This is a genomic window from Tenacibaculum holothuriorum (genome assembly GCF_002120225.1).
GTDB classification, from domain to species: Bacteria; Bacteroidota; Bacteroidia; order Flavobacteriales; family Flavobacteriaceae; genus Polaribacter; species Polaribacter holothuriorum.
This window is the reverse complement of the sequence record NZ_LAPZ01000007.1, coordinates 173,014-230,684: the sequence shown is the minus strand read 5'-3', so window position 1 is coordinate 230,684 and position 57,671 is coordinate 173,014. Positions and strand designations below refer to the sequence as shown.

Genomic DNA, 57,671 nt, shown 5'->3' with positions numbered 1-57,671 from the left:
TCTATAACTTTCATAACTTATTTTTTAGTTATTCTGTTACTTCTTTCTTCTTCCTCCTTCATTAATTCTTGAATTTTACGCTCTTCCCAACCTTTCGTCATTACTGTAGGAAAACCAAAAACTCCTAACCAGTGAAAAAACACTCCTATTCCCCACCCCATCCAAGTCATATAAACTCCTGGATGTGTAATAGCATCAGAGAAACTTCTTCCTTCATCATTTGTTAATCCAAAGATTATAACTCCGCTAATAAAAATATTTACTAAAACGTATACTGTAAAATGAATGTAAAATCCTTTTATATCGTTTACCCTCTTTTTTGCTTTTACGTATCGTTGTTCTTCTATATAATTTCTGTGATCCATCTTTCTATCTTTTTTCGTTCATAAATTCTTTAATCTTTCGATCTTCCCAATCTTTACCAAAACCTAGTTTGTCAAACCCAAAAACAGAAAGCCAATGCATAACTACACTAAATGAAATTCCTCCAATAGCGATCCAAAACCAATGAAATTCTGGAACAAATTTTAAGTTTATAAAAATGACAACTGGAATGATAAAAATTGTTACTACAAGATGAGCATAAAAACCTTTTATCTTTTTTACTTTTTCTTTTGCCTTTATAAATCGATATTCTTCAGTTCTTTTATCTTCCATCTTGTCTAAAATTTTCCTTGTTATTCATTAACTCTTTAATCTTTTGTTCTTCCCAATCTTTATTTAAACCAAAATTCGGAAAACCAAATGCAACTATACCATGAATAATTTGCGCTACAGCTATACCTATAACCGCAAACCAAAACCAATGATATTGTGGTGAAAACAATAAATTAACTGTAATAATTATAGCTATTGAAAAAATATTCACAACTAAATGAATGTAAAATGCTTTTATTCCTTTTACCTTTTTTTTAGCTTTAATATAACTTTGCTCTTGTTTATACGAGTTATCCATTTTATTTAAAGTTATCTTTATCGTCCATTAATTCTTTTATCTTTCTCTCTTCCCAATCTTTACCAAGGAATAAGCTATAATTGTGTACTTCTAATCCGTGAAATACAACTCCTATCCCCCAACCTACAATCGGAAACCAAAACCAATGAAATTGTGGTGAGAATCGTAGATTAATAAAAATAAATACAGGAATCATAACACAATAAGTTGCTAAGTTTTGATAAAATTCTTTTAGTTTTTCTACACGTTCAACAGCTCTTACATAGTTACTATTTTCAAATTCTTCTGATGTTCTCATAATATTATTTGCTTGTGTAAGCAACGGTAAGCTTACTGTAAATATTTTTTTATTGTTTATAATTTCGACAGGTTGTGAGGTAATTAAACCATACCTATCTGCAATATTTTGCAATCCTACTTTGGTACTTTTTTTACCAATAGCTTCTTTTGGATTTACATTGTTTGAAACTTTTAAAAAACCATTTTCTTCGTAAATTGAAATGTGTAATGGCTTGCTTGATGATACTACATTGTGCTTTACAGCATTTTCTAATAGTAATTGTAATGACAACGGTACCATTTTAAATTCTGGATTTATTTCTTTTGGTAATGAAAATTCTAAAGCATCTTCAAAACGCATTTGCAATAATTCCATATAAGTTTTAGCAAATTGTAATTCTTCTGAAATCGGTACTAACTCTTTATTTCTTTGCTCTAAAACATAACGATATACTTTAGAAAGTTTGGTTGTAAATTTTTCTGCCTGATTAGGGTTTTCACCAATTAAAGAAGTTAAAACATTTAAACTATTGAATAAAAAATGTGGATCTATCTGACTTTTTAAAGTTTCGAACTTTGCCGTTTCTGTCTTAGCTACAATTTTTTGTTCGGTAGTTTCTTGATTTGCAGCATTTTTCCACTCTAACATAAAACCTCTTGCATGTAAAAATGCAGAAACTCCAAACGAAAAAATAATCCAGAACAAATGAATCCATATCATCGGAAACTTGAAGAAATTATCAATACTGTCTCCTTGAATTTTAACAAACAAGATATAATGTATAATTAAAATTGCTGGTATAGTATAAGCAATCGTAAGAATAATTCCTGTCCAAACACGTTGGTTGGTTTGAGTTACCCAATCCCATTTTTTACTTAAAAAATCATTTAATACTCCTTGACCAAATCCAAGTCCAAAAGAATATAAAGCAGAAATTCCTATTGTTATAAAGAAACCTTTTATTGTATATGGACTTCCTCCTATTAAATAAAAGAGTATACCAAATATTAATGTAATTTTCAAGGCCATTAAAAACCCTTTTTTTAATTCTTTACTTGAAAATATACCTGCTTTATTATCCATTTTACTAAAGTATTTCTATGCCTTAAAATTTGATTTCTAAAGATACATCTTTATCAGAAACTACGAACTTAGCATCGTTATACTGAGGCGGACCAAAACGCATTACATTATTAGAAGCTCCATAGTCTTCTAAAGGCATTCCGCTTGGTTCAAAATCCATTCTATCATTATCATTTTTATCATGATAACAAATGATTGCATATTCTCCTTCAGGTACATTTTCAAACGAAACTATACTCTTACCTCCTTTAATTTTAGAGTTTTTAGCTTGAAGTGGCTTTTTCATAAAAGTATCTTTGGTGTATAAAGCATAACTTACTTTACCTGCATCTGAACTAGCGTTTATTACTGTTGCCGTTATTGTATTATTTTGTGCTGAAATGCTACCAACGATAAACAGTATAGCGATAATTGTTAAGTTGATTAAAAGTTTCATATTGTTGAGTTTTAAAATTAATTACACTACAAAGGTGCAATACAACTATAGTTTTTAAAACTAAATATTACCCAACTGTATTTTTTTTAGGATGAATTGTAATAAAAAAAGCACCACATTATTGTAGTGCTTTCTTATACGTATTTATAGCTCTTTCTCTGGCTAATTTATGATCTACCATTGGTGGCGGATAACTAAACTCATTTAAATTGGTTACCCATTTTTGGGTGTACTTCAATTCTTTATCGAACTTTTTTAATTGTTCTGTCGGATTGAAAACTCTAAAATAAGGAGCTGCATCGCAACCTGTTCCTGCAGCCCATTGCCAATTTCCGTTATTAGAAGCCAATTCAAAATCGAGTAATTTTTTTGCGAAATAAGCTTCTCCCCATCTCCAATCTATTAGTAAATGTTTACATAAAAAACTAGCTACTACCATTCGAACCCTGTTATGCATATACCCTGTTTGGTTTAGTTCTCTCATACCTGCATCTACCAACGGATATCCAGTTTCACCATTACACCATTTATTAAATTCTTCAATATTATTTCTCCAAGGAATAACATCATATTTCTTCTTAAAACTCTCTGTTAACACTTTCGGATAGTGATACAATATTTGCATAAAAAACTCTCGCCAAATTAATTCACTTAAAAATGTTTCATTGGTTTGTAAAGCGAATGTTACCATTTTTCTTATGCTCACAATACCAAACCTTAAATAAGGTGATAAATAAGAAGTTGTGTCTTTAAATGGAAAGTTTCTTGTTTCTTCATACCTACTTAAACTCAATAAACTGTATGGTTTTACTGTTATTTTACTTCTATTAAATCCTAAATTAGATAACTCAGGAAAATCGGTATGGTTTTTAATGAAATTTTTAAAATAAACTTCTGTTACTTGTTCTTGGGTATGTATATCTCTATTAAATAATTGTAACCATTTACTTTTATACGGTGTAAACACAGTATACGGAGTACCGTCTTTTTTCAATACTTCATTTTTCTCAAAAATTACCTGATCTTTAAAAGTATTACATACTATATTTTTACTTGTAAGATACGCTCTAATTTCTTGGTCTCTTTTAATTCCATAAGGTTCATAATCATGATTAAAATATACCTCAGCAACAGAAAATTTTGCTATAATTTCTTTCCAAACCTTAAGCGGTGATCCTTTTTGAATTAACAGATTTGTATCTTCTTTTATAAGCTCATTATTTACAGCTTTTAAGCTATCGTATATAAAAGTTATTCGCGCATCATTTTTTGGAAGACCATCTAAAATATTATCATCAAAAATAAATATAGGAAGTACCTTATAACCAGATTGTAAAGCTTTACTTAACCCAGTATTATCATGCAATCTTAAATCTCTTCTAAACCAAAAAACTACTATTCTATCTTCCATTAAATAATTTTTCTAATGTTGAAAACCTATGTTCAAATATTCCTTTCAATTGTTTTTTTATGAAAACACTTTGTGCTATGTGTCCTAAAAAACCAAAAGGAATTTTATACGAAATCTTATCTTTCATTAAGGTATTACCATTCGGTAATTCTTCAAACCAATGTTCATGATGCCACATTTTGTAGGGACCGAATCGTTGTTCGTCAATAAAAAATTCTTGTTCTTTTACCTGAGTTATTTCTGTTACCCAATTCGATTTAACTCCTGGTAAAATACCTACTCTATAAGTAATAATTTGTCCTGCGTAGACTTTACTATCAACAGTAGAGGTTATATCAAACCCCATATGAGACGGAGTTATTTTAGATAAATTTTGAGGCATACTAAAAAAACTCCAAGCTTGTGCTATTGGTACTTTTAAAACTTGCTCTGTAGACAAGGTGTAAATTCCTGAATGTTTCCTGAATTTAATCACCTTTATAACAATTTAGTTATCTTTTTACTCATCGGCTTTGTTATCGAGTAAAAAACATCTATCAGCCTTCCTTCTTCATCTACCAAGTACTTTTGAAAATTCCATTTTACTGAAGAATTCATTTTACCATTTTTTTGCTTTTGAGTTAACCATTGGTAAATCGGGTGCTGATTTTCTCCTTTTACATCAATCTTTTCTGTCATAGGAAAATCTACTCCATAGTTCATTCTACAAAATGATTGTATTTCCTGTTCTGTTCCTGGTTCTTGCGCTCCAAATTGATTACACGGTAAGCCAATAACTACCAATTTACCTTGGTATTTTGAATATAAATCTTGTAATCCATCATATTGATTTGTAAAACCGCATTTAGAGGCTACATTAACAAACAATATTTTCTTGCCTTTGTATTCTTCTAACTTTAACTCTTTTCCGTTGATATCATTAATTTTTAATTTAAATAATGATTCATTTGGTCTTACATTTTGTCCATTTCCTAAAAAACTAAATAGTGTCATAATTAAAGTTATTTTATGTTTATTTTTCTACTAACCTATTTATCATCCCCTTAAAAACAAAAGCATGAAATGGTAAAACAGCATACCAATACATTCTTCCGAATATTCCTTTTGGTCTAAATACTGCTCTTTGATACAACTTATTTTTAACAATTTTAAACTCTAACCATGCTTCACCTGGCAACTTCATTTCAGCAAAAAGTAATAGGCGTTTATTTTTTTTATCAGCTAGTAAAACTCTCCAAAAATCCAATGCATCTCCAGGTTTTAATTCAGTTGGATGTCTTCTCCCTCTACGCAAACCTACTCCTCCAAAAAACTGATCAACAATACCTCTTACTTCCCACAAAAAATCAAATTTATACCATCCTTTTTTCCCTCCTATACTCCAAACTTTATCTATTGTTTCTTCTTCATTCATCATTTTTCTACTTCTTATATCTTTAAAGCAACCAAAATGAGGTAAGTTTATATAATCCTTATATTCTTTTTTTAAAACTCCGCTAATTTTAGCGTCTTTCCAACTTGAAACAATTGAATTCTGAGCTATTTTTACAAAAGCTTTATTAACTGATTCTTTATAAGTAATAGGAGTAGCCTTTATAATATCATTGATTTTATTTTCCTTCCCTATTACTTCAACCGTCATACTATCTACTAAAGATTTTGCCAAATTAAAAGATGTAGAAGTAACAAAATACAACCAATATGATGATAGTTTTGGTGTTAATATTGGTAATGTAAAAATGTACCTTTTTAATCCTCTCACTTCAGCAAATTGTAACAACATATCTTTATATGTCAATACTTCAGGTCCATAAATATCAAATGATTTATTATATACCTTTTCATTAGCTATAGCTTTAGTTAGGTAGTTTAACACGTCTCGTATCGCAATGGGTTGTGTTTTTGTATGTAACCATTTTGGTGTTATCATTACAGGAAGTTTTTCTACTAAATCTCTAATAATTTCGAATGACGCACTTCCGCTTCCTACAATAATACCAGCTCTAAAAGTTGTGGTATAATAGTTATCACTTTGTAAAATCTGTTCTACTTTATACCTAGATTGAAGATGTTTTGATAGTGAATTATCATTTACAATTCCGCTTAAATAAATTACTTGCTGGCAAGAAGTAGTACTTATTAATTTTTTAAAATTCTTTGCACATTTTTCTTCTAAACTTTCAAAATCGTTGCTGCTGGTAGACATTGAATGTATAAGGTAATATGCTATATCAATGTCATTAGGGAGCTTGGAATTAGGCTTTAAAAAATCGAGTTCTACAAACGATATAGACTTATTATTTTTAAGTTCACTTGGGATCCTTCTTAAATCTCTAATACAACATACAAGAGTATGTCCTTCTTTAAGAAGTAATGGAACTAACCTCTTTCCTACATATCCTGTAATTCCTGTAATCAACACCTTCATTTACATCCGTTTTAGTTATTGAATAAAATATATGCATTTAAACTAGTAGCTATGGTCATCCAAACTAAATAAGGTAAGATGAATATTGTGTACCATTTTATTTTTTTGATATGTTCGAAAGTAAAATAACCAATTAACAGCCATAATAGTGTTATTGAAATTACCCCAACTAAAACTAAATGTTGATTGAAGAAAAAGTAATTCCAACCTACATTTAATAACCATTGTACAACGTATAATATCAATATTTTCTGTGCTAAAAATTCATATTGAAAACTCAACTTTGTCATATAAAAAGCGAATAATAACATAATGGTTGTCCAAGCTGCTCCAAAAACCCAATTTGCAGGAGTCCACGGGGCTTTGTTTAATGATAGATACCAATCAGTTCTCGGTCCGTCGTTCATTAACCAAACTCCTATTGCTAAGGCTAAAAAGTTAGCAATTAAAAAAATGATAAATCGTATGTATTTATTTTCTTTCAAAACTGTTGCTGCTTTAAATAATTGAATATTAATTGAATTGAAAACAATAGATTAAACGCGTAAAAAACATCTTCGAACGGTATCGTAAATAAGCGAAATCCTAAATTTTCATTGTTATTATACCAAACCACAGGACTTTCAATAAAGCTTCCTGTTAATATTCCGTTTACTATAAAAAACGGAATTAAAATCACTATAAAACTTGGTAAGTATTCTTGTAATGTTGTTAAATGGTTCTTTAAACCATACAATACCAATACAAGAAAAAACAGAAAATTTACTGTTGTATACCACTTTCCAAAATTGAAAATCAATAAGAAAAAAACAATTAATAACAATAGTATACTAATTAGAATAGTTACTGATTTTGATAATTTAAAATTAGGCAAGTAATACTTTAAAACTTCATGCGTAAACAAACATGCATAAGGAATACAGAAAAAAAACAGCCATTCTTCAATAGGCATTTTAAAAATTTTTGCACCTAAAAAATAATCGGAATTAAATCCCCAAACGCCTTCTGCAGTAAATATTCCATCCCAAATTAAGAAAGGAAATGCCACTAAAACAATACTTATAAACGCAATTTTAAAATATTGAATGAAATGAAATTTCTTTTCTAAAAAACTATATAACAATGGAATACTTAAACTACCTAAATTTAATATTAGATATAAATAATGATTCACTTTCTATATGCTTTAAAATATTTAAAAGGCACGAACAACATACCAAAACATTCTCCTTCTTCTTTTCCTAAATGTTTATGATGTACTTTATGTGCTTTTCGTAATCCTTTTAAATACCAATTATTCGTTTTGTCGAACCACTTAAATCTTCTGTGAATTAATACGTCGTGAATTAAGAAATAGGCGATTCCGTAACATAAAATTCCTAAACCGATAAAAAATAAAAAGTTAAGTTCTGGTCGTATTCCAAAGAAAAACAACAACATACTTGGTATGGCAAATACTACAAAAAAGGCATCATTTTTTTCAAAAACATGTGGATATCCTGGTTGATGATGATCTTCATGTAAATACCAACCAAAACCATGCATCACATATTTATGTGTACACCAAGTAATACCTTCCATTACAATAAATGTTAGTATGGTAACTATAATAAATAGCATCAAATTAGGTTTAGTTTATACTTTACATAACTCCTAGCCAATAAATTAATTTTCATTGGATTGGATATTCTAACTCTAGTTTCCATTATTTTAGAATAGTGTACTGCTTTTAGTTTTTTGAGTAATCTTTTATAATATCTATACGCCATGTATACCCCAAATTTTGCCTCCACTGGTAATTTTAAAATCCCATTTTTAAAAGCGTACTCAAAGTCTCTTTCTATATCTTCAATAATATCTTGTTTCGATTTCTCATCTAGATTTCCAAAATTAACATTCGGAAAATATGACCTGTTTAATTCTTGGTAATCGTCTTTTAAATCTCTTAAGAAATTTACCTTCTGAAAAGCTGAACCCAATCGTTGCGCAGCATCTTTTAACTCGTTATACTTTTCTTTATTTCCGTTAACAAAAACCTTTAAACACATAAGCCCAACAACATCTGCAGAACCATAAATATATTCTTCGTATTCTTCTTTTGTTTGATATTCGGTCTTAGACAAATCTGCTTTCATACTTTTTAAGAAAGCTTGCACTAACTCATCAGAAATATTGTATTTTTTTACCGTATGAATAAATGAATTCATAATCGGGTTTAAGCTTATACCAATATGTTTCGATAAAAAATATTCTTTTTCGAATTTTGCTAATAATCCTTCTTTATCATAATCGTGAAAAGAGTCTACAATTTCATCAGCAAATCTTACGAAACCATAAATATTATAAATTCCTGATCTGATTTTTTTTGACAACATTTTAGTAGCTAACGAAAATGATGTACTGTACTTTTGAGTTACTAATCTACTACACGAATAAGAAACCTCATCAAATAATTGTTTCATGTTAACGATTAAATTTTATTATTAAATCTGAAGCTATTTTACCCGAAATTAATGCGGGAGGAACACCCGGTCCTGGAACCGTTAATTGACCTGTAAAGAACAAATTCTTTACTTTTTTACTTTTAATTTTTGGTCTAAGAAAAGCTGTTTGAGTAAGTGTGTTTGCTAACCCATATGCGTTTCCTTTATACGAATTGTAATCGTTTATAAAGTCGTTAACACAAAAACTTTCCTTAAAGATAATATTTTCTTTTACAGATTGTTGTGTTAGTTTCTCTAATCTTTCAATAATCATATTAAAATAATACTCTCTAATTTCATTTGTATCTTCAATACCTGGAGCTAATGGAATTAAAAAGGTGGCAGCTTCTTTGCCTTTTGGTGCAAAACTATTATCTGTTATTGAAGGAAAACTAGCATAAAACAATGGTTCTTTTGGCCACTCAGGAGTATCGTAAATTGAAACTGCATGCACATCAAATTCAGTATCAAAAAATAAAGTATGATGACAAACACTTTTAAGTTTTTTATCAAACCCTACATAAAATAATAATGATGACGGAGCAAATGTTTTTTTAGTCCAATATTTTTCTGAATATTGTCTGTATACGTTCGGTATTAAAGTTTCTGTATGATGATAATCTGCTCCACTTAGAACAATATCGGCAGACAAAAACTTATCGTTTATCATTATACCAATTGCTTCTCCCACTTCATTAACAACAATTTCTTCTACAGTAGCATTTGTTACAAATTCTACTCCCAAATCTGTAGCTAAGTTTACCATTCCTTCTACTACTTTATACATTCCTCCTTTAGGATGCCAAGTGCCCAAACCGAAGTCAGCCCAATTCATAAAGTTGTATAATGCTGGTGTATTTTGAGGTTTAGCCCCTAAAAACAATACAGGAAACTCAAGTATTTTTAGCAGCTTTTTATTCTTAATACTTTTACTTACCTGCTTCCTGATATTTCCAAAAACATGGTGTAATCTTACAATCGTTTCTGGTGTTATAAGCTCTAAAGGTGAAATTCCTGGTTTATACACTAAATTCTTAACAGCCACATCGTAATTACCTTTTGCTGTATTTAAAAAACGCTGTAAATGTTTTGCACTTCCTTTTTCTTCTTTTTCAAAAAGTTCTAAAATTTCATTTAAATTTCCTGAAATAGTTAGTGAATCTTCTTTACCAAAATATACTTGATATGCTGGGTCTAATTTTTCTAATTGATAATAATCAGATGGTTTTTTACCAAAATCTGCAAAGAATTTTTCGAATACATCTGGCATCCAATACCAAGTTGGTCCCATGTCAAAAGTAAATCCGTTTACTTTTAATTGTCTTGCTCTCCCACCTATATTATCATTCTTTTCAAAAACTACAACATCATATCCTGCTTTGGCTAAATAACAAGATGCAGCTAAAGAAGAGAAACCCGAACCTATTATGTGAATTGTTTTTTTCATTTTGTTTAACAAATATACAAATTAATTAAACAATTTGAGATTGTTAAAAAAAAATTATAGTTCATTTAACATCTCTATAGAAGAAGTAAAGAATTTAAAGTCAGAAGAATACTTAGAAATATCTATTAAATCGACCTTTCTTCCTAAGCAATAAAAATCGTATTCCTTATTAGCCAACAACTCTTCTGCCTGTTTTAAATAACTATCAAGCTTTTCGTCTAATGGATAGATTGTAAAGCTTGTTACAAACGAAATATGGTCGTGTAACTTAAATAAATGACCAAGATTATTTAAAGGTACGCTCTGACCTAAATAAATTGTTTTGTAACCTCTTAACAATAACTCGTAATTAACATATAACAAACCTAATTCATGTACTTCGTTTTCGGGCAAGTACAATACAAAAATGGTGTTAGTTTTTGTAGGTTCGCTTAATGCTAATTTTTCAATATTAAGGTGAATTTTTTGTGCTATTAAGTTTGAAATAAAATGTTCGTGAGCTGGTGTTAAAGTATCAGTTTGCCATAATAAACCAATATGTTCTAGAAAAGGAATGAATACATCTTTAAAAACATCTTTAAACGATTTTCTTACTAAAAGTTGATTATAAGTTAGATTAAATAAGCTTGTATTAAATTGAAACATTGCCATTTTTAATGAATTAATGGCTTCATCATTTACAGCATATCGCAATGCCAATTCACGTGCTTTTAAAATAATTCCATCTTCAGATAATTGGGCTATCTTAGAAATTTTAAGATTATTTTTATTCAGTAATGCAACGTTTAAAAGCTTTTGTAAGCTTTTATCATCATAATATCTAATATTCCCTGAAGTTCTCTGAGGTTGTAATAAGTTATAGCGTTTCTCCCAAATACGAATAGTATGAGCCTTGATTCCTGTAATGTTTTCAAGGTCCTTAATTGTAAAATCTGTTTTTATATAATTGTTTAACAAAATACTATTCTATATAAACAAATATACAACTTTAAATAAAAATAGCATTTTTTTGTAACAAAATGTATTTTTGGAACACTTATAGTGGAAAGAAATAAATCAACCGAGTGCAAACCAAACAAGAACAGCAATTTTTAAACGATTTCGAACAAAACCAAAATATTGTTCATAAGGTTTGTAGAATTTACACGTCTAATCAAGACGCTCATAACGATTTATTTCAGGAAATTACAATTCAACTTTGGAAGAATTATAGCAAGTTTAGAGGAGATGCAAAATTTAGTACTTGGATGTATAGAGTTGCATTAAATACTGCTATTTCTCTGTATAGAAAATCTTCGAGATCTATAAAAACACAAGACATTAGTGATGTAGCTTTTAAAATTCAATCTCATGATTATGACGATACTGAAGAACAACAATTAAAAGCACTCTATAAAGCTATTCACAAGTTGAATGATATTGATAAAGCTCTTATCTTTTTGTATTTAGAAGACAAACCTTACCGTGAAATTTCTGAAACATTAGGTATTAGTGAAGTAAATGCTCGTGTTAAAATGAACAGAGCAAAGGATAAATTAAAAAAAGTATTAAACCCATAATATTATATGGATTTATTAGACGGATATAAAAAAGCTTGGGACAATCAGTCAGAAGAAACTAATAAGGTTTCTAAAGTTGATATTTATAAGATGGCGCATTCAAAATCGTCATCTATCGTAAAAAAGATATTTATAATTGGTATTCTAGAATTAATTTTTTGGGCTACTATTAACATATTCTTTACGGGTTCTTCTTATGGTGATATATATGAAGAATTACATTTAAACACAATTGTAACATTAAGTATATACCTACACTATTTAGCCATTATATTATTTTTAGTTCTCTTTTATAAAAACTACAAATCAATTTCAATATCTGACAATACCAAAAGCTTAATTGCAAAAATACTTAATACTCGAAAGACTGTTCAATATTATGTATACTTCAACTTAGGTTATTTGATTTTAGCAAATATTGTGGTAATGTGTTTTGTTTTTTCTGACTTAGATGGGCTAATTCAATATTATAATAATCATGGTATTAATACTTCTATAGCTAATAAAACTCAACTATTAGTTTCTCTTATAGTAGCTATGGTATTTATACTTAGTTTCATGTTTTTAATTTTATGGTTATTCTATAAAATTGTATATGGCTCTTTAATTAAAAGGTTAAATAAAAATTATCAAGAATTAGTTAAATTAGATGATAATTCTTAACTTATACTAATGAAAAGAGTACTACTATTTATATCGTTGCTCCTAGTTAGTTTAAATCTACTCTCTCAGGAAACTGAAACTAAGTTTTGGGATAATGTTCGTTTTGGTGGTGGATTGGGATTAGGTTTTGGTACTTCTACCACAATTGCTATTTCTCCTTCTGCTATTTACGATTTTGAAAATGGTGTTTCTTTAGGCTTAGGGCTTAACTATTTACATAATTCAAGAAGCGGTAATAGTGCTAATGTTTACGGAGGAAGTTTGATTTCTTTTTATAACATACCTAGCACTAATATTCAGCTCTCTAGTGAGTTTGAACAACTTTTTGTTAATCGAAAAATTAATAATGTAACAGATAATTACAATTACCCTGCTTTATACTTAGGATTAGCATACAGACAAGGTTGGGCTTCTATTGGAATTCGTTACGATGTTTTATATAAAAATAGCAGAAGCATATACGCCTCTGCCATTTCTCCTGTTATTCGAGTATTTTTTTAAAGGAAGCTTCTTAATTCTTCTAATAATTTTTCATGCATTGGTTGAGTATAATCTAAATGCGTCACAATACGTATTTTTCCTTGCCCCATTGAAATTAACAGAATATCCTTTTCTTCCATTTTCTTTATAAATTCCATCGGATCAATAGAATCATCTACATAAAAAATAACAATATTAGTTTCTATAGGTTCAACTTTTTTAACGTACGAACAAGATGCTAAAACCTCACCTATTTCCTTGGCTTTTTTATGATCTTCTTCTAATCGATTCACTTGGTTTTCTAGAGCATACATTCCTGCTGCTGCTAAATAACCAGCTTGTCGCATTCCTCCTCCAAAAAGTTTACGAACTCTTAGCGCTTTATTCATATCTTGTTTGCTTCCTACTAAAACAGAACCAACTGGTGCTCCCAATCCTTTGGATAAGCAAATTGAAATTGTGTCAAACAAATCACCATATTGTTGCGTTGTTTCTTGCTTAGCAACTAAAGCATTAAACAACCTTGCTCCATCTAAATGATAAGCTAAATTATTATGCTGTGTTACTTCTTGAATCTTTTTTAACTCTTCAAAATTCCAACAAGCTCCTCCTCCTTTATTAGTCGTATTTTCAATACATACCAATCTATTAAAAGGAACGTGAATATCTGCTCTACCCGATACAGCTTCTTTTAATTGATTTGCAGTAAACATACCTCTATCACCATCTATTAAATGCGAGGTGACTCCTGAGTTGAACGCTGCTCCTCCTCCTTCATAATTATAAACATGCGCCCATTTATCACAAAACATTCTATCTCCTGGTTGTGTATGTAATTTTATGGCTGCTTGATTTGCCATTGTCCCCGAAGGAAAGAATAAAGCAGCTTCTTTATTAAACATTTTAGCTACTTTTTCTTGTAGTTCATTTACAGTTGGATCTGCATTAAAAACATCATCCCCAACTTTGGCACTCATCATTACTTCCAACATTTCTGGTGTTGGTTTGGTAACTGTATCTGATATTAAATTTATTATCATTTATTCTTTCAATAATTAGTGTTTATAATCTGTTCCTATTGGTGAACCATCTGGAATTTTTGGTACCGATTCTTTTATATATTTAGATGGGTTCTTTTTGAAATTAGTAATCATTTCTACATAAATATCATTAATACCTTTATTTACTAATTCGTTTAATTTATTATTAAGTATTCTTTTAACTTGAATGTAAATATTTTTATCCATTGCTAATGTAAACATAGCATTTAAAACTTCAGTATTTATTACTTCTTGTAATGATTGATAATATGCATCTTTATGCTTTTTTTCAAAAGAAACTTTAAGAAGAGTATCTATCATTTCTTCGAATCCTAATTGATTTTCATCTAAACTTTTATGCTGAACCAATCTATTAGCTCTGTCTGGATGTAATAAAAAACTCAATGTAAAATTGCTGGCTGTTTGTACAGCTCCATACGAATCAAAAGCTACACCTGTTTTACTCTTAAAACTTTCTCTCGTTCTAGAATAACCATAAGCTCTTGGTGGAAACATTGCTAATAATCTTTTTGGAATTTCCAATTCTTTAACATCAATTGTTTTTAGTAATGATGTTAATGCTTTTCTTTCAGTTGCTCCATTAACTCGTTTTACAATAAGTTCTTTTTGTCCTTTTACTGCGTAAGTATAATCCAATCCTCCAATTAATTTTGAAGTAGCATCTGTTTGATATCTATGGAAAAAATACAACGGAACAAATACATCTTCTAAAACTGAATATGGAGTTTTACTCTTTATATTATCTTTTGAAAAACTTGCTATTGCTTTCTTTCTAATAGCTAAAATGTTTTCTAATTCTTTATAAGCTGATGTTCCATTATCCCATAAATGAGCATACGCATGAGCACTTCCTTTTGGTCGTGCATCTTGATCAGATATAAAACGTAATCCTTTCGAAAAAGCGTTATCTAAAATATTTTCTAACTGATTTTCTTCATCACTCACAAAATCTTGATAAGCATAAGCAACCGTAACTTTATCCCATTCTCCAATTCCAACTGCGTATGCTTTTGAAAAGTCTATTTCCCCATTTTTTAAAGACAACTGCGGATGTGGATAATCCATTACCGATGCTCTATTGTTTGTACTTGCAGCAAAATTATGAGCAAAACCTAAAGTGTGCCCTACTTCGTGAGCAGATAATTGTCTAATTCTTGCCAAAGCCATTTCTAACGCAAACTTATCATCTGTTCTTCCATTTTTATATGGCGCTTGCAAAGCTTGTGCTATTAAAAAATCTTGTCGTATTCTTAGCGATCCTAAACTTACATGACCTTTAATAATTTCACCGGTTCTTGGATCGGTAATACTTCCTCCATAACTCCATCCTCTAGTAGATCTATGTACCCATTGAATCATATTGTAGCGAACATCTAACGGATCTGCATTTTCTGGTAATATTTTAACTTGAAAAGCATCCTTATATCCAATAGCTTCAAAAGCTTGATTCCACCATCTTGCGCCATCTAATAATGCTGAGCGAATAGGCTCAGGAGTTCCTCTATCTAAATAATAAATAATAGGTTCTTTAGCTTCACTAATTTTTGCTTCCGGATTTTTCTTCTCCAATCGATGTCTTGTTATAAAACGTTTTACAATTGATTCATCTACTGGTGTTGCATAATCCATATAAGTAGTTTGCCAAGAACCACAACGAGGATCATACCTTCTTGTTTTATAATTATTATCTGGTAACGCTACAAAAGAATGATGTTGATGAACAGTTACAAATTTTGCATTAGGTGTTACACTTCTAATATTATATCCTTTTGGTTTTCCTGAAAAAGTTAACAACATATCAAACTCAACGTTTTTAGGAAAACTTTTGGTTCTTTGCATGTTTACTGCACTTCTATTTTTATCGACTCTGTAACTTCCTTGTTTGTTTTGCTGTAATCTACCCGAAACATCATGAGTATCATTCAATAGGAAATCGGTAATATCAATTAAAAATGAATTCCCATTTTGTTCTTTAATAACAAAACCATACAATACCGATTTTGCAAAGGCTTCTTTTACCGATTGTTTTTCTTCTTTATTATTGGTTATTGCTCTGTAATCTTGATTCGGTTGAATTAGTAAAAGCTTATTTCCAGCTTTTTTAAAAAACACAACTTCACCTCCGCCTAATTGCCCTCTATCTAAGCCAATATCATTAGAACCAACTCCTTCTGAAAGTGCATGAACATATAAAAACTCGGTATCTAGTTTATCTATTTCTAAAAAAAGTTTATCAGTATTTTCATCATAATAAAAATTGAAAAAACCTTCGTATTTGGTTATTCCTTTTTTTCCTTCAAAAAACTGTGAATAAAGTGATAACTGAACAATAAAAAACAGTAAAAAGGATGCATATTTTTTCATCTTAAAAATTTGGTTAGATTAAAACGAGAATAAAAATAGTAAATCTTTTTTTTAGATTATTTTTGCATCGATTATGATTACACAAGAACAATTAAAAAATATATCTGAAAGAGTCCAAAAGTTAAAAGACTACTTAGACATTGAGAAAAAGTTAATTGAAATTTCTAATGAAGAAGAAAAAACTGCAGATCCAAACTTTTGGAACAATCCGAAAGAAGCTGAAGTTTTAATGAAATCGTTACGATTAAAAAAGAAATGGGTCGAAGACTATAATACTATTGTCGATTTAAATGACGACTTAGTTGTTTTATATGACTTTTATAAAGAAGGAGATGTAGATGAAAATGAAGTTGAAGAACAACATAATAAAGCAATTTCATTCTTAGAAGATATTGAGTTTAAAAACATGCTTTCTGATGAAGGAGATAACTTAAGTGCTGTTATACAAATTACTGCTGGTGCAGGTGGAACAGAAAGTTGTGACTGGACAGAAATGTTATTTAGAATGTACACAATGTGGGCAGAAAAACAAGGTTTTAAACTTAAAACACTTAACTATCAAGCAGGAGATAGCGCAGGTATAAAAACTGTTACTCTTGAAATTGAAGGTGATTATGCCTTCGGTTGGTTAAAAGGAGAAAATGGAGTACATCGTTTGGTAAGAATTTCACCTTTTGACAGTAATGCTAAAAGGCACACTTCCTTCTCTTCTGTTTATGTGTATCCTGTTGCAGATGATTCCATTGAAATAGATATTAATCCTGCTGATATAGAAATCACTACGGCGCGTTCTAGTGGAGCTGGTGGACAAAATGTAAATAAAGTTGAAACCAAAGTTCAATTATTACACAAACCTAGTGGAATACAAATTCAATGTTCAAATTCTCGTTCTCAACACGATAATAGAGCTACTGCATTACAAATGTTAAAGTCTCAATTATATGAAATTGAGTTACAAAAACGTTTGGCTGCTCGTGAAGAAATTGAAGCCAATAAGATGAAAAACGAATGGGGAAGTCAAATACGAAACTATGTAATGCACCCATATAAGCTGGTTAAAGACGTTCGTACAACTCATGAAACAGGAAATGTTGATGCTGTTATGAACGGAGATATAAATGCCTTCTTAAAATCGTATTTAATGATGATGGGGCAAAAAGACAACTAAAACTAAAGAAAAATGATAAAAATATACCATAACCCACGTTGTTCTAAATCTCGTCAAGGAGTCGCTATTTTAGAAAATTCGGGAAGAGAATTCGAAATTATAAAATATTTAGATACTGTTCCTACAACAAAGGAATTAACTGACATTATCAAGTTATTAAACATCTCTCCTATTGAACTAGTTAGAAAGAACGAGAAAATATGGAAAGAAGAATTTAAAGGAAAAGAACTTTCTGATAGTGAAATTATCGAGGCTATGGTTAACAATCCTAAATTAATAGAGCGTCCAATAGTTATTAATAATGACAAAGCTATTGTAGGTCGTCCTCCAGAAAATATTTCTTCGATTATATAATAAAAAAAGAGATTCATAAGGAATCTCTTTTTTTATTAACACTATTTAACAACTAAAACTATAGTTATAATATTTTATGTAGTAAATTAGCAACGCAATCAAAATTTAATTTACTATGAAAAAACTAGTCTTAGGGATTTCTTTGGCCCTATTAGTCTCTTCAGGTCATGCACAAATGACCAAACAAAAAATGCAAACCGCAGCTAGAAAAGGAAAAATAGCTGCTATGAAAATTCCAACCGACCCTTCAGTTAAAATCGGTAAACTTTCAAACGGATTAACGTATTACATCAAAAAAAATGCAAAGCCTGCAAATAAAGTTGAACTTCGTTTAGCTGTAAATGCTGGTTCTATTTTAGAAGACGATGATCAATTAGGGTTAGCTCACTTTATGGAGCACATGAATTTTAATGGAACCAAAAACTTTAAAAAGAATGAATTAGTTGATTATTTACAGTCTATTGGAGTTAAGTTTGGTGCTCACTTAAACGCTTATACAGGTTTTGATGAAACTGTATACATCTTACCAATACCTAGTGATGATGAAGCTAAATTAGAAAAAGGGTTTCAGATTTTAGAAGATTGGGCTCATGGAGCTTTATTAGAAGGTAAAGATATTGACGAAGAACGTGGTGTTGTTTTAGAAGAATACCGTTCTCGTAGAGATGCTGGTAGCCGTATGTTGCAAAAATACTTACCTAAAGTAATGCACGGTTCTAAATATGCAGAAAGACTTCCTATTGGTACCAAAGAAAATCTAGAAAACTTTAAACACGAAAGTATCCGTCGTTTTCATAAAGATTGGTATCGCCCAGATTTAATGGCAGTAATTGCTGTAGGAGATGTTGATGTTGCTAAATTAGAAGAAAAAATTAAAGCACATTTTGCTCATATTCCAGCTGTAAAAAATCCACGTAAAAGAGTTGTTGCTCCTTTAAAAAACCATAAAGAAACTTTTATTGCTATTGAAGCAGATAAAGAAGCTCCTTTTTCTAGAGTACAAGTTATGTACAAAGATCATGATGCAGCTAAACCAGTTGTTACTTTAGGAGACTATCGTAACTCTATGGTTAAATCTTTATTTACTCAAATGTTAAATAACCGTTTAGATGAGTTAAGAAATGCTGAAAAACCACCTTTTGTATATGGTTTTAGTTATCATGGAGGTACTTGGGCTAGAGGTAAAAACGCATATCAATCTATAGCTGGTACAAGTGCTGATGGTCAATTATCTGGTTTACAAGCTTTATTAGACGAAAATGAACGAGTAAAAAGATATGGATTTACTCCAGGTGAATTAGAGCGTGCTAAGAAGAATGTAATAGCTCGTTTAGAAAAATCTTTTAAGAATAAAGATAAAACAGAATCTAACAGAATTATTGGAGAGTACGTTAATAACTATTTAGAACAAGAGCCTATTCCTGGTATTGAATGGGAATACAAAGTAAATCAAAGATTATTACCAACTATAAAATTAGACGATGTAAATAAAATTATTAAAAATTATTTACATGATGACAATCGTGTTGTTGTTATTACTGGACCTAAAAAAGTTGTTACAGAACAACAAGTTATCGATGCTTTAAATTCTGCTAAAACTAAAGATTTAAAACCTTATGAAGATGTAGAAGTAGCTTCTTCTTTGATTACAAAAGCTCCAACTCCTGGATCTATCATTAAGGTTACAGAAAATAAAGACTTAGGTACTAAAACATTTGTTTTAAGTAATGGTGCTAAAGTTACTTATAAGAAAACTGATTTTAAGAACGATGAAATTTTATTTGAAGCATTTAGTTTTGGTGGTACTTCATTATATACTGATGAGGAAGCAAAAGCAACTTCATTTGCTAATGGAGCTTTAAGTCAAGCAGGAGTGAATAATTTTAAACTTAATGATTTATCAAAAATGATGATGGGTAAAATTGTTCGTGTAAATCCTTTTATAGGGACTTATAGTGAAGGATTTAGAGGTAACGCTTCTCCTAAAGATTTAGAAACTTTATTTGAAATGGTTCATTTATATTTTACTGCTTTAAATAAAGATGAAAGTGCTTTTAAATCGTTTGTAAACAAACAAAAAGGGTTTTTAGGTAATTTATTAGCAAGTCCTAACTTTTTCTTCCAAAAGGAAATGAGTGAATTTGTATATGGTAAAAATCCTCGTTATACAGGTTTCCCTACTCCAGAAAAGTATGACAAAGCAGATTATAATTTAGCTTATAAAAAGTATCAAGAACGTTTTGCTGATGCTGGTGACTTTAACTTCTACTTTGTAGGAAATGTTGATGAAAAGAAACTTGCTGAATATGCTACTAAATACATTGCTAGCTTACCAGGTAAAAACTCTAACGAAAAGTATAAAGTTAGTAGTTTTAGACCATTATCAGGTTCTCATACTAAAATAGTTGCAAAAGGTAAAGACCCAAAGAGTCAAGTTAGAATTAACTACCGAGGAGAAGCTGAATACAATAAAAAAGATGCTTTAGCTTTTGAAAGTTTAATTGAAGCTGTAAAAATTAAACTTACTGAACAACTTCGTGAAAAAGAAGGTGGAGTATACTCTGCTGGTGCTTACGGAAGTTTAAGTAAAATGCCTTACGGAAGTTATAGTTTAACAATTAGTTTCCCTTGTGCTCCTGAAAATGTTGAAAAATTAAAAAACATTGCAGTTCAAGAAGTAGAAAACATGGTTAAAAACGGACCAACTTCTGAAGACTTAGATAAAACTAAAAAAGCAATGATTTTAGAGCATAAAGAAGATGTAAAGAAAAATCGTTTTTGGTTAAGAACGATTAAAAATATAGACTACTTACAAAATGATGGTAAAGATTTATCTTCTTATGAGAATAAAGTTAATGCTTTAACTAAAGAAGAAATTCAAAAAGTGGCTAAGAAGTATTTAACTAACGGATATATTTTAGGAGTATTAAATCCAGAAAAATAATTCTATTTTAAATCATAATTTAAAAGCTCTCAATTTCTTGAGAGCTTTTATTTTTTTATAAACTTAGATTCTAAAAAACCTAATCCGTAGCCATAAAACTGAGTAAGTGTAGTTACGAGACTTAGAAAGGCTACTTTTAAGTTTTTATTTTCAAAAAGAGAATGTATAAACAATATGAGAAAGTAAACTCCGTAAAGTTTACTAAAAATAGTATACCCGAAGAATGCCATAATTATTGAAAAATCAATACCTAAAATAAATAGACTTGGAAACCAGTACGTAATTTTAGCTGTTTCGGGGTATTTTTTATTTAATATAGGTCTTGCAGTACCAAAAGCAAAAGTTTGTTTAAAAAATTGCTTTATAGTGCTTCTTCGCTTATGATATACAAAAGCTTTTTCTATTAGTTGAGTTTCAAAATCGTTTTCCCACAAACGAAAAGTCAAATCTATATCTTCTCCTACTTTCATTGGTGAGAAACCATTTGTTTTCTCAAAAGCAACTTTAGACAACCCTAAGTTAAAACTACGTGGTTGAAACTTACCTACAGCTTTTTTCTTTCCTCTAATTCCACCAGTTGTTAATACTGATGTCATTGAATAATTTATAGCCTTTTGTAAAGAAGTAAAACTTGAATGGGCTGCATCTGGTCCGCCAAAAGCATCTGTGAAATTCTTGTTTAATGCCTTTTCTACTTCTTGCAAATATTGTTTAGGAACAATTACATCTGAATCTAGGATAATAAAATAATTACCGTTTGCTCTTTGCATTCCATAATTTCTACTAGCTCCTGCTCCACTATTATCTTTAAAGAAATAATGTATATCTAATTTATCTGAATACTTTTTTATAATTTCTTCTGATGAATCTTTAGAACCGTCTTCAACAATAATTATTTCGAAAGTTTTTTGATAGGTTTGCTTTATTAAACTTTCTAATAATTCGTCAATTTCTTGAGGACGATTATAAACGGGTACTATTATGGAGAAGTTATATTCCATTTATACCAAAACTGGTTCTTTAATTAATGCTGCTATTCCATTCCAAAGTTCAATTCTTTTTTGAAGAGACTTTTTTCCGTAGTATAAAACTTCATTCCATTTTTGCTCGTCATTACCACATAATTCTTCTATCATTTGTAATGCTAAAGGTCCGTGTTCATCTCCATCAAGTTCAATATGTCTATGTAAATAATACGTAAGCTTATTATAACTCTTGTTCCCTTGAGATTCTGCTTTATTTACAATTTCTAAAAACATATCCGGTATTACATCTTCTCTACCAAAAGTAAAACTTGATGCTATAATATGTGGTTTGTTGGTTTTTATGACATCAAATGTAAAGTTAACAAACTCTTTTGTTGATGCTGCTATTTGTAAACCTTTAATTTCCTCAGCAATACTATCAATATCAGAAATTGAGTCTATAAATCTATTTACTATCATTGTATCTGCTCCTACTTGACTCATAGCGTCTACATACATTTCGAAATGACTTTTAGGCTCTCCTAACTCATTTACATCAGTTTCTTCTCCATGAACAATTTCATTGATAAAACGTGCTGTTATTGGATTTTCAACAGGCTTCCATGGTAAACCAACACAAGTTAATTCTTTCTGTAAAGCTTTTAGCAACGACATAAAATCCCATACTGCAAAAACATGTTCTTGCATAAAAGTTTTTACATCTTCTAACTCATTTAAAACAGTGTATAATTTATGCTCTTTAAGTTGATTTCGTAATGGTTTTAATTCAGATTCTATATATTGAATTCGGTTCATTTTAAAAGTATTCCAATAAAAAATGCAAATCTAACGATTTGCATTTTAAGATATTTTATTTCAAAGATGTTTATTCTTCGCTAAACTTATCCATAACAGCATCACTAACTCCCATGTTAGAAAAACCTCCATCGTGGAATAAGTTTTGCATCGTTACTTTTCTTGTTAAATCAGAGAATAACGAAATTGTATAGTCTGCACATTCTAAAGCAGTCGCATTTCCTAATGGAGACATTTTTTCGGCATATGCTAAGAAACCATCAAATCCTTTTACACCACTACCTGCAGTTGTCATAGTTGGTGACTGAGAAATTGTATTTACACGAACTTTATGATCTCTTCCGAAGAAATACCCAAAGCTACGAGCAATAGATTCTAAATATGCTTTATTATCTGCCATATCATTATAATCAGGAAAAACTCTTTGTGCAGCCATATAGGTTAGAGCTACGATACTTCCCCAATCGTTCATTGCTTGTTTGTTGTATAAAACATTCATTGTTTTGTGAAAAGACAATGCAGAAACATCGAACCCTTTCATTGTAAAATCGTATTTAGAATCTGTATAATGACGACCTTTACGAACGTTTACAGACATACCAATTGAGTGTAAAACAAAATCAATTTTACCTCCTAATATCTCCATAGATTTTTCAACTAAATTAGTTAAATCGTCCATTGAAGTTGCATCTGCAGGAATTATCTCAGAACCTGTTTTCTCTGCTAATTCTTTAATTTGCCCCATACGCATTGCAATAGGCGCGTTGGTTAGCACAAACTCAGCTCCTTCTTCGTGAGCACGTTCAGCAACTTTCCAAGCAATAGAGTTTTCATCTAAAGCACCGAAAATAATTCCTTTTTTACCTTTTAATAAATTATACATGGTTATGTTTTTTAGTCTTTAGTTATTTGATTAGCAAATATAATTTTAATTTAATAATTCTTTGGCATGCGTTAATGCGCTTTCGGTAATGTCTTTACCACTTAACATTTCAGCAATTTCACGAATTCTATCTTCTTCTGTTAATAGTTTTAAGTTAGATTCTGTTACTCCACTAACTTCTTTTTTATACACTTTATAATGCTGATTTCCTTTCGCTGCTATTTGAGGTAAATGTGTTATGGTAATTACCTGCATGTTCTCACTCATTTGTTGCATGATTGCTGCAATTTTGTTTGACACTTCTCCTGAAACTCCTGTATCAATTTCATCAAAAATAATCGTAGGTAACTTGCTATTTTCTGATAATACTTTTTTAATAGAAAGCATTATTCTTGATAATTCTCCTCCAGAAGCTACTTTTTTTAACTCACCAAAATTACCTCCTTTATTTGCTGAAAAAAGAAATAACAAATCGTCTTTACCGTTCGTATAATAATTATCAGACAACGCAACTTCAAATGAAAAACGAGCATTTGGCATTCCTAACTCAGCTAATAAAAACTCTAGCTGTTTCTTTAACTTTGGTAATACTTTATTACGAGCTTTAGAAATGGTATTGGCTAATTCATCAAGCTTTGTTTCAACCTCTTTTATTTCTGCTTCTTTCTTAGTTAAGATTTCTCCAGCATCTTCTACTTGAGCTACTTTTTCTGAAAGTGATTCGTGTATTTTCTGCAATTCTTCAATAGAACTAACTAAGTGCTTTTTTTGTAGGTTATAAATTAACTGCAAACGATCATTCAACTCTTCTACTTCAATCGGATTGTATTCTACTTGCTCATTTGCATTTTCTAATTCCGAAACTACATCATCTAATTCAATTTTTATGCTTGTAATTCGAGCACTCAGTTCTTCATATTCTTTCGAAAATGAAGCTATTTTTTGCAAATTATTTTCTAGAGAATACAACATAGACTGAACTCCCATTTCTTCGCTAATAGCTTTTTGTAACGCTTCGGAAAGATTCAGTTTTATGTCTTCTATATTATTTAACTTCTCTAATTTTTCTTCAATTGTTTCTTGCTCTCCAATTTCAAGATTTGCTTCTTCTAATTCATTAAATAAATGCAAATTGTATTCATATTGCTGTTTAGCTTCATCTTGAGATTGCAACAAAATCGCTAACTCTTTTTTAAGTGAATTATACTTCTTTAATCCACGTTTATAGGACGCAATTTTTGTCTGATTCTTTGCTAAAACATCAATAATATGAAATTGAAAGTTCACATCTGACAACTCCATTGTTTGATGTTGAGAATGAATATCTAACAACTTAACTTTTAATGAAGTTAATACCGATAAGTTTACCGGAGTATCATTTACAAAAGCTCTCGATTTTCCTGAAGGAAGTATTTCTCGTCTAATAATTGTTTCAGATTCATAATCGATATCTAATGAATCAAACAAATCTTGTAAACCATAATCATCAACAGAAAATTGGGCTTCGATTACACATTTTTTTTCTGTATTCTTCAGAGATGATAAATCGGCTCTGTTCCCCATAACCAATCCTAAAGCACCTAATAAAATAGATTTACCAGCTCCGGTTTCTCCTGTAATTATTGATAATCCTTTAGTGAAATCAATCGATAACTGATTGATTAACGCGTAGTTTTGTATAGCTAATTGTGTAAGCAAATTCTATTCTTTAATAAAGAATAAAAGTACTAATTTTATAGAAAACTAAAAGTGGTTTTACTTCTGAAAATTATGATTTTATTTTCTTCCACTTATCAGTATATGTTGGAGCAATTTTATATAAAATCTCAACCATTCTTTGCTGATTCGATGTAGGTCGTCCATCTGAAAACACACTCACAATTTCATCAGCTTTAGCGTCTAAGAATACTCGAATCATATAATTTCCTACTGTAATATTGTGCAGTCTTTCTAATTGCATTACGCTATTTTCAATAGCCATTTTTGCTTTGGCTTTATCATCAGCAAAAAAGTCAAAACCTTTTCTATGATACTCGTATAAAATGTTCCTTAACACTACGAATTTTGATGATAATAAATTATCTATTAATGCAAAACGGTTTTGTTTTCCTATTTGATTTTGCCATCCAGCTCCTCCTCCTTGTTGAGCTTGTAACATAGCATTTTGTGCAACTTTAAAATAGCTTTCACCTCCTTTTCTCGCAAATGTATCAGCATCTACTCCTAAAATTGTATACACATAAAATACAATAGTAGAAACTAAGTTAGAATCGAATGTATTGGGATTGTAAATTAACGGTTCAAATTCGTTATATTGAAAATTAAAATCGGTATCGTTAATGTTTAATAACGGAGTTGCGTAACTTGAATTATATACAGGTCGTGTAGCTTGAATTTGTAAACTTGCATTGAACTGATTTCCGTTTTGTTCATTTACAATAATTGTAAAAGCACAGTTTATTCGCTCTTGAGGTTTTACTTTTCTTTGTGTCCACTCAGTTTGATTGATAAACTCTGTTAAAGCTGTTTGAAGTGTATTGTAAACTTGTTTATTAGAACTTTGAACTTTATCTGAATTTATCGTTACTAAAGCATTTAGCTCTTGAGCTTGAACAGTAATTCCTAAGAAAAATAAGGATAGTGCAAATAAAAAATTACGCATTGAGTTTTTGTATAATTTCGTTAATTATGTCTTCAGATACTTCTTTTTTCGATTTTAACTCGAATGATTTCTTACTAAAATCTGCATCAATAATAGTAATTTTATTTGTATCTGTTGCAAAACCAGCTCCTTTATCTCTTAAAGAATTTAGCACAATTAAGTCTAGATTTTTTCTTTCAATCTTACTTTTTGCATTTTCTTCCTCATTATTTGTTTCTAAAGCAAAACCAACCAAAAGTTGCTTTTGTTTAATTTCTCCTAATGATTTTAAGATATCTTGAGTGGGTTCTAACTCAATAGTTAACGATGCATCTTTCTTTTTTATTTTCTGAGACGCAACATTTTTTGGTCTATAATCTGCTACTGCTGCCGATAAAATAGCTACATCAACATCGTTATAGTATTTATGACATGCATTGTACATATCTTGAGCAGATTTAACATCAATTCTGTGAATTAATGAATGAGTTACTTTTTGATGAGAAGGTCCAGAAACTAAATACACTTCTGCTCCCAAATTGGCTGCTGTTTTAGCAATTTCAAACCCCATTTTTCCTGAGGAATGATTTCCTATAAAGCGAACAGGGTCTATTGCTTCATATGTAGGGCCTGCTGTAATTAAAATCTTTTTCCCTTTTAAAGGTAGTTTAGATACAATGTCTCTCTCAATAAACGACACTATATCTTCTGGTTCAGCCATTCTTCCTTCTCCAACTAATCCACTTGCTAACTCACCAGAAGTTGCAGGAATCATAATATTTCCAAATTCTTGTAAAGAATCTAAACTTACTTTCGTTGATGGATGTTTATACATGTCTAAATCCATTGCAGGAGCAAAATACACTGGGCATTTTGCTGACAAATACGTTGCTAATAACAAGTTATCGCAAGTACCATTTGTCATTTTAGATAAGGTATTGGCTGTAGCTGGGGCAATAATCATTAAATCTGCCCAAAGTCCTAAATCTACATGATTATTCCATAATTCATTTTCGTCTTCAGTATCGTAAAATGTAGAATGAACTGGATTTTTAGATAAGGTAGATAAGGTAAGTGGTGTAATAAAATCTTTAGACGCAGGAGTCATTACTACTTTAACTTCTGCGCCTGATTTTATAAATAAACGGACTAAATTTGCGGTTTTATATGCTGCTATACCTGCAGTTACACCTAATAAAACCTTTTTACCGCTAAGTACAGACATTCTTATTTCTTGTCTGTTTGTCTGTAATATACTTTTTCGTTTAACCATTCTTCAACAGCAATTGCAGTTGGCTTTGGTAAACGCTCATAGAATTTAGAAACTTCGATTTGTTCTTTGTTTTCGAAAACTTCTTCTAAACTATCATTATAAGTAGCAAATTCATCTAACTTATCAATTAATTCTTTTTTTAAATCAGAATTAATTTGAGTAGCTCTCTTAGCTATGATTGAAATTGCTTCATAAATGTTATCAGTTTGAGCCTCAATTGCCTCTTTGTCATACGTTATAGTACTTGCTGCTGCGTTCGTTTCTTTATAATCCATGATTTAACTTTTAACTAACTCTAATTGTTTTTGCTCTTTTTGTAATGTTGCTAACATAGCATTTGAATCTTCCATAAATTTAGATTCCGGAAAGTTTCTTTTTAACTTTTCGTATGCTTTTATAGCTTCTTTAATTCTTTGTGCTTTCCTACGAGTTGTACTTTTTAATACAAAATCGTGTGCTGCTTTTAATCTATAATACAAAGCTTCTTCTTTAAAAGTAGTACCTAAGTAATCTTCTAATAAATTATCGAAAGCTTGTATTGCTGCTCTATAATTTCTTGAATCGTAATCTGCAGTACGGTAATATGTTTTAGCAATTTCAAATGCTTTTTTCTCTAACTTATAACGTAATTCTGCATAATACTTATTGGCTTCACCAATTTTATCAGAATCTGGATAGCGATCAATAAATGATTGAAATTGATTCAAAGCTTTTTCAGTATCTACTGGATCTAAACTAAATCTAGGAGATGCTTTATAATAACTTAAAGCCGATAAAAATGCTGCTTCTTCTCTCTTTGAACTTTTTGGATAATTCTGTGTGAAGCGATTAAAATAATATCCTGCTTGGATATAGTTTTTCTCGTTTAAATTAGATTGAGCAACCATGTATTGAATACGCTCCATTTGAGGTTTACCTCTATAAGAAGGAATAACTTTTTCAAATAAACGTAAGGCTTTACTGTACTTTTGTGCTTCGTACATTTTTACTGCCATTTTATACTGTTGCTCTACAGTACCTTTATTTAAAGCTCTTTGATACTCACTACATGAAGTAAGTATCACTATCATAACAACGAAATACGCTAAATTTTTAATTTTTTGCATTTTGCAAAATTAAGGATTAATTATGGATTTATAAAACGATTTTTTACACTGAATTAGTGTACTGCAATAAACCATAATTTTTGTTACAAAAAAGGCAACAAAAACTTAAATGTTTGTTAATCTTACATTGGCGCGTTACCACCTGCGTCTGCCCCTACTAATTGCTTAACATCGTTATCGAATAAATATAGACCTCCTTTATCGTCTCCTATTAAATTAATCTTATCTAAAATGTTTCTTGCTAAAGCTTCTTCTTCTATTTGTTCAGAAACATACCATTGTAAGAAATTATGAGTTGCATAGTCTCTTTCTTCTAAAGTAATATGTACTAAATCGTTAATTGATTTGGAAACGAAAACTTCATGGTCAAATAATGTTTGAAACATATTTTTAAATGTTCCGAATTCAGTTGGAGGAGCAGTTAATTCAGAAACTTGTGCGTGACCTCCTCTTTCGTTTACGAATTTCACTAACTTTAGCATGTGCATACGCTCTTCATCTGAATGTGCATACATAAACTGTGCTACACCTTCAAATCCTTGAACTTCTGCCCAACATGCCATTGATAAATATACTTGTGAAGACTCTGCTTCTATTTTTATTTGCTTATTTAAAGCTTCTTCTATTTTCTTTGATAACATTATATAGTATTTATCTTAAATCTTAGACAAAGATGCTAAAAAAAGCCCACAAGTTAAACTTGTAGACTTTCTTTTATTAATATTTTATTTGAGGATTATAGTTTATCTACAAAATCAGAAATTTCAGTTTGTAATTCTTCTGAAGCTTTAACCAATGGTAAACGAACCTCATCTAAACAGATTCCTTTTTTTAACAGTAATGATTTTATTCCTGCTGGATTTCCTTCAGCAAAAATCATATCTATACTATCAGCGACTTTGTAATGTAGTTCGTAAGCTTCTTTTGTTTTTCCTTCTAACCCTAATTGAATCATTTGAGAAAATTCTTTTGGCAAACCTTCACCTATTACACTTATTACTCCAGCTCCACCAGCTAAAGTCATCGGTAAAGCAATCATATCATCTCCTGAGATCACTAAGAATTCTTCAGGTGCATTTTGTATAATCCTCATTGCTTGAACCATATCTCCAGCCGCTTCTTTAACCGCTACAATATTATCGAAATCGTTAGCTAGTCTTACAACAACTTCTGGTGACATGTTAGAAGAGGTTCTTCCTGGAACATTGTATACAATGATAGGTTTTTCAGTAGCTTCTGCTATCGCTTTAAAGTGCTGATAAATTCCTTCTTGAGTAGGTTTATTATAATATGGTGATACAGATAATATTCCATCAAAATGACTTAAATCTGTTGATTGAATTTCATCTATCACAGCAGCTGTATTGTTTCCTCCAATTCCTAAAACCAAAGGTAATTTTCCATTATTAACCTCTATTATTTTTTGTTTTACAGCTTCTTTTTCTTCTTTTGTAAGTGTTGCTGGCTCACCTGTAGTTCCTAAAACTACTAAGTAATTAACACCGTTTTCTATTTGATAGGTTACTAAACGCTCTAATGCATCAAAATCAACCGATTTATCTTCTTTAAATGGAGTTACTAAAGCTACTCCTGTTCCTACAAACTTTTGCATTATATTTTATTTAAAATCGTTAGGTATTTTTTTAATTCTTGATTTAAAATTGCTTCGTTAAAAGTTGGCTCAGACACTACTAAATCAAACAATCTATCATCGATATTAGCGAAGCCAGCTTTTAATTTTGCTTGTGATAACAAAGTTATCATATTCGTATATAAATTCGGTTCTTTTGTATAGTTAATAAGTAAATCGTAATCGTTTTTAACGAAATCTTTTAAATTGTCTGATTTTAAACTCGCTTTAAATCCGAAATCATTATCAGAAAAAAACTCTGGAGATTCTTCTTGCTTTTTATTAAACTCTCTTAAGATTAAAACTGTGATTTGAGCTTCTTTAAAAGGAAGGGTATTTTTAATATTAGACAACACAATGTTTTTAAGTGTTTCTTTGTCTAATAAAATTGCTACAGAATTAATCTTAGCATTATTTTGTTTGGTTAAAACAGTTTTTGAAACAAGCTTTTCGTAAGCTTTTTTTATAGATTTTTGTTTAAGTTTGGATATCATCGTAAGGTTTTACAATCGTTCAAAAATAAAGTTTTATTCTTTAATTTCTATCAATACAAATTGATTTAACTGTTTACCGTAAACTTGAAAGTTATCGTCTGACACTAAAATTAGACTTTGATTTCCATTCTTAAGTTTTGGACCAAAAGTTATTCCTTCAATATTATCTACAAAGCTATCAGTTAGTTGATTTCTTACCGATTCAAAATCAAATATCAATCTTTTTTTCATCGGATTTATATTTTTATTTACTAATGCATTTATTTGTAGCGTATTCGTTGTCTTTTTATTAATTATCGCTTCATATATTCTAACAATGTTTGAATTTTTATAACCGCTTTGATAAGTTCTTTCTAACACAAAAAAATGATTTGGTTTATATTCGAGAATATCGGTTAAACCATTCAAATTCACATGACCTTTTAGTGGTCTAGAAATTGAAGATAAATTGTACACATATTCTTTGGTAGTTTGTTTTAACTCCTTATTTACATAAGTAAATCTTACATACGATTTCTCGCTACCGAAAGAAGGTTCTTCCCCATCTGATTTTAAAGGAAATTCCATCGCTGTCCAATATCCTTTTTTATCAGCGCTATGGCTTAATCCTTCAAAAGTTCCGTTATGTCTAGGCTCTTTGCTAGATACTAAAAACTTTTCTGGCAATTGATAGTTTGTCTTAAATTTTCCATTTTTGGATACCGAAAACAGCAACGGATTCTTTCCTTTTTTTATTGATCCCTCACTAGTTAAGACTAGTTCTTGATTTTCAGAATCGAAAAGAACAGATTCTAAATCGAGATGGTTTTCTCTAAAAAAATCTGATTCTTTTTTATTTAATTTAAGTACATCAATAAATTCTACGTCTTTAATTTTAGAATTTTCAATAATAATTTTCGCTTTAAAAATTCGCGGATCTCTTGCATCATCAACTGCTAAAAAATAATCATTATCAACTGCATCTATTCCAGATAAACCTCCAATAGCATTTCCTTTAAACTCTTTATTTATAGGAAATACGTATTCATCTAAAAACTTTAATTCAACTTTTTTTTCTGATGCTATATCTGTTGTTTTACAAGAAAAAAGCACACTAAACAACGTTATTGTAAAAAGTAATCTTTTAATTAAAAACATATTTATAAGTAAGTTTTAAAAAAATCTTCGTCTAAAACAGCAAAACTAATATTAATGAAAAAATATCTACCTATAATTTTAAAATTAATCGCAGCTATAATAATGTTACAAACGTTATTTTTCAAATTTACTGCAGCTCAAGAAAGCGTTGATTTATTCACAAAGTTAGCAGGAGAAAATGAAGCTTTGATGAGAATAGGCACTGGTATTTTAGAATTAATTGCTTCAATTTTATTATTCATTCCAAGAAAAACTTGGTTAGGAGCTATTCTTACAATTGGTTTAATGGGAGGTGCAATTATGGGACATTTAACAAAACTTGGAATTGAACACAACGGAGATGGCGGTATTTTGTTTTATAGCGCAGTAATTACTTTAATTGCTGGTAGTATTTTGTTATTTATAAATAGAAAAGATATTCCTGTAATAGGAAATAAGTTATAGATTTTTAAATTTAATTTGTTAACCCCGAAAAGGTAAAGGTTGTATAATCTTTACCTTTTTTTAGTTAGTTCAGTTTCTATTAAAAAAATACCATTATAAATTAAATAGTAAGATAACGTATAAATTAATACCCCAAAAAAATTGTAATAAACCGATTCTTCTATCAGCAAACTTATCCCATAAATACAATCTGAGGCAATTCCTAAAAAAATTCCAGCGAACAGTACAAAATTCTTGAAATTCATTTTAAAAAGGTAATTTGTAAAAGCCACTCCACCTAAAAAACTTGTAACGATTCCGTAAATAAGTGTTATGTAATAATACTTCTCATTAGTAAAACCGCCAAAGACAATATAAAAGATAATTAAGAAGAAAATTAAAAATGACATAAAATAGAAATAAACATTCTTTCTATTAACTTCTTTTATATAATTAAACACAACTTGTATCAAAGCTAAATGCACTAATGTAAAAAAGAACATTCCTATGTTAAAATTGTTATTATCAACAAAAAAAACATTGGCGACAATTGTTAACAACATTGATATTAATACTACTAAATTAACCTTTATTTTTTTCTTAAAATAAAATACTAAAAGACATAGCATTGGTAATGTAGAACAAATCATTCGTTCAACTTCATTACCATTTAGCATTACAAACAAAAAAATTATTGTAGTAATTAAAAATGAAATATGAATTAAAAAATCAAAAGATTTAATTTTCATTATTCTTGAATTGCAATTACAGATTTACATATTAAATATTGAGATACAATATATAAAACTATAATTGAAATATCGAAAAAGTGCTTTGGTGTATAAAAATTATTCAACGCAATTAAACTATCTGATGCAATAAATAAAATAGCTCCTAACAATAGCCATAAACTAGCAGTGGATTTACTTTGTTGGTAATATAGTAAAGCACAAGTACCAAAAGCTGATATTGCAATTCCGTATACAATTACAGGAATTAACATTTCTCCTAAATTATCTTTTATAAGAAATAATATTCCAGCAAATAGAATAACAAATATAATTGCAGATTTTAATATTTGTGACAATCCTTTCTTCTCTAAAAACTGAGAAGTCATTTTTATATACATAATATGAGCAACTAAAAAAGAAGCTAGTCCAAACACAAAATAATTAGTTTTATCTAACAAGAAAACATCTCCCCAAAAAGAAAAAAACAACGCTGAAATTAACCAAAAATTAGGCTTCTTAACCGATACTAAATACACAACGACAAGTGTTGTCATTAACAAAGGTTTAAAAATAGTTTCTAAAAATTTATTTTGTATTATAACTGCATATACATCAGCTATAGAGACTATTAAAAATAATATTGAAGCTATCGCTACTTTAGTTTGTTTACTCATGTTTTCTTAAAATAAATGGAATGATTATTTGTAAAGACCTAACTAATCATATCAATAAAATCTTGTTCAGAAATAATTGGAATTTCTAAACTCTCTGCTTTTGCTAATTTACTTGGCCCCATATTATCTCCTGCAACCACATAATTTGTCTTTTTTGATATGGATGAACTTACCTTAGCGCCATTATCTTCAATAGCTTTCTTTAACTCATTTCTACTCATTTGGTGAAATACCCCTGAAACTACAAATACTTTTCCCGCTAGTTTATCCGATTGGTTTTCTAAACTTTCAGCGGAAACTTCTAATTGAATTCCATAAGATTTTAATCTATCTATTAACTGAATATTCCCTAAGTCATTGGAAAAATCGATAATACTTTGTGCAATTCTATCCCCTATTTCGTCAACAGCAACTAAGGTTTCAAAATTGGCAGTCATTAGATTATCAATTGACTTAAAATGTTTAGCTAGTTTTTTTGCTACAGTTTCTCCTACAAATCGAATTCCTAAAGCATATAGTACTTTTTCAAACGGAATTTCCTTCGATTTTTCAATACCATTAATCATATTTTGAGCTGATTTCTCTGCCATTCTTTCTAAAGGAATAATTTGCTCAATTGTTAACTCATATAAATCGGCATAATTTTGAATTAAACCTTCTTTACGTAATAAATCAACTGTCTCTCCTCCCAATCCATCAATATCCATTGCTTTTCTTGATATAAAATGCTGGATACGACCTGTAATTTGAGGCGCACAACCGAATTCGTTAGGACAATAATGTTTCGCATCTCCTTCTTTTCTTACTAATTCTGTATTACATTCAGGACAATGCGTTGCATATTGTGTTGGTTCAGAATTTTCTGAACGTTTTGTGAAATCTACTGCTATGATTTTAGGAATAATTTCTCCACCTTTTTCAACAAAAACAGTATCGTTAATTCGAATATCTAATTTTTCAATTTGATCTGCATTGTGTAAAGAAGCTCTTTTTACAACCGTCCCCGCTAAATGTACAGGCTCTAAATTTGCTACGGGAGTAATAGCTCCTGTACGACCAACTTGATAGGTAATGTCATTTAGTTTGGTAGAAACTTGTTCTGCTTTAAACTTGTAAGCAATTGCCCAACGAGGCGCTTTTGAAGTAAATCCTAATTCGTCTTGTTGCTGAAATGAATTCACTTTAATTACAACTCCATCGGTTTCATAAGGTAAGTCATGGCGTTTTGTATCCCACTCGTTTACAAACGCAAAAACTTCTTCAATAGATTTTGCTAAAACGATTGTTTTTGGAACTTTGAAACCAACCTTACGAGCCGCTTCTAAACTTTCAAAATGTGATGCGTATTTACGCTCATCAGTAACCAATTGATACAACAAACAATCTAAAGGTCTTTTTGTCACCTCACCACTATCTTGTAACTTTAAACTTCCACTAGCAGTATTTCGTGGATTTTTATATGGTTCTTCTCCATTCGCTACGCGTTCTTCATTCATCTTTTCAAAACCATCTAACGGAAGAATAATTTCTCCACGCATCTCAAAATTGGCAACAAAATCACCATTAGGCACTAAAGGAATTGATTTTATCGTACGAATATTCGTTGTTACTTCATCTCCTTGAAAACCATCTCCTCTGGTAACTGCTCTAACAAACTCACCATTTTCATACGTTAAATTGATGGAAGCTCCATCGTACTTTAACTCACAAGTATATGCTATTTCTGATGTTCCTAATATCTTTTGAATGCGCTTTTCCCAATCTAACAAATCTTCTTTAGAATAGGAATTATCTAAAGAATACATTCTGTTTTTATGAGTAATGGTTTCAAAATGTTTACGGGATGAACTTTCATTTGACTTAAAGCCTGAATTCCTATTTGGATTTACTCCTACAGTTCTTGTTGGTGTGTTTTTAGTTTTATCTTCAAAAATCTCTTCTAAACACCTTAAATACTTAAGTGTTAAATCGTAGACATAATCAGAAATTAGGCTTACCCCTCTTTCATAATAATTATAATTATGCTCTTTTAAACTATTCCTAACACCAAGTATAATAATTTTTGCTTTCTCTTCAGTAATTTTATTTTTTTCAAATATTTCTATGATAGTATTTTTATACCTATCATTAGTTTTTTTGTTTTTAAAAAATATTGGAACATTCGTCTGAAATAAATCACCATCTACTTTGTATTTTTTAATACTTTCAATTACTACACTATCAAAATCTTTCATTTATAAAATTTTACCAACATATTTCAATTAAAAATAACTGAAATTGAACTAATTAATTTTATTTTTTGGATCAAAAATCCCCAATGCCATTTCTAAATCTATGGTTGTTTGTACTCCTTCTAAAATTTGAACTGAATCTTTTTGCTGAATAATAGCTCCATAGATTAAATCTTTGTTATATCGATCTATTAAAGTAGTATCATTTTCCGAATTGATTAACGCTACTATTCGTTGAGTTACAAAATATATTTTACGTTTATCTTTTTGAGTTTTGTAAAACTCGTTTGCATAATATTCTGCATCAGAAGCCACTTCTTCTATCCCCTCTTCTCCTTTTAGTTTTTCATTAAAATATTCTTTAGAAGGTTGCAAAAACAACACACAATCATCCTTTGCATAAAACACATCTTTAGGAAAAGAAGCAAACTTATCTTCTACTTGTTTAACAACTTCTTTCTTAACCTCTTCTGATTCCTTATTCTTTTTCTCTTCTGGCTTGCAAGACCAAAACGACAGCAATAATATTGTGAAGACTATATATAAAGTTCTCATCTTACCTTCTTACTTTACCTGTTAAAAAGCTTGGTCCTTTAGGTAATGGATTTCCTGCTGAACGACGAAAAGAGACTAACTGTCCACAATGCCAAATTGCATCTGCAATTGGTCCGTTAAGTTGATTCCAAAAAGGATATTCTGCTACCTCACCATTTCTTCTCTTAATTTTCATTACATACTTAGATAAATCATTTGATTTTCTAAGAATATCACTTGTCTTTTTAAAATTTTCTAACGTTAATTTTCTCATTTCAGCAAATGTTAATGATCCTTCATCTGGAAAACTCATTTCAATTCCTTCCACTGCACTTAATGTCATTATCGATAATACTAAAATATGATCTACGGTATCGAAAGTTGATCTTCCTTTTTCACTTGGTTTAAATTGTAAGTCTTTTTCTGTTAAGCCTTCGGTAGCCCAATAATATCTAAAACCTAATCCGTCAACCATTCTACTAGCAACTGTACCTGCAGTATACTCTTTTGGCGCTTCGGGAATTTCATAATATGGAAGTTTGTTTTGTGAATTTACAGTTGACATAATAACGAATGATAGTATAAAGGTTAGTAAAGATTTCATTTGTTTGTTTTAAGAAGTATTATAATATCTGCTAATTTAATAAAAAGCTTTAGTTAAATATGGTCTCAACAAAACACTTTTCAACAAAAAAAACCGAAGTAAAAACTTCGGTTTAAATTTTAATATGTTGTAACAAATTATTTTGTAAGCTTCATTGTGTAGGCTAAATCTCCTTCTGAAGCCACAACTAATAATTGCTTTTTGTTTAAGGTTTTAATTTTAAAACCTGCAGCTAAATTTTCGCTATCTTGAAATTGAATTGCCTTTTCATTTTCATCGAATTTCCAATTTCCTTTTTGCTCATTTTCGCTCATCATAATTTCATACTTTCCATCTGCATGAAAAACCATCCAACTATTTCCTTTAGAAAATTCTTGGGTTTCTTCACCAATTTGAACAGACTCTAAAAACCATTTACCAGAAGTAAGAAAATCTACTTCATTAATTTCTTGTGCGTAAGTTACTGTTGAGATTAATAATAACGAGAAGATAGAAAATACCTTCACAAAAAGTGTAAGTACTTTTTTCATAATTAGGGGGTGTTTAGGGGTTTACGAATCAAAAATAGCAAAAAAGCCGAAACATTCAAATGTTTCGGCTTTAATTGTATTAATTTCTTAACCTATGTTAATAATACGTATAACGACGAACTTTAGCAATATGTTTTGCTAAACGCATTACTTGGTGAGAATACCCGTATTCATTATCATACCATACATAAATTACAATTGTATTTCCGTCGGCAATTGTAGCTTTACTATCAAAGATTGAAGGTGCAGTTGTACCTACAATATCAGAAGAAACTAATTCATTACTTAATGAATATTGAATTTGCTCTACTAAGTCTCCTTCTAATGCATATTTTTTCATAATTGCATTGATAGATTCTACAGTAGCATCTTTATGTAACTGTAAATTTAAGATTGCTAAAGAACCATTTGGTACTGGTACACGAATAGCACTAGAGGTTAATTTACCTTCTAAAGCTGGTAATGCTTTTGAAACTGCTTTTCCTGCTCCTGTTTCAGTAATTACCATGTTTAATGCAGCAGCTCTACCTCTACGGTATTTTTTATGCATATTATCAACTAAATTCTGATCGTTTGTATATGCATGAATTGTTTCTAAGTGTCCTTTCTTAATTCCGAAGTTATCTTCTAAAACTTTTAATACAGGAGTAATTGCATTGGTTGTACAAGATGCAGCAGAGAAAATATCGATATTATCTGGGTTATTCTCTAAATGATTTACTCCATGTACAATATTAGGAATTCCTTTTCCTGGTGCAGTTAATAATACTTTACTTGATCCGTTTGGAACTAAGTGACGACTTAATGCTTCTTTATCCCTAAACGCTCCTGTATTATCTATAATTAACGCATCGTTAATTCCGTATTTAGTATAATCGATATCTTCTGGTTGCGCAGCAGAAATCATATATACTGTTGTTCCGTTAATAATTAACGCGTTATTTTCTTCATCTACTTGAACTGTTCCTAAGAAATCTCCATGAACAGAATCGATACTTAATAAAGAAGCTCTTTTTTCTAAAACATCTTTATCTATTTTACCACGAGTAACAACAGCTCTTAAACGTAATTGAGAACCTTTACCCATTTTACTACTTAACTCACGAGCTAATAAACGACCAATACGACCAAAACCGTATAATACCACATCTTTAGGTTCAAAGTTGGTAGCTTCAGTAGCATCTTTTAATTGATTTTTTACAAACTCAACTTTATCACCACAAGAATCTTCATTTAAATGGCATTCGTAAGCTAACTTACCAATGTCTAATTTAGAAGCTGGTAAATCAATAGACTGAATTGCTCTTGCAATTTCTAAAGCATCTTGAATAGAAATAGGTTTTGCAACAAACTCACCTGCATAATTTATTAAGTTTAAAACTTCACTTGCTCTTTTATCTACAAGTTGATTTCTAAACAATACTAATTCGATTGATTTATCGTACCATAAATCGTTCACGATATTAATAAACTCTGTAGTTGCTCTTCTTATTTGAGCTTGATTAACTACTTCTTTTTCGTAATTTGTTATTGTTGACATAGTTGTGTGTTAACTAAAATTTTAAAATTTTGGTGCAAAAGTAGTTATTTCAAACGATTTCGTAAATGATTTGTAAAAGAAAAATCTCATCAAAATTTGATGAGATTTTCTATAACTAACATATGTAAACTATTCTAGTATCTAAATCTTTCTAATTGACCTGATGGACTAATCATTTCTAATATAAGTCTTTTATTATAGTTGTTATCCAATACCTGTACTGCTTCTGCCGCTGAATTAACCTTTTGCCCATTTACTTTTGTTAAAATATAACCTTCTCCTACTTCAAATTCTTTAAATATTGGGTTTGCAGTCCTTTTGATCTTTGCTCCTCCAGTAATATTAAACTTCTTTTTATCTTTTGAATTTAAATCTTCAAATTCAGTATTTAATCTCGAACTAATTGGTAAAACAACTCTTTTTGTAAGAGCTACGGTTTTTATCATCTCTTCACCATCTCTATCGATTGTTACATCAATTAACTCTCCTGGTCTTTTAGCTTTTAACTGTCCTTTTAAGTCTGAAAATTTTCTAATTTCAACATTATTAACTCCTGTTATAATATCTCCTTCTCTTAAACCTGCTTTAGATGCTCCACTTTCAGAATCTATCGATGCGATTTTTACACCTTTAATTTCATCTTGATTTTTTAACTCTGGCACAAAACCTATTAAAGCTTCTTGTACAGAACCATATTCTAATAAGTCATCAATAATTTTTTTAGCAATATTAGATGGTACTGCAAATGAATATCCTATAAAAGAACCTGTTCTTGAAGATATTGCTGTGTTAATTCCTATTAACTCACCTCTTGTATTTACTAATGCTCCTCCACTATTCCCTGGATTTACAGCTGCATCTGTTTGAATAAATGAATCGATATTGGTTCCATTTCCTTCTAAATCTCGTCCTTTAGCACTTACAATTCCTGCAGTTACAGTTGATGTTAAGTTGTATGGGTTTCCAACAGCTAATACCCACTCACCTATTTTAGCATTATCAGAGTTACCAAAAGGTAAATTTGGTAAAGCTCCATCTACATCTATTTTTAGTAACGCAATATCATTACTTTCATCAGCACCGATTAATTCTGCTTTAACCTTTTTTCTATTATTTAAAGTAATTTCAATATCTACTGCATCTTTAATCACGTGGTTATTGGTAACTATGTAACCATCTGGTGAAATAATTACTCCACTTCCTGTACCAACTTGTTTTCTTTCACGCGTACCGTTTCCTCCAAAAAAGAAACTATACGGGTCTTGCTGAGTACGAACTGCTGTATTTTTTACGTGCACTACAGCATTTACAGTTTTCTCTGCTGCTTCTGTAAAATTAGTTGGTAACGCTTCTGTGTTACTCACCATAGCAGGTGAATAATTTGCCTTAACTGTTTGTAATGTTGGTTGACTTGTAGTTTCTACTACCACTGGTTTTTCAATCAACATTTTATATCCTCCAAGTGTAAAAACACCTCCTAAAATAGCTATACTTAATAATCCAAATATTTTCTTCATATTCATCAATAATTTAGTAGTTCAAATATACAATTTTAACATTTCAAAGAATTCTGTTTAACTTCCATTTAACAGATTTTAACCCCTATTTAACAGTCATATTTACCACATTAAATTCTTAACTTTGCCCTTATGAATTTGAGCTTTTACAAATACCAAGGAACAGGAAATGATTTTATTATAGTTGATAATAGAGCAAAAACCTTTCCAAAAAACAATACCGAATTAATTAACAAACTCTGTAATCGTTATTTTGGTATTGGTGCAGATGGATTTATTCTTTTAGAAGAAGATAATGTTACCGATTTTAAAATGGTATATTACAATGCCGATGGTAACGAAAGTTCAATGTGTGGTAATGGCGGACGCTGTATTGTAGCTTTTGCTCATTCTTTAGGTTTATTTGAAAAGAACACTACTTTTAATGCTATTGATGGCTTACATCACGCTTCAATAATAGGCAACGAAGTTTCTTTACAAATGATAAATGTAAATTCTGTTGAAATTCATAGTAACTATGTTTTTACCAATACAGGATCTCCACATCATGTTCAACTGGTCGAAGATTTGAATAATTTTCCTGTTTTTTCTGAAGGAAAAAAAATTAGAAATGATGTTTATGGAACCAAAGGAAGCAATGTTAATTTTGTTGAACAAGTAAGCGAAAATACTTTTAAAGTAAGAACATACGAACGAGGTGTAGAAGATGAAACTCTTGCTTGTGGTACTGGAGTTACCGCTGTTGCTATTGCTATGTATGAAACAAAAAAAACAGATAGCAATAACATTACTCTACCTGTTAAAGGAGGTACATTAGAAGTTTCTTTTTCTAAAGAAGGAAGCGTTTATAAAAACGTATTTTTAAAAGGTCCTGCAACTTTTGTTTTTAAAGGAGAAATAGAAATTTAATGCAAACATTAAAAGGTAACCATATCAATTTACGTGCTTTAGAGCCTGAAGATTTAGATTTTCTTTTTCAAATTGAAAACAATGAAAACTTTTGGGAGGTTAGCCATACACAACAACCTTTTTCTAAATACACGTTAAAACTATACTTAGAAACTGCTCATTTAGATGTTTACGAAACCAAACAACTTCGTTTAGTTATAGAATCGAACTCTAACAATTCTCCTATCGGAATGATTGATATATTTGATTTCAACCCAAGACATAAACGTGCAGGAATTGGAATTTTAATTCACCCCGACTATCAAAATAATGGATATGCTTCAGAAGCTTTATCTTTATTAATTAAATATTCTTTTACATATTTGCAACTACATCAATTGTATGCAAATATTACTGAAGACAATTTTTATAGTATTCAATTGTTTAAAAAGTTAAATTTTGAACAAGTAGGTATTAAAAAAGATTGGAACTCAACAATTAACGGATTTAAAAACGAAATTCTTTTTCAACTCATAAACCCCACCCCTTAAAATGAACAAAAAGATTATATACGGAGCTATAGGTGCAATAGCATTAATTTTAATTACTGTCGGCTACAGCTTTTACTCAAAAATTTATGGTTCGGCTGTAAAACAAGATGCTACGGTTTTTATCAAATCAAATTCTGATTTAGAAACCATTCAAAAAAACATTGCTCCTTTTGTAAATAATCCTGATAACTTTCATTGGGTAGCTCAAAAGAAGAAGTTTACAAAATCTAAAGGCGGAAAATTCCAAATTAAAAAAGGAATGAGTATGAACGATTTGGTAAATCTATTCAGAAGTGGAAAACAAAAAACTGTAAAAGTTTCTTTCAACAATCAAGACACTTTAGAAAAGTTAGCCAAAAGAATATCTCAGCAAATAGAAGCAGATTCAACTTCTTTAATTCAATCAATGAAGAATAGTGTTTTTTTAAAGAACAATAATTTCACAGAAACTTCTGCTTTAGGTATGTATATTCCGAATAGTTATGAATTTTATTGGAATACTTCTGCTGATAAGTTTAGAGACAAAATGTTGAGAGAATACAAAAAGTTTTGGAATACTTCTCGAATAGAAAAAGCAAAAAAACAAAACTTAACTCCACAAGAAGTAATTACCCTTGCCTCTATTGTTCATAAAGAAACTGTTCAAAAAAACGAAAGACCTACAGTAGCAGGGTTGTATTTAAATAGATTAAGAAACAAATGGCCTTTAGAAGCTGATCCAACTATCATTTATGCAAAACAACAACAAAATAAAGACATGGTAATTAAACGTGTTTTGTTTAAATATATAGATGAAACAAAAGATTCACCATACAATACTTATAAACATAGAGGATTACCTCCTACACTAATTGCAATGCCCGATATTTCTGCAATTGATGCGGTATTAAATCCTCAAAAACATAACTACTTTTTTATGTGCGCAAGCATTGATAATATTGGTTTTCATGAGTTTACACATTCATTAGCACAGCACAATCGTAACGCTGCAAAATACCAACGTTGGATTAGTCAAAGAGGAATTAGAAAATAATTTTTAACAAAATTTTATTCTCAATCATTTCAACCTCTTATTAATAAATCATCAATTATTTCTAAAAATAGTTGATGAACTTACAATTTTAAACACGTTTTTTTCCTTTATTAACAAAAAGAAAAACACCCTAATCATTTGTAAATTAGGTTTTTAACATAAAAACATTATATCTTTGCAGTGCTAAACAGAAAGATTATTGTTATTAGAAATTTAATTTTTGTAATCGTTTGTTTTATCACATTGACAAGTTTTACGACAACGCCAAGTGAAGAAAACAAAAAAGCTAAACCTATAACGGTTTTAAACAACACAAAATTAAACTTCCCCTATTTACAAAATGATTTTGTTGGTTTTAAAGAAGCTTTAGCTTTTAAAGAATCTCAAGGAAGGTACTCTATAGTAAACAAACTAGGATATCTTGGTAAGTACCAATTTGGCAAAAGTACTTTAAAGAGATTTAGGATTTACAACACTCAAAACTTTTTAAAAGATCCTGAGTTACAAGAAAAAGCCTTTATAGCGCTTTGTAAGGTTAACAAATGGATTTTAAGAAAAGACATTAGAAGAAGTGTAGGGAAAACCATTAATGGTGTTAAAATTACTGAATCGGGTATTTTGGCAGCAGCACACTTAAGCGGTGCTGGTAATGTAAAAAAATACTTAAGATCAAATGGTAGTTTTAAATTTAAAGACGCATTTGGAACCTCTATAGAGTCTTATATGAAAAAATTTGCTGGTTATGATGTTGCTAACATCAAAGCAAACAAAAAACCAGTAGTTTAGATTAATTAATGTTATTAAAAAAGCACCGAGATTTCGGTGCTTTTTTTTATTTATGAATAATAAATATGGTAGGTCTTTTATGTAAATCGGTTTTTGTTTTCTTCCAATCTTTTACAGACAATGTTTTTATATATTCAGAAGGAAGCGTAATATCACACGCAACACATATTCTTGTTTCTTGAGATAGAGTAGCTCGTAAATCGTCTAACATTTTTTCATTCCTATACGGCGTTTCAATAAAAATTTGTGATTGATTCTTTTCTCTTGAAAGTCTCTCAAGCTCTTTTATTGCTTTTTTTCTGTCTGACTTATCAATAGGAAGATATCCGTTAAATGCAAAATTTTGTCCATTCATTCCAGAAGCCATCATTGCCATTAAGATAGACGATGGCCCAACCAATGGTACTACTTGTATTCCTTTTTGATGTGCCAACTTAACAATACTAGCTCCAGGATCTGCCACTGCAGGAACCCCTGCTTCAGACAATAAACCAACCGATATATCTTCATCGCATATATCTAAATAATTTTGAGTTTCAAATTCATCAGAATATTTATCTAACAACCTTAATTGTAAAGAAGGTTGAGATTTTGAAGGCGTAATTCTTTTAATAAAACGTCTTGCAGATTTTTCATTTTCAACAATAAAAAAATCTAAATGCTCAACTACTTTTTTAACTGATAATGGCATTACCTCTAAAGGTTCTGTATCTCCTAAAGTTGTGGGAATTAAATAGAGTTTTCCTCTCATGGGGGCTTATATTTTTGAAGCTATTACACTACAAGCTTCGTCTAACATTCGGTATACATTTTCAAATCCCATTTCTCCTCCATAATACGGATCTGGGACATTTCTATCTTCTTCAGGATGTGATTCATTAAGAATCATCTTTACCTTCTCCTTTTCTTCTTCTGTACTTGCTAACGATAAAATATCAATATAATTACTCTCATCCATGGCGTAGATTAAATCAAACTCCTGAAAATCTTTTCTTCTGAATTTTCTAGAACGTTGATTTGTAATATCTATTCCATATTTATGAGCAACTGCAATTGAACGTTTATCTGGTAATTCACCTTCATGATATCCTGATGTTCCAGCAGAATCCACAATTACATCACTAGAAACTTTTGATTGTAAAATACCTTCGGCCAATGGCGAACGACAAATATTCCCCAAACAAACCATTAGTATTTTCATTTATCTTATTTTATAAGGTTAATTTCTTTAGTAAGTCGTCAACGTACTTTCTAAATTGCTTATCAGTTTCAGTCAAGTTATCAACCGTTTTACAAGCATGTAAAACAGTAGCATGATCTCTTTGCCCTATTTGACTACCAATACTTGCTAACGATGATTTTGTTAATCGCTTAGCAAAGTACATTGCCAACTGACGCGCTTGTACAATATGACGTTTTCTTGTTTTAGATTGAAGTGTAGCCACATCCATATCAAAGTATTTAGAAACTACTTTTTGAATGTATTCTATCGAAACTTCTTTCTTAGTGTTCTTAACGAATTTATCTACAATTTGTTTTGCTAACTCAATTGTAAATTCTTTTCTATTAAAAGAAGCTTGAGCAATCATAGAAATAATAACACCTTCTAACTCACGAACATTCGATTTAATATTCTTAGCGATGTATTCTACAATTTCTTCTGGCATTTCCACCCCATCTCTAAATAACTTATTTTGAAGTATCGAAATACGAGTTTCATAATCTGGAGCTTGCAACTCTGCCGATAACCCCCATTTAAAACGAGATAATAAACGCTGTTCAATATCTTGCATATCAACAGGCGCTTTATCAGAAGTTAAAATTACCTGTTTTCCATTTTGATGTAAATGGTTAAAAATATGGAAGAACACATCCTGCGTACCAGCTTTACCAGATAAAAATTGAACATCATCAATAATTAACACATCAATCATTTGATAAAAATGAATAAAATCATTTCTAGTATTTGACTTTACAGAATCAATGAACTGTTGTGTAAACTTTTCTGATGAAATATATAAAACTGTCTTGTCTGGATATTTATCTTTAATCTCAACACCAATTGCATGTGCCAAGTGCGTTTTTCCTAAACCTACTCCACCATAAATTAATAACGGATTAAAAGATGTTCCTCCTGGTTTGTTAGCTACTGCCATACTTGCCGAACGCGCTAACCTGTTAGAATCTCCTTCAACAAAATTTGCAAAATTGTAATTCGGATTTAACTGAGATTCAATTTTTACTTTTTGCAATCCAGGAATTATAAAAGGATTTTTTAATTCTCTTTTAGACTCTATTGGAACCGATACCTTTTGCGGTTTTAATGGATTACGATTTGAACTAGGTATTTTAACCGTTTGCGGACTGTTACTACTATACGTATTTTCCATACGTACATCATAAATTAACTTTGCATCATTACCTAACTGACGTACCAAAGCTACTCTTAATAACTTAATGTAATGCTCTTCTAACCATTCGTAAAAAAACTTACTAGGAACCTGAATTGTTAAAGCCTCCCCAGATAATTTTATCGGCTTAATAGGCTCAAACCAAGTCTTATAGGCTTGCGGCTTAATATTGTCTTTAATAAAAGACAAGCATTCCATCCAAACTGTTTCTGCAGTCTTAGTCATTTAGTGTAATAAAGGTTAAAAAAATTAGTAAAATCTGATTTTTTTGGGGGATGCCATACGTTACCGAATGGACGAACAAAAGTGTGAATAAATTTCAGTAAAAAAAAATTGAAACACTATTGATTATTAATTATTTTTTATGTATCGTTAGCCTAAATTTTAACTTAAAAAAATTTGCGAAAACACAAAACTACAATTAGAGTTAGATATGCCGAAACCGATCAAATGGGGGTTGTATATCACGGAAATTATGCACAATATTTTGAAATAGGGCGTACCGAATGGCTACGTTCTATGGGCATCACGTACAAATATATGGAAAATTCGGGTACAATGCTGCCAGTTATTTCTTTAAACTGTAATTTTAAGAAATCGGCACTTTATGACGATGAATTAACAATTACTACCAGCTTAAAAAAAACACCTAGTGTTAAGATAGAATTTGACTATGAAATAACTAATCAGAATAACGAAATAATATGCATCGGAAATACGGTTTTGGCATTCATTAATATGGAAAACAACAAACCTACTAGATGCCCAAATTATATTTTAGAAAAATTAAAGCAACACAATTATATCGAGTAATTAAATCTGTATATTTAAAAACAACAATTAAATAATCAAATGAAGATATATACCAAAACTGGTGACAAAGGAACTACAGCTCTTTTTGGTGGAACTAGAGTCCCAAAACATCATTTAAGAATAGAAAGCTACGGAACTGTCGACGAATTAAATTCTTATATCGGTTTAATTAGAGATCAAAAAATTGATGAGCTTTCTAAACAAGCCTTGATTAAAATTCAACACGATTTGTTCACATTAGGAGCTATGTTAGCAACTCCACCCGAGAAAGAAACTTTAAAAAGTGGTAAAGAACGCTTAAATATTCCAAAAATAAATGACGATTCAATAGAGTTCTTAGAAAATGAAATTGATACTATGAATGCTACCTTGCCTCAAATGACACACTTTGTTTTACCTGGTGGTCACTCAACAGTGTCATTCTGTCATATAGCGCGTTGTGTTTGCCGTAGAGCTGAGCGTTTATCAGTAGCTTTAAACGAAGACGAAGAAATTAACAACAATGTTTTAATGTATTTAAACCGACTTTCTGACTACCTTTTTGTGTTGGCACGAAAGTTGACCCAAGACTTACAAGCTGAGGAAGTAAAATGGATTCCGGAAAAGCTTTAATAAAGTTCTTTTTTTATTGATTTAGACATTTTTTAAAAAAAACTTGACTTTTTACGAAAAAAATATATTTTTGCGAGAAAATCTTAATAAACAGATAAAGAAATGTATTGGACACTTGAATTAGCATCTTATTTAGCCGATGCACCATGGCCAGCAACCAAAGACGAATTAATTGATTATGCAATTCGTACAGGAGCACCTTTAGAAGTAGTAGAAAACTTACAGGACATTGAAGATGAAGGTGAAGCTTACGATTCAATTATCGAGATTTGGCCTGATTATCCTACAGAAGAGGATTATCTTTGGAACGAAGACGAATACTAAAAACATAAACTAAAAAAAGTCTCATTTTGAGGCTTTTTTTTTGCTTACTTTTAAGCGACATATTACACAAACACAAACCAGCTCATTACCCAAAAGTAATAAGCTGTAAAACAATATTTTACAATGAGCATTTTAAATTCGATTATAAAAATTTTTGTTGGAGACAAACAACAAAAAGACTTAAAATCACTACAACCCATTATAGATAAAGTTAAATCATTCGAAAGTTCACTGAGCAACTTATCAAACGACGAACTTCGAGCGAAAACTATCGAATTTAAATCAAAAGTAAAAGAAGCTACACAACCTTTTGATGATAAAATCACTGCATTAGAAGAAGAAGCAGTAACTGCAGAAATCGACCGTCAAGAAGAAATATTTGCAGAAATCGACAAATTAAAAGATGAAGCTTACGAAGCATCTGAACAAGTATTAAAAGATATTATGCCAGAAGCTTTTGCTGTAGTGAAAGAAACAGCAAAGAGATTTACAACAAACGAAGAGATTGAAGTTACAGCAACTCCTTTCGACAGAGAATTATCTGCAACAAGAGAACATGTAACATTAGAAGATGACAAAGCTTTTTGGGCAAATTCTTGGGATGCTTCTGGAAAAGAAGTTACTTGGGACATGATTCATTATGATGTTCAGTTAATTGGTGGGTCGGTTTTACACCAAGGTAAAATTGCTGAAATGATGACGGGTGAAGGTAAAACATTAGTTTCGACTCTCCCTGTTTACTTAAACGCATTATCTGGTAAAGGTGTTCATGTAGTAACTGTAAACGACTACCTAGCAAAACGTGACCGTGCGTGGATGGCTCCAATTTTTGAATTCCACGGATTATCTACAGACTGTATTGATTATCATCAACCAAACTCAGAAGCTCGTAGAAAAGCATATAACGCAGATATTACTTACGGAACCAATAACGAATTCGGTTTTGATTATTTACGTGATAACATGGCGTCTTCTAAAGAAGATTTAGTACAAAGAGCACCTAACTACGCAATTATTGACGAGGTGGATTCTGTTTTAATTGATGATGCTCGTACACCATTAATCATTTCGGGTCCAATTCCACAAGGAGATCGTCATGAATTTAACGAATTAAAACCTTTAGTTGCTGATTTAGTTTCGTTACAAAACAAATATTTAGTTGGTGTTTTAGCAGAAGCTAAGAAGCTAATTAAAGAAGGAGACACTAAAGAAGGTGGCTTCTTATTATTAAGAGTTTACAGAGGTTTGCCTAAAAACAAAGCTTTAATTAAGTTTTTATCTCAAGAAGGAGTTAAACAAATTCTTCAAAAGACAGAAAACTTCTACATGCAAGACAACAACAAGTTAATGCCAGAAGTTGATGCAGAATTATGGTTTACTATTGAGGAGAAAAACAATCAAATCGATTTAACTGACAAAGGTATTGCTCACTTATCAGAAGTCACTCAAAACAATACTTTCTTCGTTTTACCAGATATTAGTGTAAAAGTTGGAGAAATTGATAGTAGTGATAATACTCCTGAAGAAAAAGCAAATCTTAAAGAAGATTTATATAGAGACTTTAGCGTAAAGAGTGAACGTATTCACACAATGAATCAACTTTTAAAAGCTTATACGGTTTTTGAAAAAGATGTTGAGTACGTTGTGATGGACAACAAGGTAATGATTGTTGATGAGCAAACAGGCCGTATTATGGACGGTCGTCGTTACTCAGACGGATTGCACCAAGCTATTGAAGCTAAAGAAAACGTAAAAATTGAAGATGCTACACAAACATTTGCTACAGTAACACTTCAAAATTACTTTAGAATGTACCGCAAGTTATCTGGTATGACAGGTACAGCGATTACTGAAGCTGGTGAATTCTGGGAAATCTATGAATTAGATGTAGTTGAAATCCCAACAAATCGCCCAATTGCAAGAGATGACAAGCAAGATTTAGTTTATAAAACTACTCGTGAAAAATACAACGCAGTAATTGAAGATATTGTAAAATTAGTAGAAGATGGTAGACCTGTTTTAGTAGGTACTACTTCTGTAGAAATTTCTGAACTTTTAGGTCGTATGCTTAAAATGCGTAAGATTTCTCACAATATCTTAAATGCAAAATTACACAAGAAAGAAGCAGATGTAGTTGCTGAAGCTGGTAAACCAGGACAAGTAACTATTGCAACAAATATGGCTGGTCGTGGTACCGATATTAAATTATCAGACGAAGTAAAGAAAGCTGGTGGTTTAGCAATTATTGGTACAGAACGTCATGATTCTCGTCGTGTAGACCGTCAGTTACGTGGTCGTGCAGGACGTCAAGGAGATGTGGGTTCTTCTCAATTCTACGTAGCTTTAGACGATAACTTAATGCGTTTATTCGGTTCAGAAAGAATTGCAAAAATGATGGATAGAATGGGATTAGAAGAAGGTGAAGTAATTCAGCACTCTATGATTTCTAAATCTATTGAAAGAGCACAGAAAAAGGTTGAAGAAAATAACTTTGGAATTCGTAAGCGCTTATTAGAATATGATGATGTAATGAATGCTCAACGTGAATTTGTATACAAGCGTCGTCGTCATGCTTTAGATGGAAAACGTTTACAAATTGATATTGCAAATATGATTTACGATACTTGCGATTCAATTGTAAAAGAAAACAAACCAACGAACAATTTCCAAAATTTTGAATTTGAATTAATTCGTTTCTCGTCAATGACCTCTCCTATTTCTGAAGAGGAGTTCACAAAATTATCAGATCAAGAAATTGTAGATAAATTATACCCTATAATTACAGAACATTATAAAAAAGATTCTGACAGAAATGCTACACAAGCATTCCCAGTAATTAAAAATGTTTTTGAAAACGAAGGTGATCGTTACGAGCGTATTGTGGTTCCTTTTACCGACGGAACAAAAACATTACAAGTTGTAACAAACTTAAAAGAAGCATATAATTCTGAAGGAAAATCGTTAGTAAATGATTTCGAAAAGAACATTACGTTAGCTATTATTGACGAGAACTGGAAAGATCATTTACGCAAAATGGATGAGTTAAAACAAACCGTTCAAAATGCAACATACGAGCAAAAAGATCCTTTATTAATCTATAAGTTTGAAGCGTTTGAATTATTCCAACAAACGATTGATAAAGTAAATAAAGAAGTTTTATCGTTCTTATTTAAAGGTCAATTACCTGCACAAGACGAATCTCAAATTTCAGAAGCTCGTCAACAACAATCTAGCGAACAATTAGATTATAGCAAAGATGAAGTTCAAAACTCTACACAACAAGCTATTTCTAATGCTCGTAATCAACAAACACAAGAGCAACAAGTTGTTGAAACGATTGTTAGAGAGCAACCAAAAATTGGTCGTAACGAAAAAGTTACTATTAAAAATGTAATGAGTGGTGAAGAAAAAACTGTTAAGTTTAAGCAAGCTATTCCTCTTTTAGAGAAAGGAGAATGGGTGTTATATAACAAATAAAACACTTCACTTACAACAATAAAAAAGCTCAGTATTTACTGGGCTTTTTACTTTTAGATAACAATCTCATTAAATTACCATAAAGTTTTCATCACTAGAACTTCATATTAATTTAAAAAAATAACAACATTCGAGAATTACTTTTGAGAATATCACTTAAGAATTACGAATGAAAAAAAGCCACCGTCGTAAACTAGACATTGTAGTTATTTCAGATGTTCATTTAGGAACCTTTGGTTGTAGAGCTACAGAACTTCACAATTATTTAAAAACCATCAATCCAAAAACACTAATTCTCAACGGAGACATTATAGATATTTGGCAGTTTAACAAACGATATTTTCCGAAACCTCATCTTAAAGTTATAAAATTACTTATGAGTTTTATAACCTCTGGAACTAAAGTGTATTACATCACAGGAAATCACGACGAAACTTTACGTAGATTTAAAGGCTTTCAATTAGGCAGCTTCGAAATCGTTAACAAACTTGTTTTAGATATTGATGGAAAAAAAGCTTGGTTTTTTCACGGAGATGTTTTTGATGTTACCATGCAACACTCAAAATGGATTGCTAAATTAGGCGGATTGGGTTACGACACCTTAATCTTAATTAATTCTGCTGCAAACTGGATTAGTCAAAAACTCGGTTATGGCAGGCTATCTTTCTCCAAAAAAATAAAAAACAGTGTAAAGAGTGCTGTAAAATTTATTAATGATTTTGAAACTACAGCTTCAGAAATTGCCATAAGTAACAACTACGATTATGTGGTTTGTGGTCATATTCATCAACCAGAAATTAAAACTATTGAAACCAATGAGGGGTCAACTACCTACCTTAATTCTGGTGATTGGATTGAAAACCTCACCGCTCTCGAATACGTAGATAAAAAATGGAGTTTGTACGAATACGAAAAAGATAATCTTATTCAAAAAAACTCACTTAAAATCACCGTAAATGATATCGAATTCATACAAGTAGAACGTTCTAACAGCGATTTATTTGAAGATTTACTACAAGAATTCAACATTCTTAAAGCCAATAAATAATTCCCAAAAACAACTTAACCGTATGAAAATTTTATATGCAATTCAAGGTACAGGTAACGGACACGTAAGTAGAGCTATAGAAATTATTCCTTATTTACAGCAAAAATATGAGGTTGACATTTTAATAAGTGGTAACCAATGTGAACTACAATTACCTTTTGAGGTGACCTATAAACTTTACGGATTGAGTTTTATTTTCGGAAAAAAAGGAGGAATTGACTTTATTCAAACTATAAAAAGACTTAAACTTTGGAATCTTTTAGAAGAAATAAAGAATCTACCTATAAAACAGTACGATTTAATAATCAATGATTTTGAACCTGTTTCTGCTTGGGCTGCTAAATTGAAAAATGTTCCTATTATTTCTATGAGTCATCAAAATGCTGTTCTCGATACAAACGCACCTAGCTATGGAAGATTCAAAATAGAACGATTGATATTAAAATACTATGCTCCTGCAAAAAACAAGTTTGGATTTCATTTTAAACCTTACTCTTCTTCAACCTTTACTCCTATTATCAGAAAACAAATTCGATATAGAAATATTACCAACAAAGGACATTACACCGTATATCTACCAGCATACAGTGATAAAAAGATTATTAAAATTCTATCAAACTTCAAAAATGTTAAATGGGAAGTATTTTCAAAACACACTAAAGAGCATATCTACAAAAAGAACATTACTATTAAACCTGTAGACGGAACCGCTTTTATTAAAAGTTTAGCTTCTTCAAGCGGAGTTTTATGTGGAGCAGGTTTTGAAACTCCAGCCGAAGCCTTATTTCTAAGAAAAAAACTCTTAGTGATTCCCATGAAAAATCAATATGAACAACAATGTAATGCTTTGTCTTTACAAGAAATGGGAGTTTTTGTTTTAAAAAAGTTGAATAAAAAACAGCTTCCTAAAATAGCCGAATGGTTAAAAAATGACAATATTATTAAAGTCGAATACTCAGATATTACTGAAAATCTATTAGATGCTATTATCTCTCCTTATTATGACACTAACTACTCACCATCTACCATTGTATAGATGACAATTCTTTCGTTTTTAAAAATTCATTGGTTTGCGAAAAATGTTTATTTCCAAACCAATATCCTCTATTAGCACTTAAAGGAGAAGGATGACCAGAAGTTAATACATGGTGTTTATTCTTATCAATCTTTGCTCCTTTTTTCTTTGCGTAACCTCCCCATAATAAAAACACAACATCTTTTCTTTTTTCAGAAATTTGAGCAATAACAGCATCTGTAAATTGCTCCCAACCTTTCTTTTGGTGACTTCCTGCATTATGCGCTCTAACCGTTAACGTTGCATTTAACAACAATACACCTTGTTTTGCCCAACGAGATAAGTCACCAGAGTCAGGATACGGAATTCCCAAATCAGCTTCAAGTTCTTTAAAAATATTAATTAATGACGGTGGATGCGCAATTTCATCATGAACAGAAAAACACAATCCGTTAGCTTGACCAACCCCATGGTAAGGATCTTGACCAATAATCACCACTTTAACATCTTCAAAATTGCAATAATCAAAAGCAGCAAAAATGTCTTTCCCTTTCGGATAACAAGTATGTTTCTGGTATTCATTCTTAACAAATTCGGCTAAATTTTTAAAGTATGGTTTGTTAAATTCATCATTTAAAATGTTTTTCCAACTATCAGCTATTTTTACTTGCATTGTTATTATTTTTGTTATCCTTTTATGAGAAGATAAAAGTATTATTTTAAATTTATTTTTAGAGAATTGATTTCAGAAAAAACACTTCAAGATTTAGAATTCACAACCGTTTTAGAACAAGTTGCAGAGTTTAGTATTTCTAACTTAGGTAAAGAAAAAGTTCATACTATTTCTCCTATTAGTAATAAGAAAAAGCTATTCTTTGAACTTAATTTAGTTAATGAATATGTAGCTTCTTTTGAAAACGAAAACCGAATTCCAAATCATTATTTCGAAGACATTACTGAAGAAATCAAACGACTAGCAATTGAAAACAGCTTTTTAGAAACCGAAGGCTATTTAAAAATTGCAACAGTAACCGAAACTGTAAATGAATTAAAGAAGTTTCTTAAAAAATTTGAAACCTATTATCCTACTCTTTTTAAACTTAGTGATCAAATTGAATTTACAACAGTTGTTTCAGACGCTATTAAAAAAATAATAACTTCTTATGGTGAAGTTGCCGACAATGCTTCTCCTGTATTAAAACAAATTCGTAAAGATATTGGAAGTGTTCGAGGAAAAATATCTGAAAGCTTTTCTAGAGCATTAAGCAAAAATATAGCAAGTGGTTATTTAGACGACATTAAAGAAACCATTATAGACAATCAACGTGTATTGGCTGTTTTAGCAATGCACCGAAAAAAAGTAAAAGGTAGCTTACTAGGTTCTTCAAAATCTGGTAACATTGTTTACATAGCGCCACAAGCAACGTTAGGTTTTAGTAGAGATTTACAGAATTTATTGTACGAAGAAAAGCAAGAAATTGTAAAAATATTACGAGCACTTGCAGAAGAAATTCGTCCTTTTGTTTCTTTACTAGAAGAGTACTTAGTGTTTTTAACACATTTAGACGTAGTTGCTTCAAAAGCAAAATATGCAAGAGAAATTAATGCGTTACTTCCTAAAATTTCAAAAAACAGAAATGTATTTTTCAAAGATGCTTTTCATCCTGTTTTATGGAGAAAAAACAAAGTACAAGGTATTGAAACAATTCCGCAAACTATTCAACTAAACGACCAACAACAAATTATTGTTATTTCGGGTCCTAATGCTGGTGGAAAAAGTATCACATTAAAAACCATTGGTTTATTACAAGTCATGTTACAAAGCGGAATGCTACTTCCTGTTCATGAACGAAGTGAAACTACCTTATTCAATACCATATTAACTGATATTGGAGACAATCAATCTATAGAAAATCAATTAAGCACCTATAGTTATCGTTTAAAAAACATGCGCCATTTTTTAAGAAAATGTAACGATAACACGCTGTTTTTAATTGATGAATTTGGTACAGGTTCTGATCCTGAATTAGGAGGTGCATTGGCAGAAATATTCCTTGAGGAATTTTACGAGAAAAAAGCTTTTGGAATCATCACTACACATTATGCCAATTTAAAAGTGTTAGCCAATGAATTGGAAAATGTAACAAATGCCAATATGCAATTTGATGAACGTACTTTAGAGCCTCTTTACAAATTATTTATTGGGCAAGCGGGTAGTTCGTTTACTTTTGAAGTTGCTCAGAAAAACGGAATTCCATACAGCTTAATTAATCGAGCTAAAAAACGAGTAGAAACTGAAAAAGTTCGTTTAGATAAAACAATTTCTAAACTTCAAAAAGAACGTAATCGTTTACAAAAAACCTCAGACAATTTAGAAAAGCAAAAGTCTAAAGGTCAGGAACATATTGAAAATTTACAAGAAAAAGAACAAAAATTACAAGATAAACTTTCTGGTTTTCAAGAGTTGTATGACAACAACCAACGTATGCTTTCGTTAGGTAGAACCATTAACGAAATGCTGAATAAATACTTTCAAACAAATAACAAAAAAGAACTGTCTGCTAATTTCTTTAAATGGGCCACTGCAGAAAGAACAAAGCATATAAAAAAGAATCCGCCTAAGAAAAAAACTAAAACTGAAAAGGTTAAAGAAAAGGAACAAGCCAAAAAGCAACAGGAAGCTATTAAAAAAGTAGAAAAAGAAGTTCTTAAAAAAGTAGTTGAAGTTCGTAAAGAAAAACAAAAAGAAGCTGCAAAAATTGCCGAAGCAAAAGCAAACTACATTTTTAAAGTTGGTGATCGTGTTCGTTTAATAGACGGAAATGCAGTAGGAACTATTGACAAAATTGAAAAGAAAAAAGCTTTTATCAACTATGGTTTATTTACTACCGAAGCAGATTTAGTAAAACTTGATTTAGTACAAGCTATAAAAAGGAAATAGTAGTATTTACTTTTGAGCATTCACTTTCAATAGATTAAAAAGTTTTTATATATTTAGGCAACCAAACTTAAAAACTAATTCCCCTAAATATGAGAAACTTTTTAAAAGCTTTTCTCCTCTTTTTGGTATGGGCATTTTTTGCTCAATACTTACATAGTAGCGACAAACAATCTGAAGAAAAATCTTCCACAAAAACTAGTAAAACAAAAACGTTAAATGAGGTTTCTAAAACTTCTGATATTTCAGTTAAGAAAATAGATTCTATTAAAACTGACTCTACATCTGCTGAAAAAAAACGCGCAACTTCACCTAAACCTTTTGAAGAAAATCTTACTCAGCTTAAATTCAAACATAAGTTTGTTACAAATGCTAATAACACGAGAGTAATATTTCCAAAAGAGTTCTTCTATTTCAGAGATTCTATTTTTTCTTTTTTGAATAAAAATCAGCAAAAAGAAATTATTATTACTGCAAAACATCTACCTTCAGAAACTTTACCAGATGGAACTAACTACGGAATAGCAAGAGCCAATTATTTAAAAAATAGATTGGTGAAATATGGAGTAAATCCAAACAGAATAATCACCAAGAGTTCTTCAAGTGATTTTGAATACGATTTAGATGGTTTTCATGCAGACGGAATTACAATTGAACACCGAAATCTAACTAAGGAAAAACTCGATATTATCGAAAAAGAAATTACCAACAAAACACTCTACTCTTACTTTGGAGACAAACATTTTAAAGCAGACAGAACACTATATGCTTACATGCTTGAGATTAAGGACTACTTAAAAAACAATCCGAACAAGACTATAACAATTACAGGACATACCGATAATGTTGGTGATGAAAAAGCTAATGAATGGATTGGTTTAGAACGTGCCAAAAATGTAGCTACTTATTTTACACAACAAGGCATTGACA

General features: G+C 30.4%; 61 protein-coding genes (2 of these 61 only partly in view). 19 read left to right on the top strand and 42 right to left on the bottom strand.

Annotated elements, in window-relative coordinates; translation table 11 throughout:
- From WH52_RS10300 to WH52_RS10225, 16 genes are all read right to left on the bottom strand, one after another.
- Positions 1–14, bottom strand: partial view of a 2TM domain-containing protein gene (locus WH52_RS10300; protein WP_086030861.1) — the start only. 307 nt of this gene lie to the left of the window's left edge; 14 of the gene's 321 nt are visible here — the first part of the coding sequence; the start codon lies at positions 12–14; the stop codon falls past the left edge of the window.
- A 3-nt stretch (positions 15–17) separates the two neighbouring features.
- Entirely contained in the window at positions 18–365 is a 348-nt protein-coding gene (locus WH52_RS10295) for a 2TM domain-containing protein (RefSeq protein WP_086030860.1), read from the bottom strand.
- Positions 366–369: 4 nt separating this feature from the next.
- A complete protein-coding gene (locus tag WH52_RS10290) occupies positions 370–657 on the bottom strand; it encodes a 2TM domain-containing protein (RefSeq protein WP_086030859.1) in 288 nt (95 codons plus the stop codon).
- Positions 647–955, bottom strand: a complete 309-nt coding sequence (locus WH52_RS10285; RefSeq protein WP_086030858.1) for a 2TM domain-containing protein — start codon at positions 953–955, stop codon at positions 647–649. Before WH52_RS10285 ends, WH52_RS10290 begins: the two co-directional genes overlap by 11 nt.
- A 1-nt stretch (position 956) precedes the next feature.
- Positions 957–2,318, bottom strand: coding sequence for a 2TM domain-containing protein (locus WH52_RS10280; RefSeq protein WP_086030857.1), 1,362 nt, complete (start codon positions 2,316–2,318; stop codon positions 957–959).
- A gap of 22 nt (positions 2,319–2,340) precedes the next feature.
- Positions 2,341–2,754, bottom strand: coding sequence for a DUF2141 domain-containing protein (locus tag WH52_RS10275; RefSeq protein WP_086030856.1), 414 nt, complete (start codon positions 2,752–2,754; stop codon positions 2,341–2,343).
- 118 nt (positions 2,755–2,872) lie between these two features.
- A complete protein-coding gene (locus WH52_RS10270) occupies positions 2,873–4,165 on the bottom strand; it encodes a cryptochrome/photolyase family protein (protein WP_086030855.1) in 1,293 nt (430 codons plus the stop codon).
- Positions 4,155–4,640 (bottom strand): SRPBCC family protein, encoded by a 486-nt coding sequence (locus WH52_RS10265; protein WP_317041852.1) that lies wholly within the window; start codon positions 4,638–4,640, stop codon positions 4,155–4,157. The genes WH52_RS10270 and WH52_RS10265 overlap by 11 nt, the downstream gene beginning before the upstream one ends.
- Positions 4,641–4,642: 2 nt before the next feature.
- A complete protein-coding gene (locus tag WH52_RS10260) occupies positions 4,643–5,158 on the bottom strand; it encodes a glutathione peroxidase (protein ID WP_086030853.1) in 516 nt (171 codons plus the stop codon).
- Positions 5,159–5,177: 19 nt separating this feature from the next.
- Positions 5,178–6,593 (bottom strand): SDR family oxidoreductase, encoded by a 1,416-nt coding sequence (locus WH52_RS10255; RefSeq protein ID WP_086030852.1) that lies wholly within the window; start codon positions 6,591–6,593, stop codon positions 5,178–5,180.
- A gap of 11 nt (positions 6,594–6,604) precedes the next feature.
- A complete protein-coding gene (locus WH52_RS10250) occupies positions 6,605–7,078 on the bottom strand; it encodes a TspO/MBR family protein (protein WP_086030851.1) in 474 nt (157 codons plus the stop codon).
- Entirely contained in the window at positions 7,075–7,767 is a 693-nt protein-coding gene (locus tag WH52_RS10245; protein ID WP_233131550.1) for a lycopene cyclase domain-containing protein, read from the bottom strand. Before WH52_RS10245 ends, WH52_RS10250 begins: the two co-directional genes overlap by 4 nt.
- A complete protein-coding gene (locus WH52_RS10240) occupies positions 7,764–8,213 on the bottom strand; it encodes a sterol desaturase family protein (protein ID WP_086030850.1) in 450 nt (149 codons plus the stop codon). Before WH52_RS10240 ends, WH52_RS10245 begins: the two co-directional genes overlap by 4 nt.
- Positions 8,213–9,055, bottom strand: a complete 843-nt coding sequence (locus WH52_RS10235) for a phytoene/squalene synthase family protein (protein ID WP_086030849.1) — start codon at positions 9,053–9,055, stop codon at positions 8,213–8,215. Before WH52_RS10235 ends, WH52_RS10240 begins: the two co-directional genes overlap by 1 nt.
- A gap of 1 nt (position 9,056) precedes the next feature.
- Positions 9,057–10,523, bottom strand: coding sequence for a phytoene desaturase family protein (locus WH52_RS10230; protein WP_086030848.1), 1,467 nt, complete (start codon positions 10,521–10,523; stop codon positions 9,057–9,059).
- Positions 10,524–10,577: 54 nt separating this feature from the next.
- Positions 10,578–11,480, bottom strand: a complete 903-nt coding sequence (locus WH52_RS10225; RefSeq protein WP_233131549.1) for a MerR family transcriptional regulator — start codon at positions 11,478–11,480, stop codon at positions 10,578–10,580.
- 107 nt (positions 11,481–11,587) lie between these two features.
- Here WH52_RS10225 and WH52_RS10220 point away from each other — a divergent pair, with 107 nt between their 5' ends.
- From WH52_RS10220 to WH52_RS10210, 3 genes are read left to right on the top strand one after another with little or no spacing between them, the layout of a single operon-like run.
- On the top strand, positions 11,588–12,082 hold the full coding sequence (locus WH52_RS10220) for an RNA polymerase sigma factor (RefSeq protein ID WP_086030846.1): 495 nt from the start codon (positions 11,588–11,590) through the stop codon (positions 12,080–12,082).
- 6 nt (positions 12,083–12,088) lie between these two features.
- A complete protein-coding gene (locus WH52_RS10215; protein ID WP_086030845.1) occupies positions 12,089–12,745 on the top strand; it encodes a hypothetical protein in 657 nt (218 codons plus the stop codon).
- 9 nt (positions 12,746–12,754) lie between these two features.
- Positions 12,755–13,246 (top strand): hypothetical protein, encoded by a 492-nt coding sequence (locus WH52_RS10210; RefSeq protein ID WP_086030844.1) that lies wholly within the window; start codon positions 12,755–12,757, stop codon positions 13,244–13,246.
- On the opposite strand, the gene WH52_RS10205 is transcribed toward WH52_RS10210, so the two are convergent.
- On the bottom strand, positions 13,243–14,265 hold the full coding sequence (locus WH52_RS10205) for a threonine aldolase family protein (protein WP_086030843.1): 1,023 nt from the start codon (positions 14,263–14,265) through the stop codon (positions 13,243–13,245). The genes WH52_RS10210 and WH52_RS10205 overlap by 4 nt on opposite strands.
- Positions 14,266–14,280: 15 nt before the next feature.
- Positions 14,281–16,650, bottom strand: a complete 2,370-nt coding sequence (locus tag WH52_RS10200; RefSeq protein ID WP_086030842.1) for a zinc-dependent metalloprotease — start codon at positions 16,648–16,650, stop codon at positions 14,281–14,283.
- Between the two features lie 73 nt (positions 16,651–16,723).
- Between WH52_RS10200 and prfB the strand changes: the two genes are divergently transcribed.
- From prfB to WH52_RS10185, 3 genes are all read left to right on the top strand, one after another.
- Entirely contained in the window at positions 16,724–17,818 is a 1,095-nt protein-coding gene (prfB, locus tag WH52_RS10195; RefSeq protein ID WP_086030841.1) for a peptide chain release factor 2, read from the top strand.
- Positions 17,819–17,830: 12 nt separating this feature from the next.
- Positions 17,831–18,172, top strand: coding sequence for an arsenate reductase (glutaredoxin) (gene arsC / locus WH52_RS10190; protein ID WP_086030840.1), 342 nt, complete (start codon positions 17,831–17,833; stop codon positions 18,170–18,172).
- Positions 18,173–18,287: 115 nt separating this feature from the next.
- Positions 18,288–21,116, top strand: coding sequence for a M16 family metallopeptidase (locus WH52_RS10185; protein WP_086030839.1), 2,829 nt, complete (start codon positions 18,288–18,290; stop codon positions 21,114–21,116).
- A 47-nt stretch (positions 21,117–21,163) separates the two neighbouring features.
- Here the strand turns inward: WH52_RS10185 and WH52_RS10180 are convergent, their stop codons facing one another.
- From WH52_RS10180 to WH52_RS10125, 12 genes are all read right to left on the bottom strand, one after another.
- Positions 21,164–22,117: a glycosyltransferase gene (locus WH52_RS10180; protein ID WP_086030838.1), complete on the bottom strand. Its 954-nt coding sequence runs from the start codon at positions 22,115–22,117 to the stop codon at positions 21,164–21,166.
- The gene (locus tag WH52_RS10175; RefSeq protein WP_086030837.1) at positions 22,118–22,897 is read right to left on the bottom strand and encodes a DUF3050 domain-containing protein; all 780 of its coding nucleotides are present in this window, start codon (positions 22,895–22,897) and stop codon (positions 22,118–22,120) included.
- A 70-nt stretch (positions 22,898–22,967) separates the two neighbouring features.
- Positions 22,968–23,780 (bottom strand): enoyl-ACP reductase FabI, encoded by an 813-nt coding sequence (locus WH52_RS10170; RefSeq protein ID WP_086030836.1) that lies wholly within the window; start codon positions 23,778–23,780, stop codon positions 22,968–22,970.
- 45 nt (positions 23,781–23,825) lie between these two features.
- Positions 23,826–25,478, bottom strand: a complete 1,653-nt coding sequence (gene recN, locus WH52_RS10165; protein ID WP_086030835.1) for a DNA repair protein RecN — start codon at positions 25,476–25,478, stop codon at positions 23,826–23,828.
- Positions 25,479–25,548: 70 nt separating this feature from the next.
- Positions 25,549–26,442, bottom strand: a complete 894-nt coding sequence (gene porD, locus WH52_RS10160; RefSeq protein ID WP_086030834.1) for a type IX secretion system protein PorD — start codon at positions 26,440–26,442, stop codon at positions 25,549–25,551.
- On the bottom strand, positions 26,435–27,646 hold the full coding sequence (gene coaBC / locus WH52_RS10155) for a bifunctional phosphopantothenoylcysteine decarboxylase/phosphopantothenate--cysteine ligase CoaBC (protein WP_086030911.1): 1,212 nt from the start codon (positions 27,644–27,646) through the stop codon (positions 26,435–26,437). The genes porD and coaBC overlap by 8 nt, the downstream gene beginning before the upstream one ends.
- Positions 27,647–27,648: 2 nt before the next feature.
- Entirely contained in the window at positions 27,649–27,969 is a 321-nt protein-coding gene (locus WH52_RS10150; protein ID WP_086030833.1) for a DNA-directed RNA polymerase subunit omega, read from the bottom strand.
- Between the two features lie 3 nt (positions 27,970–27,972).
- On the bottom strand, positions 27,973–28,800 hold the full coding sequence (locus tag WH52_RS10145; RefSeq protein ID WP_086030832.1) for an outer membrane protein assembly factor BamD: 828 nt from the start codon (positions 28,798–28,800) through the stop codon (positions 27,973–27,975).
- Positions 28,801–28,922: 122 nt separating this feature from the next.
- A complete protein-coding gene (locus tag WH52_RS10140) occupies positions 28,923–29,441 on the bottom strand; it encodes a ferritin (RefSeq protein ID WP_086030831.1) in 519 nt (172 codons plus the stop codon).
- A gap of 95 nt (positions 29,442–29,536) precedes the next feature.
- Entirely contained in the window at positions 29,537–30,412 is an 876-nt protein-coding gene (gene dapA / locus WH52_RS10135; protein ID WP_086030830.1) for a 4-hydroxy-tetrahydrodipicolinate synthase, read from the bottom strand.
- A complete protein-coding gene (locus tag WH52_RS10130; protein ID WP_086030829.1) occupies positions 30,412–30,924 on the bottom strand; it encodes a DUF6913 domain-containing protein in 513 nt (170 codons plus the stop codon). Before WH52_RS10130 ends, dapA begins: the two co-directional genes overlap by 1 nt.
- A 33-nt stretch (positions 30,925–30,957) precedes the next feature.
- On the bottom strand, positions 30,958–32,061 hold the full coding sequence (locus WH52_RS10125; protein WP_086030828.1) for an esterase-like activity of phytase family protein: 1,104 nt from the start codon (positions 32,059–32,061) through the stop codon (positions 30,958–30,960).
- 54 nt (positions 32,062–32,115) lie between these two features.
- Here WH52_RS10125 and WH52_RS10120 point away from each other — a divergent pair, with 54 nt between their 5' ends.
- Positions 32,116–32,505 carry a DoxX family membrane protein gene (locus tag WH52_RS10120; RefSeq protein WP_086030827.1) on the top strand — a complete coding sequence of 130 codons (390 nt, stop codon included), beginning with the start codon at positions 32,116–32,118 and terminating at the stop codon, positions 32,503–32,505.
- Between the two features lie 50 nt (positions 32,506–32,555).
- Here the strand turns inward: WH52_RS10120 and WH52_RS10115 are convergent, their stop codons facing one another.
- The 8 genes from WH52_RS10115 to WH52_RS10080 form a co-directional block, all read right to left on the bottom strand.
- The gene (locus WH52_RS10115) at positions 32,556–33,233 is read right to left on the bottom strand and encodes a lysoplasmalogenase family protein (RefSeq protein ID WP_086030826.1); all 678 of its coding nucleotides are present in this window, start codon (positions 33,231–33,233) and stop codon (positions 32,556–32,558) included.
- Positions 33,233–33,889 carry a lysoplasmalogenase gene (locus WH52_RS10110; protein WP_086030825.1) on the bottom strand — a complete coding sequence of 219 codons (657 nt, stop codon included), beginning with the start codon at positions 33,887–33,889 and terminating at the stop codon, positions 33,233–33,235. The genes WH52_RS10115 and WH52_RS10110 overlap by 1 nt, the downstream gene beginning before the upstream one ends.
- A 38-nt stretch (positions 33,890–33,927) precedes the next feature.
- Positions 33,928–36,123: an NAD-dependent DNA ligase LigA gene (gene ligA / locus WH52_RS10105; RefSeq protein ID WP_233131548.1), complete on the bottom strand. Its 2,196-nt coding sequence runs from the start codon at positions 36,121–36,123 to the stop codon at positions 33,928–33,930.
- Positions 36,124–36,171: 48 nt separating this feature from the next.
- Positions 36,172–36,675 carry a hypothetical protein gene (locus WH52_RS10100; RefSeq protein ID WP_086030824.1) on the bottom strand — a complete coding sequence of 168 codons (504 nt, stop codon included), beginning with the start codon at positions 36,673–36,675 and terminating at the stop codon, positions 36,172–36,174.
- Between the two features lies 1 nt (position 36,676).
- Positions 36,677–37,258, bottom strand: coding sequence for a DinB family protein (locus tag WH52_RS10095; RefSeq protein WP_086030823.1), 582 nt, complete (start codon positions 37,256–37,258; stop codon positions 36,677–36,679).
- A gap of 137 nt (positions 37,259–37,395) precedes the next feature.
- Complete coding sequence (locus WH52_RS10090; RefSeq protein WP_086030822.1) at positions 37,396–37,788, bottom strand: hypothetical protein; 393 nt, start codon at positions 37,786–37,788, stop codon at positions 37,396–37,398.
- Positions 37,789–37,885: 97 nt separating this feature from the next.
- Positions 37,886–39,328: a glyceraldehyde-3-phosphate dehydrogenase gene (locus WH52_RS10085; RefSeq protein ID WP_086030821.1), complete on the bottom strand. Its 1,443-nt coding sequence runs from the start codon at positions 39,326–39,328 to the stop codon at positions 37,886–37,888.
- A gap of 134 nt (positions 39,329–39,462) precedes the next feature.
- Complete coding sequence (locus WH52_RS10080; RefSeq protein WP_086030820.1) at positions 39,463–40,845, bottom strand: trypsin-like peptidase domain-containing protein; 1,383 nt, start codon at positions 40,843–40,845, stop codon at positions 39,463–39,465.
- Between the two features lie 132 nt (positions 40,846–40,977).
- Between WH52_RS10080 and dapF the strand changes: the two genes are divergently transcribed.
- The 4 genes from dapF to WH52_RS10060 all read left to right on the top strand — a co-directional run bounded on the left by dapF (position 40,978) and on the right by WH52_RS10060 (position 44,103).
- Positions 40,978–41,754: a diaminopimelate epimerase gene (gene dapF / locus WH52_RS10075; protein WP_086030819.1), complete on the top strand. Its 777-nt coding sequence runs from the start codon at positions 40,978–40,980 to the stop codon at positions 41,752–41,754.
- The gene (locus WH52_RS10070) at positions 41,754–42,284 is read left to right on the top strand and encodes a GNAT family N-acetyltransferase (RefSeq protein WP_086030818.1); all 531 of its coding nucleotides are present in this window, start codon (positions 41,754–41,756) and stop codon (positions 42,282–42,284) included. Before dapF ends, WH52_RS10070 begins: the two co-directional genes overlap by 1 nt.
- 1 nt (position 42,285) lies before the next feature.
- Positions 42,286–43,317: an endolytic transglycosylase MltG gene (gene mltG / locus WH52_RS10065; RefSeq protein ID WP_086030817.1), complete on the top strand. Its 1,032-nt coding sequence runs from the start codon at positions 42,286–42,288 to the stop codon at positions 43,315–43,317.
- A 294-nt stretch (positions 43,318–43,611) separates the two neighbouring features.
- Positions 43,612–44,103 (top strand): peptidoglycan-binding protein LysM, encoded by a 492-nt coding sequence (locus WH52_RS10060; protein ID WP_394335050.1) that lies wholly within the window; start codon positions 43,612–43,614, stop codon positions 44,101–44,103.
- Positions 44,104–44,149: 46 nt separating this feature from the next.
- Here the strand turns inward: WH52_RS10060 and WH52_RS10055 are convergent, their stop codons facing one another.
- The 3 genes from WH52_RS10055 to dnaA are packed head-to-tail and all read right to left on the bottom strand — an operon-like array spanning position 44,150 to position 46,739.
- A complete protein-coding gene (locus WH52_RS10055; protein ID WP_086030815.1) occupies positions 44,150–44,854 on the bottom strand; it encodes an SAM-dependent methyltransferase in 705 nt (234 codons plus the stop codon).
- A gap of 6 nt (positions 44,855–44,860) precedes the next feature.
- Positions 44,861–45,304 carry a low molecular weight protein-tyrosine-phosphatase gene (locus tag WH52_RS10050; RefSeq protein ID WP_233131546.1) on the bottom strand — a complete coding sequence of 148 codons (444 nt, stop codon included), beginning with the start codon at positions 45,302–45,304 and terminating at the stop codon, positions 44,861–44,863.
- 10 nt (positions 45,305–45,314) lie between these two features.
- Positions 45,315–46,739 (bottom strand): chromosomal replication initiator protein DnaA, encoded by a 1,425-nt coding sequence (dnaA, locus tag WH52_RS10045; RefSeq protein WP_086030814.1) that lies wholly within the window; start codon positions 46,737–46,739, stop codon positions 45,315–45,317.
- A gap of 174 nt (positions 46,740–46,913) precedes the next feature.
- Here dnaA and WH52_RS10040 point away from each other — a divergent pair, with 174 nt between their 5' ends.
- The 6 genes from WH52_RS10040 (at position 46,914) to WH52_RS10015 (ending at position 53,824) form a co-directional block, all read left to right on the top strand.
- Positions 46,914–47,327, top strand: a complete 414-nt coding sequence (locus tag WH52_RS10040) for an acyl-CoA thioesterase (RefSeq protein ID WP_086030813.1) — start codon at positions 46,914–46,916, stop codon at positions 47,325–47,327.
- Between the two features lie 39 nt (positions 47,328–47,366).
- On the top strand, positions 47,367–47,939 hold the full coding sequence (locus tag WH52_RS10035; protein WP_086030812.1) for a cob(I)yrinic acid a,c-diamide adenosyltransferase: 573 nt from the start codon (positions 47,367–47,369) through the stop codon (positions 47,937–47,939).
- Between the two features lie 102 nt (positions 47,940–48,041).
- A complete protein-coding gene (locus WH52_RS10030) occupies positions 48,042–48,263 on the top strand; it encodes a DUF2795 domain-containing protein (RefSeq protein ID WP_047789198.1) in 222 nt (73 codons plus the stop codon).
- A 123-nt stretch (positions 48,264–48,386) separates the two neighbouring features.
- A complete protein-coding gene (gene secA, locus WH52_RS10025; RefSeq protein WP_086030811.1) occupies positions 48,387–51,740 on the top strand; it encodes a preprotein translocase subunit SecA in 3,354 nt (1,117 codons plus the stop codon).
- Positions 51,741–51,909: 169 nt separating this feature from the next.
- Positions 51,910–52,788 carry a UDP-2,3-diacylglucosamine diphosphatase gene (locus tag WH52_RS10020; RefSeq protein ID WP_086030810.1) on the top strand — a complete coding sequence of 293 codons (879 nt, stop codon included), beginning with the start codon at positions 51,910–51,912 and terminating at the stop codon, positions 52,786–52,788.
- 22 nt (positions 52,789–52,810) lie between these two features.
- Complete coding sequence (locus WH52_RS10015) at positions 52,811–53,824, top strand: glycosyltransferase family protein (RefSeq protein WP_086030908.1); 1,014 nt, start codon at positions 52,811–52,813, stop codon at positions 53,822–53,824.
- Here WH52_RS10015 and ung read toward each other — a convergent pair.
- Positions 53,811–54,476, bottom strand: a complete 666-nt coding sequence (gene ung / locus WH52_RS10010; RefSeq protein ID WP_086030809.1) for a uracil-DNA glycosylase — start codon at positions 54,474–54,476, stop codon at positions 53,811–53,813. The two genes, WH52_RS10015 and ung, sit on opposite strands and share 14 nt — an antisense overlap.
- Positions 54,477–54,542: 66 nt before the next feature.
- Here ung and WH52_RS10005 point away from each other — a divergent pair, with 66 nt between their 5' ends.
- Both WH52_RS10005 and WH52_RS10000 read left to right on the top strand, forming a co-directional pair.
- Positions 54,543–56,744, top strand: a complete 2,202-nt coding sequence (locus WH52_RS10005) for an endonuclease MutS2 (protein WP_233131545.1) — start codon at positions 54,543–54,545, stop codon at positions 56,742–56,744.
- Between the two features lie 89 nt (positions 56,745–56,833).
- Positions 56,834–57,671, top strand: partial view of an OmpA family protein gene (locus WH52_RS10000; RefSeq protein ID WP_086030807.1) — the 5' portion only. 107 nt of this gene lie beyond the right edge of the window; the window shows 838 of its 945 coding nt (coding positions 1–838); it begins with the start codon at positions 56,834–56,836; its stop codon lies off the right edge, out of view.

What these genes read in the sequence shown, in the direction of transcription:
- WH52_RS10295 (WP_086030860.1), bottom strand. Translation starts at nt 365, where the DNA reads ATGGATCACAGAAATTATATAGAAGAACAACGATACGTAAAAGCAAAA.
- WH52_RS10290 (WP_086030859.1), bottom strand. Translation starts at nt 657, where the DNA reads ATGGAAGATAAAAGAACTGAAGAATATCGATTTATAAAGGCAAAAGAA.
- WH52_RS10285 (WP_086030858.1), bottom strand. Translation starts at nt 955, where the DNA reads ATGGATAACTCGTATAAACAAGAGCAAAGTTATATTAAAGCTAAAAAA.
- WH52_RS10280 (WP_086030857.1), bottom strand. Translation starts at nt 2,318, where the DNA reads ATGGATAATAAAGCAGGTATATTTTCAAGTAAAGAATTAAAAAAAGGG.
- WH52_RS10275 (WP_086030856.1), bottom strand. Translation starts at nt 2,754, where the DNA reads ATGAAACTTTTAATCAACTTAACAATTATCGCTATACTGTTTATCGTT.
- WH52_RS10270 (WP_086030855.1), bottom strand. Translation starts at nt 4,165, where the DNA reads ATGGAAGATAGAATAGTAGTTTTTTGGTTTAGAAGAGATTTAAGATTG.
- WH52_RS10260 (WP_086030853.1), bottom strand. Translation starts at nt 5,158, where the DNA reads ATGACACTATTTAGTTTTTTAGGAAATGGACAAAATGTAAGACCAAAT.
- WH52_RS10255 (WP_086030852.1), bottom strand. Translation starts at nt 6,593, where the DNA reads ATGAAGGTGTTGATTACAGGAATTACAGGATATGTAGGAAAGAGGTTA.
- WH52_RS10240 (WP_086030850.1), bottom strand. Translation starts at nt 8,213, where the DNA reads ATGCTATTTATTATAGTTACCATACTAACATTTATTGTAATGGAAGGT.
- WH52_RS10235 (WP_086030849.1), bottom strand. Translation starts at nt 9,055, where the DNA reads ATGAAACAATTATTTGATGAGGTTTCTTATTCGTGTAGTAGATTAGTA.
- WH52_RS10230 (WP_086030848.1), bottom strand. Translation starts at nt 10,523, where the DNA reads ATGAAAAAAACAATTCACATAATAGGTTCGGGTTTCTCTTCTTTAGCT.
- WH52_RS10215 (WP_086030845.1), top strand. Translation starts at nt 12,089, where the DNA reads ATGGATTTATTAGACGGATATAAAAAAGCTTGGGACAATCAGTCAGAA.
- WH52_RS10210 (WP_086030844.1), top strand. Translation starts at nt 12,755, where the DNA reads ATGAAAAGAGTACTACTATTTATATCGTTGCTCCTAGTTAGTTTAAAT.
- WH52_RS10205 (WP_086030843.1), bottom strand. Translation starts at nt 14,265, where the DNA reads ATGATAATAAATTTAATATCAGATACAGTTACCAAACCAACACCAGAA.
- WH52_RS10200 (WP_086030842.1), bottom strand. Translation starts at nt 16,650, where the DNA reads ATGAAAAAATATGCATCCTTTTTACTGTTTTTTATTGTTCAGTTATCA.
- prfB (WP_086030841.1), top strand. Translation starts at nt 16,724, where the DNA reads ATGATTACACAAGAACAATTAAAAAATATATCTGAAAGAGTCCAAAAG.
- arsC (WP_086030840.1), top strand. Translation starts at nt 17,831, where the DNA reads ATGATAAAAATATACCATAACCCACGTTGTTCTAAATCTCGTCAAGGA.
- WH52_RS10185 (WP_086030839.1), top strand. Translation starts at nt 18,288, where the DNA reads ATGAAAAAACTAGTCTTAGGGATTTCTTTGGCCCTATTAGTCTCTTCA.
- WH52_RS10180 (WP_086030838.1), bottom strand. Translation starts at nt 22,117, where the DNA reads ATGGAATATAACTTCTCCATAATAGTACCCGTTTATAATCGTCCTCAA.
- WH52_RS10175 (WP_086030837.1), bottom strand. Translation starts at nt 22,897, where the DNA reads ATGAACCGAATTCAATATATAGAATCTGAATTAAAACCATTACGAAAT.
- WH52_RS10170 (WP_086030836.1), bottom strand. Translation starts at nt 23,780, where the DNA reads ATGTATAATTTATTAAAAGGTAAAAAAGGAATTATTTTCGGTGCTTTA.
- porD (WP_086030834.1), bottom strand. Translation starts at nt 26,442, where the DNA reads ATGCGTAATTTTTTATTTGCACTATCCTTATTTTTCTTAGGAATTACT.
- coaBC (WP_086030911.1), bottom strand. Translation starts at nt 27,646, where the DNA reads ATGTCTGTACTTAGCGGTAAAAAGGTTTTATTAGGTGTAACTGCAGGT.
- WH52_RS10150 (WP_086030833.1), bottom strand. Translation starts at nt 27,969, where the DNA reads ATGGATTATAAAGAAACGAACGCAGCAGCAAGTACTATAACGTATGAC.
- WH52_RS10145 (WP_086030832.1), bottom strand. Translation starts at nt 28,800, where the DNA reads ATGCAAAAAATTAAAAATTTAGCGTATTTCGTTGTTATGATAGTGATA.
- WH52_RS10140 (WP_086030831.1), bottom strand. Translation starts at nt 29,441, where the DNA reads ATGTTATCAAAGAAAATAGAAGAAGCTTTAAATAAGCAAATAAAAATA.
- dapA (WP_086030830.1), bottom strand. Translation starts at nt 30,412, where the DNA reads ATGCAAAAGTTTGTAGGAACAGGAGTAGCTTTAGTAACTCCATTTAAA.
- WH52_RS10130 (WP_086030829.1), bottom strand. Translation starts at nt 30,924, where the DNA reads ATGATATCCAAACTTAAACAAAAATCTATAAAAAAAGCTTACGAAAAG.
- WH52_RS10125 (WP_086030828.1), bottom strand. Translation starts at nt 32,061, where the DNA reads ATGTTTTTAATTAAAAGATTACTTTTTACAATAACGTTGTTTAGTGTG.
- WH52_RS10120 (WP_086030827.1), top strand. Translation starts at nt 32,116, where the DNA reads ATGAAAAAATATCTACCTATAATTTTAAAATTAATCGCAGCTATAATA.
- WH52_RS10115 (WP_086030826.1), bottom strand. Translation starts at nt 33,233, where the DNA reads ATGAAAATTAAATCTTTTGATTTTTTAATTCATATTTCATTTTTAATT.
- WH52_RS10110 (WP_086030825.1), bottom strand. Translation starts at nt 33,889, where the DNA reads ATGAGTAAACAAACTAAAGTAGCGATAGCTTCAATATTATTTTTAATA.
- ligA (WP_233131548.1), bottom strand. Translation starts at nt 36,123, where the DNA reads ATGAAAGATTTTGATAGTGTAGTAATTGAAAGTATTAAAAAATACAAA.
- WH52_RS10100 (WP_086030824.1), bottom strand. Translation starts at nt 36,675, where the DNA reads ATGAGAACTTTATATATAGTCTTCACAATATTATTGCTGTCGTTTTGG.
- WH52_RS10095 (WP_086030823.1), bottom strand. Translation starts at nt 37,258, where the DNA reads ATGAAATCTTTACTAACCTTTATACTATCATTCGTTATTATGTCAACT.
- WH52_RS10090 (WP_086030822.1), bottom strand. Translation starts at nt 37,788, where the DNA reads ATGAAAAAAGTACTTACACTTTTTGTGAAGGTATTTTCTATCTTCTCG.
- WH52_RS10085 (WP_086030821.1), bottom strand. Translation starts at nt 39,328, where the DNA reads ATGTCAACAATAACAAATTACGAAAAAGAAGTAGTTAATCAAGCTCAA.
- WH52_RS10080 (WP_086030820.1), bottom strand. Translation starts at nt 40,845, where the DNA reads ATGAAGAAAATATTTGGATTATTAAGTATAGCTATTTTAGGAGGTGTT.
- dapF (WP_086030819.1), top strand. Translation starts at nt 40,978, where the DNA reads ATGAATTTGAGCTTTTACAAATACCAAGGAACAGGAAATGATTTTATT.
- WH52_RS10070 (WP_086030818.1), top strand. Translation starts at nt 41,754, where the DNA reads ATGCAAACATTAAAAGGTAACCATATCAATTTACGTGCTTTAGAGCCT.
- mltG (WP_086030817.1), top strand. Translation starts at nt 42,286, where the DNA reads ATGAACAAAAAGATTATATACGGAGCTATAGGTGCAATAGCATTAATT.
- WH52_RS10055 (WP_086030815.1), bottom strand. Translation starts at nt 44,854, where the DNA reads ATGAGAGGAAAACTCTATTTAATTCCCACAACTTTAGGAGATACAGAA.
- WH52_RS10050 (WP_233131546.1), bottom strand. Translation starts at nt 45,304, where the DNA reads ATGAAAATACTAATGGTTTGTTTGGGGAATATTTGTCGTTCGCCATTG.
- dnaA (WP_086030814.1), bottom strand. Translation starts at nt 46,739, where the DNA reads ATGACTAAGACTGCAGAAACAGTTTGGATGGAATGCTTGTCTTTTATT.
- WH52_RS10035 (WP_086030812.1), top strand. Translation starts at nt 47,367, where the DNA reads ATGAAGATATATACCAAAACTGGTGACAAAGGAACTACAGCTCTTTTT.
- WH52_RS10030 (WP_047789198.1), top strand. Translation starts at nt 48,042, where the DNA reads ATGTATTGGACACTTGAATTAGCATCTTATTTAGCCGATGCACCATGG.
- secA (WP_086030811.1), top strand. Translation starts at nt 48,387, where the DNA reads ATGAGCATTTTAAATTCGATTATAAAAATTTTTGTTGGAGACAAACAA.
- WH52_RS10020 (WP_086030810.1), top strand. Translation starts at nt 51,910, where the DNA reads ATGAAAAAAAGCCACCGTCGTAAACTAGACATTGTAGTTATTTCAGAT.
- WH52_RS10015 (WP_086030908.1), top strand. Translation starts at nt 52,811, where the DNA reads ATGAAAATTTTATATGCAATTCAAGGTACAGGTAACGGACACGTAAGT.
- ung (WP_086030809.1), bottom strand. Translation starts at nt 54,476, where the DNA reads ATGCAAGTAAAAATAGCTGATAGTTGGAAAAACATTTTAAATGATGAA.